We start from the raw sequence: 55,884 nt of genomic DNA on the forward strand, positions 1-55,884 counted from the left end.
ACCTCGATGCGCTTGACCTGTTCCAGTTCGCCGCGCTCACGCAGCCCCTGGACAAACAGAGCGCCAGCACGCATGGGGCCGACGGTGTGGGAGCTGGAAGGCCCGACACCGATCTTGAACAGGTCGAACACGCTGATGGCCATTGTCGAATCACCTCTTGCTGGGCTTGTCTCTGCGCGCCATGCGCAGGGCGGGGCAACTGCTAGGCTGAAGCTGCGAGCCGCCATGAATGCACGCATCATCGGGCTTTTGCCTACCCCCTCGCCGTCTGCAACCGACGTACTTTTGTCCAGCTGCGCCGCGCTGTTTTTACCTGAGGTGCTGCCACCATTACGCCGCTTTCCAGTGGCCGGGTGACGCAAAAACGCGGCCGAGGGGGTGGAAAAATCCATATGCGACATCGCCCGTACTGGATACGACCCGTTGCGTACTGGATACGACCCCACCAGTAGGCGATTGCCCGGCGCTGGAGGATTATCGAAAGCGACTCGTAAAGCACGGCCACGCAACCTGCCCTCTGCAGGCCTGGTCGACCGGACCTTCAGAAAGCCCGGCGACCCATGCGAACCCGAAGACAAAATCTCAGGAGTCCATCCATGAAAGGTTCACCCTCGCTGTTGCTGGTTGCGTTGTTGTCCGCACCGATATTGGCCCAGGCCGCCGAGCCTGAGCAGTGCCAGACGGTACGTTTTTCCGATGTCGGCTGGACCGACATCACCGTGACGACAGCCACCACAAGCGTTGTGCTCGAAGCCCTGGGTTACAAGACCCACACCACCATGATCTCGGTACCGGTGACCTACAAGTCGCTGGCCACCGGCAAGGACCTGGACGTGTTTCTCGGCAACTGGATGCCGACCATGGAGAACGACATCAAGCAGTACCGCGACGCCGGCACCGTCGAGACCGTGCGCGCCAACCTGGAAAACGCCAAGTACACCCTGGCCGTACCCCAGGCGCTGTACGACAAGGGCCTGAAGGATTTTGCCGACATCCCCAAGTTCAAGCAGGAACTGGACGGCAAGATCTACGGCATCGAACCGGGCAACGACGGCAACCGCACCATCCAGAGCATGATCGACAAGAACGCCTTCGGCCTGAAGGACGCCGGTTTCAAGATCGTGCAATCCAGCGAGGCCGGCATGCTGTCGCAGGTTGACCGGGCGCAGAAACGTGGCGAGTCGTTGGTGTTCCTGGGCTGGGAACCGCACCCGATGAACACCCGCTTCAAGATGCAGTACCTGACTGGCGGGGACGACTACTTTGGCCCCGATTTCGGCAAGGCAACCGTATTGACCAACACCCGCAAGGGCTATGTGCAGGAATGCAGCAACGTTGGCCAACTGCTCAAGAACCTGTCGTTCGAGCTCAAGGATGAAAGCACCATGATGGGCTATGTCCTGGACGACAAGATGAAACCCGAAGCAGCCGCCAAGAAGTGGCTCAAAGACAACCCCGGCAAGCTGGATACCTGGCTGGCCGGCGTGACCACCGTTGATGGCAAACCCGGCCTTGAGGCGGCCAAGGCCAAGCTCGCGCAATAACGAACCACGCAATAGCGCTACCTCGGGGCGGGACCGTGCCCGCCCCGGACTGATTTCAATCTTTGCAGGTGGAAGCTCGCTATCATGCTTATCGATCAGAAAATACCCCTGGGCCAGTACATCGCGTCGTTCGTCGAATGGCTGACCCAGAATGGCGCCGAGTACTTCGACGCCATCGCGCAAGGCCTGGAGTTCATGATTCATGGCGTCACCAGCGCCCTGACCTGGTTCAACCCATTCGTCCTCATCGCCCTGTTCGCCGCCCTGGCACACCTCATCCAGCGCAAGTGGGCGCTGACCGCATTCGTCGCCCTGTCGTTCCTGCTGATCCTCAACCTGGGCTACTGGCAGGAGACCATGGAAACCCTGGCGCAGGTGACATTCGCCACGGTGGTCTGCGTGGCCTTCGGTGTGCCGCTGGGCATCCTCGCCGCGCATAAACCGATGTTCTATACCGCCATGCGCCCGGTGCTCGACCTGATGCAGACGGTGCCCACCTTCGTTTACCTGATCCCGACCCTGACCCTGTTCGGCCTGGGCGTGGTCCCGGGGCTGATCTCGACGGTGGTGTTCGCCATTGCCGCGCCGATCCGCCTCACCTACCTGGGCATCTGCGATGTGCCACAAGAGCTGCTCGACGCCGGCAAGGCCTTTGGCTGCTCGCGCCGCCAGCTGCTGACCCGCATCGAACTGCCACACGCGATGCCGAGCATCGCCGCCGGTGTGACCCAATGCATCATGCTGTCGCTGTCGATGGTGGTGATCGCGGCCCTGGTGGGCGCCGATGGCCTGGGCAAACCTGTGGTCAACGCACTGAACACCGCCGATATCTCCCTGGGCTTCGAAGCGGGCCTGGCGATCGTGCTGCTGGCGATCATGCTCGACCGTATCTGCAAGCAACCGGAAGTCACGGTAAGGGGTGAAGCATGAGCATCATTCGTTTCGAAGACGTCGACGTCATCTTCTCCAATAAACCGCGTGAGGCGCTTTCGCTGCTCGATCAGGGCAAGACCCGTGAGCAGATCCTCAAGCAGACCGGCCTGGTGGTGGGTGTCGAAAAAGCCAACCTGGACATCGAGAAAGGTGAGATCTGCGTGCTCATGGGCTTGTCCGGTTCGGGCAAGTCGAGCCTGCTGCGCTGCATCAACGGCCTGAACACCGTCAGCCGCGGCAAGCTGTTCGTCGAGCATGAAGGCAAGCACATCGACATTGCCCACTGCACCCCGGCAGAGCTGAAGATGATGCGCACCAAGCGCATCGCCATGGTGTTCCAGAAGTTCGCCCTGATGCCCTGGCTGACCGTGCGCGAGAACATCAGCTTTGGCCTGGAGATGCAGGGCCGCCCAGAGAAGGAGCGGCGCAAGCTGGTTGACGAGAAGCTCGAACTGGTGGGCCTGACCCAATGGCGCAACAAGAAGCCCGATGAGCTGTCGGGTGGCATGCAGCAGCGTGTGGGCCTGGCCCGGGCGCTGGCGATGGATGCCGACATCCTACTGATGGACGAACCGTTCTCGGCGCTCGACCCGCTGATCCGCCAGGGCCTGCAGGACGAACTGCTGGAGCTGCAACGCAAGCTGAACAAGACCATCGTGTTCGTCAGCCACGACTTGGACGAAGCGCTGAAACTGGGCAGCCGTATCGCGATCATGAAGGACGGCCGGATCATCCAGTACAGCAAGCCCGAGGAGATCGTGCTCAACCCGGCGGACGACTATGTGCGCACCTTCGTTGCCCACACCAACCCGCTCAACGTGCTGTGCGGGCGCAGCCTGATGCGCAGCCTGGACAACTGCAAACGGGTCAATGGGTCGGTGTGCCTGGACCCGGGTATCGACTCATGGCTGGACATTGGCGAAGGCGGCTTGCTCAAACGTGCACGCCAAGGCCAGAACGGCCTGGATATGCAGAATTGGGCGCCTGGGCAGAATGTAGAACTGCTGGAGCGCAGGCCTACGGTGGTGCACGCCGATATCGGCATGCGTGAGGCGTTGCAGATTCGCTATCAGACGGGCAACAAGCTGGTGCTACAGGATAACGACAAGGTGGTGGGGATTCTTGGGGATACCGAGCTTTATCACGCGTTGTTGGGCAAGAACCACGGGTGATGCTGTTGGGGCCGCTGTGCGGCCCTTTCGCGACGCAAGGCCGCTCCTACAGGGACTGCGCTGCTCATGAACCTGTGGGAGCGGGCTTGCCCCGCGAATGGGCTGCAAAGCAGCCCCAATCAATGGATCAGCGAACCACGATCCCGCGCGAAGCCATGTAGGCCTTGGCCTCCGGCACCGTGTACTCGCCAAAGTGGAAGATACTGGCCGCCAGCACCGCGCTGGCATGCCCTTCCACAATCCCGTCAGCCAGGTGCTGCAGGTTACCCACCCCACCCGAAGCGATCACCGGAATACCCAGCGCATCGCTGATGGCCCGGGTAACCCCCAGGTCAAAGCCGTTCTTCATGCCGTCCTGGTCCATGCTGGTCAGCAGGATCTCGCCGGCACCCAGGCCTTCCATCTTCTTCGCCCACTCCACGGCATCCAGCCCGGTCGGCTTGCGCCCGCCGTGGGTGAAGATTTCCCAGCGCGGAGCTTCACCGGGCGCGGACACCTTCTTGGCATCGATGGCGACCACGATGCACTGCGAACCGAAACGGTCTGCTGCCTCGCCCACAAACTCCGGGTTGAACACTGCGGCGGTGTTGATCGAGACCTTGTCGGCACCGGCGTTGAGCAGGTTACGGATGTCCTGCACAGTGCGCACGCCACCGCCCACGGTCAGCGGGATGAACACCTGGCTGGCCATGCGCTCGACGGTATGCAGCGTGGTGTCGCGGCCATCGACGCTGGCGGTGATGTCGAGGAAGGTGATTTCGTCGGCACCCTGCTCGTTGTAGCGACGGGCGATTTCCACCGGGTCGCCGGCATCACGGATGTTCTCGAACTTGACGCCCTTGACCACACGGCCGTTGTCCACGTCCAGGCAAGGGATGATGCGTTTAGCTAAAGCCATGACTTCTCCTGGAACGGCAGCTTCAAGCTTCGAGCTTCAAGCTGCAAGAGAACAGCCTATCGCGGTCTGGCCTTTCTCTTGCGGCTTACAGCTTGCCGCTGCTCTTAATAGTTGTCGCAGAAGGCCTGGGCCTCGGCGACATCGAGGGTGCCTTCGTAGATGGCACGGCCGGTGATGGCGCCGATGATGCCTGGGGCCTTGGCGTCCAGCAGGGCCTTGATATCGCCCAGGTTGTGGATGCCGCCGGACGCGATCACCGGAATGCGTGTGGCTTCGGCCAGGGCTTTGGTGAAGGGCACGTTGCAGCCCTGCATCATGCCGTCCTTGGCGATGTCGGTGTAGACGATCGCCGACACGCCATCGGCCTCGAAGCGCTTGGCCAGGTCGATGACCTGAACAGTGCTCACTTCAGCCCAGCCGTCGGTGGCAACGAAGCCGTCCTTGGCGTCCAGGCCAACGATGACCTTGCCCGGGAACGCCTTGCAGGCCTCGGCAACGAACTCTGGCTGCTTGACCGCCTTGGTGCCGATGATGACGTAGCTGACACCCGCCTTGACGTAGTGCTCGATGGTTTCCAGCGAGCGGATGCCGCCGCCGATCTGGATCGGCAGGGTCGGGTAGCGCTTGGCGATGGCGGTCACCACTTCGCCGTTGACCGGTTGGCCTTCGAAGGCGCCGTTGAGGTCGACCAGGTGCAGGCGGCGGCAGCCACCCTCGACCCACTTGGCGGCCATGCTCACCGGGTCGTCGGAAAATACCGTGGAGTCTTCCATGCGGCCCTGGCGCAGGCGCACGCAAGCACCGTCCTTCAGATCGATAGCGGGGATAATCAGCATGCTCTTTCCTTCGTCAATTCAAGCGGCAAGCTGCAAGCGACAAGCTGCAAGCAATGCGCGTCGTGTTGTCGGATGGCGGTCCAGCTTTGGCTTACAGCTTGAAGCTTGAAGCTTTCAGCTTTTTTCCAACGCCCACAGGTCGCTCTCGATGCTCTCGAACCGCTCCTTGAGGTGCAGCTGAACATCGGCAATCGCCCTGTTGTAGTAATGGGGTGCAATCTCTTTGCTGAACAGGTCGAGGACCTCGGCCACTTCGAACGAGCCCAGTTGCAACTCGAAACGGTCTTCGAGAAAGCGCTTGAGGGTGTCGAGCGCCTCGCGCTCCTGCTCGGCGGCCAGGGTGATGACCGGGGCCTTGGTCTTCGCTCTGCTCATTTACCAGCGCCCGTCCCAGGCGACGAAGTTCTGCAGCAACTGCAGGCCATGGGTATGGCTCTTCTCCGGGTGGAACTGCACGGCAAAGCGCGACCCGTCGGCCAGCGCGGCGGCGAAGTCGACGCCATAGTGGCCGCGACCGACCACCTGGGCCGGCTTGCCGGCATCGATGTAGTAGCTGTGCACGAAGTAGAAGCGCGCGCGGTCAGGGATGTCGTGCCACAACGGGTGATGGATGGTCTGGCTGACTTCGTTCCAGCCCATGTGCGGCACCTTCAGGTGCTCGCCATCTTCTTGCAGGCCCTTGCCGAAGAAACGCACCTGGCCGGGGAACAGGCCGATGCAGTCGACGCCGTTGTTTTCTTCGCTGTGTTCGAGCAGCGCTTGCATGCCGACACAGATGCCCAGGAACGGGCGGTCCTGGCTGACCTCGCGCACCAGGCTGTCAAAGCCCAGCCGGCGGATTTCGGCCATGCAGTCGCGAATCGCACCCACGCCAGGGAACACCACACGGTCGGCCTCGCGGATCACCGCGGCGTCGCTGGTAACCAGGACTTTGCCAGCACCGACGTGCTCGAGTGCCTTGGCCACCGAGTGCAGGTTGCCCATGCCATAGTCGATTACGGCTACCGTCTGCATTTACAGGCATCCCTTGGTGGAAGGCATCTGCCCGGCCATGCGCTCGTCCAGCTCCACGGCCATGCGCAGGGCGCGACCGAAGGCCTTGAACACGGTCTCGATCTGGTGGTGGGTGTTGTGGCCACGCAGGTTGTCGATGTGCAGGCTCACCAGGGCGTGGTTGACGAAGCCCTGGAAGAACTCCTGAAACAGGTCGACATCGAAGCCGCCGACGCTGGCGCGGGTGTACGGCACATGCATCTGCAGGCCTGGGCGGCCGGAAAAATCGATGACCACGCGCGACAGCGCTTCATCCAGCGGGACATAGGCGTGGCCGTAGCGGCGGATGCCTTTCTTGTCACCGATGGCCTGGGCGAATGCCTGGCCCAGGGTGATACCGACGTCTTCGACGGTATGGTGATCGTCGATGTGCAGGTCACCCTTGCACTCGATGTCCAGATCGATCAGCCCATGCCGGGCGATCTGGTCGAGCATGTGTTCAAGGAAAGGCACACCGATATCAAATCGGGCCTTGCCGCTGCCATCTAGGTTGATCGAGGCCTTTACCTGGGTTTCCAGGGTATTGCGCTCGACGGAAGCCTTACGTTCGACCATCACCAGCTCCGCAAAATCATTGGGCGAAAAGGGTTCCATTATAGGCCCAGAACGCGCCAGCTTGAAACGCGGATGACATATGGCAGGGCAAGCAATTGCGGGGGTTGGATGCTGTTACAGGTCTATACAAGCAGGGATCATGGGGCTGCTTTGCAGCCCCAGGCCCACCCTCAATGGAACAGAACAGCCGTCTTCTGCAGGGTAATCCACACGCCCCACGCCAACGGCACTACCACCGCCGCCCAAGCCAGCAGTACCCACGGCAAGCTCCCGGGCGCCGCATGCCACTCCAGCGACCGCGCACCCTCGGCGCCCTTGTCATGGCTCAACGCACGTTCGGCAGCCAGTTGCGCGTCGCTCATGAAGTACTTGTCTGCCACCGGCCGAATCAGCATGTTGCAGATGAACCCCAGCACCAGCAGCCCAGAGAGGATGTAAAGGGTCATGTCGTAAGCCGCCGCGCGCTCCACGCCCGCCGCCAGCTGAGACTCACGCAGGTAGGTGATCAGCACCGGCCCTAGCACGCCCGCCGCCGCCCAGGCGGTCAGCAGACGCCCATGAATCGCACCGACCATTTGTGTGCCGAACAGGTCGGCCAGGTACGCCGGCACCGTGGCAAACCCACCACCGTACATCGACAGGATGATGCAGAACGCCGCCACGAACAGCGCCACGTTGCCCAGGTGGCCCATGTTCGGCACCAGGCTGTAGAGGCCAACGCCCAGGGCGAAGAAGGCGAAGTAGGTGTTTTTGCGCCCGATGTAGTCAGAGAACGACGCCCAGAAGAAGCGCCCGCCGATGTTGAACAGGCTCAGCAAGCCGGTGAAGCCTGCGGCGATCGCTGCAATCTGCGCCAACTGCGCGGCATTCAACTCGCTGAAACGCAGCTCGTTGCCCAGCAACTTGCCGGCGAACACTTCCTGCAACAGCGGCGACGCCATGCCGAGAATACCGATGCCCGCCGAGACGTTCAGGCACAGCACCAGCCACACCAGTGCGAACTGCGGGGTTTTCCAGGCAACGCTGACGTGCACATGGCGGTCGGTGACCATGCCATTGCCGGCCTTTTTCGCAGGCGCCCTCCAGCCCTCGGGCTTCCAGCCGGTCGGTGGCACGCGGTAACCCAGCGCGCCCGCCGACATGAACACGAAGTAGATCGCCGCCATGACCACGAAGCTCTGCCATACGCCAACATCCTGCGCGCTGCCGAAGTGGCCCATCAGCGCGGTCGCCAGCGGTGCACCTACCATCGCGCCGCCGCCGAAGCCCATGATCGCCATACCGGTGGCCATGCCGCGTTTGTCCGGGAACCACTTGATCAGGGTCGAGACCGGCGAGATGTAACCCAGACCCAGGCCGATACCGCCAATCACGCCTGAGCCCAGCCACATCAGCCACAGCTGATGGGTCTTCACGCCAATCGCCGAAATCAGCATGCCGCCGCACCAGCACACAGCCGATACCAGCCCGGCCTTGCGCGGCCCGGCGTGTTCCAGCCAGCCACCCAGCACCGCCGCCGAGCAACCGAGGAATACGAAGAACAGCGTGTAGATCCAGCTCAGCATCGAAATCGGCCAGTCACACTCGGCACTGAACAGGCGGGCGATGAAGCCCATGTCGGCGGAGCAGGCGACCGGGGCGGTGATGCCGATGGCTTGCGACAGCGGCAACCAGAACACCGAAAAGCCGTAGGCCATGCCGATACACAAGTGGATAGCCAAGGCCGCCGGTGGCACCAGCCAGCGGTTGAAGCCCGGGCGGGCGATGATGCGCTCCTTAGACAGGAAGCTCGGCGCGCCGGCCAAGGTGCCCGCCGTGACGGTACTGCTCATGGGTTTGATCCTTTGTTATTGGGCCTGGACTGGGCAAGCGAACCGCGACAATGGGTCGCGGGCACACAAAAAACGGCGCAAGGTTACCAGCATCAGGTGGCATGAAAGCAATCTGATATCGTGGATTTTTCAGTCGCTGAAACGGTACGAACGGGCTCGCCCAATCCTGTGGGAGCGGGCTGCCTCCGCGAAGAGGCCGGCTGACGAAAGCCGCACAATCTGAGCCATTCGTAGGTAAATGCCCTGTATCTCTTGTCGGATACGCAGATATAAGCACTGCGGCGCTATACTCTGCCGCTGAATTTCAAACTGGACTACAAGGACTCGCCCATGAAAGCGTTCGGCAAAATCCTGGGACTGGGGCTTCTCGGGTTGCTGCTGATCATCGTGGCGCTGGGCTTCGCCCTGACCCACCTCTTCGATCCCAACGACTATAAAGACGAGATTCGCCAGCTGGCGCGCGACAAGGCTCATGTCGAGCTGACCCTCAACGGTGACATCGGCTGGAGCCTGTTCCCGTGGCTGGGCCTGGAGCTGCACGAAGCAAGCATCGCTACCTTGAACAAGCCCAAGGAGCCGTTTGCCGACCTGCAGATGCTCGGCTTGTCGGTGCGTGTGCTGCCGCTGCTGCGCCGCGAGGTGCAGATGAGCGATGTGCGCGTCGAAGGCCTGAACCTGACCCTGGCCCGTGACGAACACGGCCACGGCAACTGGGAAGACATCGGCAAACCATTGCCGGCTCAGAACGACGCGCCGGCCACCACACCGGCCCAGCCGTCGACCGAGCAGGCACCGGCACAAGCCGAAAGCGGCACCGAGCGTGCGGTCAAACTCGACATCGACAGCCTTACCGTAAACAACGCCCGCGTGCAGTACACCGATGCCAAGAGTGGGCAAAGCTACAGCGCCGAAAGCATCCAGCTGAGCACCGGCCCGGTCCACGAAGGGGCGAACATTGCGCTCAAGGCCAGCGCATTCCTGAGTGCCAGCCAGCCGAACATCAAGGCACGCACCGAGCTTGCCGGCGAGCTGCGTTTCGATCGCAAGCTCAAGCGCTACAACTTCGAAGACATGCGCTTGTCGGGCGAAACCTCGGGCGAACCGCTGGCCGGCAAGACCGTGACCTTCGCCGCCCAGGGCCAGCTGCTGGTCGACCTGGCGGCCAATGTGGCCTCGTGGAACGGCCTGAAAATTTCGGCCAACCAGCTGCGTGCGCTGGGCGAGCTGAACCTGCGCGAGCTGGACAAGGCACCGCAACTGAGCGGCGGCCTGTCCATCGCCCAGTTCGACCTGCGCAGCTTCCTCGACGGCGTCGGCCACCCGCTGCCCGCCACCAACGACCCGGCTGCCTTCACCAAGCTGGAACTGGTCACCCGCCTGCAGGGCACACCAAACAGCCTGGCCCTGGCCGACCTGGCGGTGAAGCTGGACGACAGCACCTTCACCGGCCGCGTAGCCGTCGAAGACTTCGCCAAGCAAGCCCTGCGCCTGCAACTCAAGGCCGATAGCTTCGACGCTGACCGCTACCTGCCGGCCAAGAGCGAAGAAGCCAAGGGCGCTACCGCCGCCCGCCAGGCCGAGGTCAAGCAACAGGAAGCCAGCGCCGTGGCCGGTGCCGGCAGCTCACCGCTGCCCAACGCCCCGACCCAGGTCGCCTGGAGTGACGACAAGCTGCTGCCGGTGGACCGCCTGCGCGCCCTCGACCTGCAGGCCGACCTGGCGTTCGGCGCGCTGACCCTGGACAAACTGCCCATTCAGGACGCCCAGCTCAAGGCCACCGGCCAAGGCGGCCTGTTGACCCTGCAGACCCTACGCGGCGAGCTGTACAACGGCACCTTCGAGGCCAAGGGCACTGTCGATGTGCGCCCCGCCGTGCCGCAGCTTGGCGTCAGTACCAAGATTGATCGGGTACCGGTGGAGCACTTCATCAAGACCGAGGGCAAGGAGCAGACGACACCGGTCAAGGGCCTGCTGACCCTGACCAGCGACCTGACCGCCACCGGCAACAGCCAGAAGGCACTGGTCGATACCCTCAATGGCAACGCCAACTTCACCATCAACGACGGCGTGTTGGTCAATGCCAACCTGGAACAGCAACTGTGCCAGGCCATCGCCACGCTCAACCGCAAAGCGCTCAGCGGCGAGCCGCGCGGCAAGGACACGCCCTTCCAGGAACTGCGCGGCAGCCTGGTGGTGCGCAATGGCGTAGCCAGCAATCCAGACCTCAAGGCACGCATCCCGGGCCTGACCGTCAACGGCCACGGCGACGTCGACCTGCGCGTACTGGGCATGGACTACAACGTTGGCGTGATCGTCGAGGGCGACCAGCGTGCCATGCCGGACCCGGCCTGCCAGGTCAACCAGCGCTATGTGGGTGTTGAAGTGCCTTTACGCTGCCGCGGCCCGTTGGAGCTTGGCGCCAAGGCCTGCCGCCTGGACCAGGACGGCCTGGGCAAGGTCGCCGCGAAACTGGCCGGCAACCGCCTGAAAGACAAGATCGACGAAAAACTCGAAGAGAAACTCGGAGACAAAGTGAGCCCGGAAGTAAAAGACGCGCTCAAGGGGCTGTTCAAGCGATGAGCCCCGAGCAGTTCTCCAGCGCCGTGCTGGACTGGTATGACGAGCACGGCCGACACGACCTGCCCTGGCAACAGGGCATCACCCCGTACCGGGTGTGGGTGTCGGAAATCATGCTGCAGCAGACCCAGGTCAGCACCGTGCTCAACTACTTCGACCGCTTCATGCAGGCCCTGCCCACCGTGCAGGCCCTGGCCGAAGCGCCGGAGGACGAGGTGCTGCACCTGTGGACGGGCCTGGGCTATTACACCCGCGCCCGCAACCTGCAAAAAGCCGCGAAGATCGTCGTCGAGCAGCATGGCGGCGAGTTTCCGCGCAGCGTCGAGCAACTGACCGAACTGCCGGGCATCGGCCGCTCCACCGCCGGTGCCATCGCCAGCATCAGCATGGGCATCCGCGCGCCGATCCTGGACGGCAACGTCAAGCGCGTGCTGGCCCGCTACACCGCCCAGGCCGGCTACCCTGGCGAGCCCAAGGTGGCCAACCAGCTGTGGGCCAGCGCCGAGCGCTTCACCCCGCTGACACGCGCCAACCACTACACCCAGGCGATGATGGACATGGGCGCCACGCTGTGTACCCGCAGCAAGCCCAGCTGCCTGATCTGCCCGCTGCAGCGTGGCTGCGAAGCGCACCTGCACGGCGAAGAAACCCGCTACCCAGAGCCCAAGCCACGCAAGGCGCTGCCGCAACGCCGGACGCTGATGCCACTGCTGGCCAACCACGAAGGCGCGATCCTGCTTTACCGTCGCCCTTCCAGCGGCCTGTGGGGCGGTTTGTGGAGCCTGCCGGAGCTTGAGAGCATCGAGCAGCTCGACGACCTCGCCTACCAGCACGGCCTGCGCCTGGCTGGCAGCCAGGCCCTGGATGGCCTGACCCACACCTTCAGCCATTTCCAGCTGGCGATCGAGCCTTGGCTGGTGCGCGTCGACCCTGTCGGCCTGCACGTGGCCGAGCCCGACTGGCTCTGGTATAACCTCGCCACCCCGCCGCGCCTGGGCCTCGCCGCCCCGGTCAAGAAATTGCTCAAACGCGCGGCCGACGAACTGATTGCAGGAGACGCCCGATGACCCGCACCGTGATGTGCCGCAAGTACAAAGAAGAACTCCCAGGCCTGGAGCGCCCGCCCTACCCCGGCGCCAAGGGCCAGGACATCTTCGATCACATCTCGCAGAAGGCCTGGGCCGATTGGCAGAAGCACCAGACCATGCTGATCAACGAAAAGCGCCTGAACATGATGAATGGCGAGGACCGCAAGTTCCTCCAGGCCGAAATGGACAAGTTTTTCGCCGGCGAAGATTACGCCCAGGCGGAAGGCTACGTTCCGCCGGCCGAATGACCCCAGAAAACGTAAGCGACGGAATTAATTTAAAATTTTTTCAAAAAGTCGTTGACGGACGGTCTGGAAATCTATTTAATTCACCTCGTCGCCCAGATAGCTCAGTCGGTAGAGCAGAGGATTGAAAATCCTCGTGTCGGCGGTTCGACTCCGTCTCTGGGCACCACCTTCAGCTTCTGGTGGTTGCAAAGTTACCCGAAGCGACAACAAGAAACCCGCCAAGTGCGGGTTTTTTGTTGTCTGCGATTTTTGTGTCTATCAGGATCGGGGGCTGGTGCAGCGCCCTGTATTACCGATCCTCTGGTGCCTACCCTGAGACCTGGGCAGGTACAACCTCAGCATGTAACCGCACCCCAAGAGCCGCCATGACTTTCATGATAGTGGCCAAACTGGGGTTACCCTCTGCAGACAGTGCTTTGTACAACCCTTCACGGGTCAGGCCAGTGTCGCGCGCTAGCTGAGCCATGCCTCGCGCTCGCGCTATGTCACCCAGCGCTGCGGCAAGCAATGCAGGGTCATTTTCCTCAAGACATGCCTCGAGGTACAAGACCATGTCCTTCTCGGATTTCAAGTGGTCTACAACGTCCCACTTGCTTAGTTTGATGTCTGTCATGGCAACCTCCTAAAGATTGCGTGCCAGCTTGAGTGCTGACTTGATGTCACGCAGGGCAGAGAACCACCTTCTGTACCTGTCGGTTTGAATTAGTGTGTGCATGGCGAAAATGTAAACCACAGTTAACACCACATCAATTTACACTTGTTTCAAGCTGTTTATACGAACGCTGCCGCCTTCACTCAGCTTGACCAACATCAAAAAGCCACCAATCGCTCACCCTTAAAATGCCAGGTGGACATTCGACTACCCGCAAGGACTTCCATGAGCGAAGAATCCACCCTCCTGCTCCCCGCCCCCAGCGAACCCACCGCCACTGCGCCGCGCCCGCGCCGGCCACGTCAGCGCAAGCCCGAACCCGCGATTACCCGTATCAGCCAGCAACCCGCCGCACTTGAAGTGGCCACGGCACCCAAAGGCAGCAACGAAGACAGCACCCGCGCACGCTTGCCTGCCAGCTACCCGTATCGCACCCGCCTGCACCGCCAGGAATACGAGAAGACCAAGCATGCCCTGCAGATCGAACTGCTGAAGGTGCAGAGCTGGGTAAAAGAAACCGGCCAGCGCGTGGTGATCCTGTTCGAAGGCCGCGACGCGGCGGGCAAAGGCGGCACCATCAAGCGTTTCATGGAGCACCTCAACCCGCGCGGCGCGCGGATCGTCGCGCTGGAGAAGCCTTCCGAACAAGAGAAAGGCCAGTGGTACTTCCAGCGCTACATCCAGCACCTGCCGACGGCGGGTGAAATGGTCTTCTTCGACCGCTCCTGGTACAACCGCGCCGGGGTCGAGAAGGTGATGGACTTCTGCACCCCGCTGCAGTACCTGGAGTTCATGCGCCAGGCGCCAGACCTTGAGCGCATGCTGTGCAACAGCGGCATTCTGCTGTTCAAGTACTGGTTCTCGGTGAACCGCGAGGAACAGCTACGGCGCTTCATCTCGCGCCGCGACGACCCGCTGAAGCACTGGAAGCTGTCGCCCATCGACATCAAGTCGCTGGATAAGTGGGACGACTACACCGCAGCCAAGGAGGCGATGTTCTTCCATACCGATACGGCCGATGCGCCATGGACGGTGATCAAGTCCGATGACAAGAAGCGCGCACGCATCAACTGCATCCGCCACTTCCTGCATTCGCTGGATTACCCGGGCAAGGACTCGGCTGTGGCACATGCCCCGGACCCCATGCTGGTAGGGCGCGCATCACGCGACTTCGAAGAGGACGAGGCGCCAGCCACCGCCCACTGAAAGGGGCAATCAGAAGTTGGCCATGGCGCTGCAGTATTCAGCCTTGGTGGTCTTTACCGGCTGCTCTACACCCAGCTGGCGCAGCTCGACGCCACAGGCGTTGTAGCCGCGCACCACCACTTCGTAGTCGGCGCCTTTTTGCGGCACGAAATAGAACATGCCCAGGCAGTTGGTGACGCTGTTGTAGCTACTGCGCCCGCCGTCGAGAAAGTGCAAGGTGAACGGTTTGCCGGCCGGCACCAGCACTTCGCTGACCGCATCGCCCGCCGCCACAGGGGCGCTGGCAGGCATGCCCAGGGTTTCGCCATTGCGGTCGGCGAAGCCCTCCTTGGGCACTGCAATCACCCCTGCCCCGGGGCTGTACCAGTCGACGCAATCCTTGCCCGGCACAGCGCGCACCATGCCATCGGCAATCACCCGCAGGCGTGCGGTATCGCCCGACGTCGGCGAGCCATACGGGGTATTGAACGACTTGACGGCGGCAATGTTGCCGCAGCCGGACAGCGCCACAGCCAGCAGGCCAAGCGAGATCGCTGTTTTCATCCGTGAATTCCTCATGAGTGGGTACCGGACATCCGGCAACCTGCCTAGGACCCTCGCTTGCCGCTTGGGTTTCGCAGGCAAGTACGATTCAATACGCGCACTTTTTCAGGCACCCCCAAGGACCTACCCATGGCCACCACTACCAAGCAACAGAAACGCGCCAAACGCGCCGCCAACAAGGCCAAGCAGAACCGCATGGTGCGCAGCGGCCAGACGGTCAAGGCCAGCGCCGGTGACAGCGCCAGCATCGAGCAGGTGTTCAACAAGGCCATGGAGTCGGACAGCTACAAAGAGCTGTTCGACAAAATGAAGGCGGCACAGGAAACCAGCCTGGTCGCGATGATCTCGGTATTCCTGGTCGACCCGCTGCTGACCCTGGTACTCAAAGGCCACAAGGAAGAGCACGCCACCGACTACATCGTGCTGGTGTTCACCGCCTACCGCACCTGGCTCGATGGCGCCGACGAAGACACCACCATGGCCTGGCTGGAAAGCGACGCGTTCCAGGAAGCCTATATCACCGCTTCCGAAGTGGTCGCCAAGCAACAGCAGAAGCTGTACGGCTGACCAGCGAAAAGGCCAGACAAACAAAAAGGCCGCACCCAACACAGGGCGCGGCCTTTTCATTCATAGCAGCGCAGGTCAGTTATCCAGCGCCACCCGCCCAGCCGCTTCGCGCTTGCGATGCACCAGCAGCCCAGCGGCCACCACACCAATGCTCAGCAAGGCCGTCGCGATGATCTCGGCACGGTGATCTTCACGCAGCCCCATCACCACCAGCACGGCAATGATGAAGGCAATGGTCGCCCAGGTCAGACCCGGGAACAGCCACATCTTGAAGTCGATCTTCTCGCCACGCGCTTCACGCTGGCTGCGCATGCGCAGTTGCGAAATAGCGATCACCAGGTACACCAGCAGCGCGATGGCGCCGGAGCTGGCCAGCAGGAACTCGAACACCTGGGCCGGCGCAACGAAGTTGGCGAACACGCACAGGAAGGCCGCTGCAGTGGACAACAGTACCGCCCAGTGCGGGGTGCCCGCCTTGGTGGTGCGCTGCGCAACAGCCGGCGCATCGCCACGTTTGCTCAGCGAGAACAGCATGCGCGAAGAGGTGTACAGCGCCGAGTTGAGGCAGCTGGTCACGGCGATCAGCACGACGATGTCGACGATCAGCTTGGCATTCGGCACGCCGATGCGGCTCAGCACGGTCTGGTATGAACCCAGTTCCGCCAAGGCCGGGTCGTTCCACGGCACCAGCGCCACGACCAGGAAGATCGACACCAGGTAGAACAGACAGATACGCCAGATCACCGAGTTGGTGGCGCGGCTGATCTGCTTGCCCGGGTCCTTGGACTCGGCAGCGGCGATGGTGACGATTTCGGTGCCCATGAACGAGAACATGGTGGTCAGCATGGCGGCCAGCACCGCGCCCAGGCCATTGGGCATGAAGCCCTGGGTGTCGAACAGGTGGCTGACACCGCTCACCTGGCTGCCCGGCGCCAGGCCGAACATGGCCACGCAGCCCACCACGATGAAGCCGATGATCGCCAGCACCTTGAGCAGGGCGAACCAGAATTCGAACTCGCCGTAGTTCTTCACGCTGCACAAGTTGGTCAGGGTCAGCACCAGCGTGATGATCAAGGAGAAGGCCCACAGATCAACAGCTGGGAACCAGGCATGCAGAATGGCTGCGGCCGCGTTGGCTTCCAGCGGGATCACCAGCACCCAGAACCACCAGTACAGCCAGCCGATGGTGAAGCCGGCCCAACGCCCGATGGCGCGGTCGGCATACGTCGAGAAGGAGCCCGTGTCAGGCGAGGCAATGGCCATTTCGCCCAGCATGCGCATGACCAGCACCACCAGCGTACCGGCAGCCGCGTAGGCCATCAGTACGGCAGGCCCTGCGGCCGCAATGGCGTGGCCGGAACCCACGAACAGACCGGCGCCAATTACGCCAGCGATGGACAGCATGGTGACATGCCGCGATTTGAGCCCCTGAGCGAGGTCGTTGGAATTGTTACCGCTCATAAAACTACCTTTGTAAGGAGTGGACCACGCCGACTACGGGAACGAAGCGCGCCTGGGGTTGTTTAGGCGTCGCTGCAATCGGCGGTTTCCCAGTGGCAATAAGCGAGCCAGTTGCTGAATGCATTCGTCAGAAATCTTTGGCAACCCTTAAGGATGCGGCTTGCAGGGCTTTCGGCCATGCTTTGACCGAAAGGTCGCCAAAACCGCCTGCCGAGTCGGGATTACGGAAATACCCACTTACAAACGCACCAAAGGTGCTCCCAGGTAACACCTTTGCACCGTTGCAATGCAAAAAAGTACAACCTCAAGGTACAACCCATTACCCACGTTCACCCTTTTGCAGGTAAACCGATTACCAGCCCTGTGCCGGCGGGTTTACCCGCGAATGGTCCAAAACCGCTTCCAAGAGCGGGCCAAAGCTGGCACCATCGCGCCTTTTTTCATCAAGGCTCTGGTGTTGGGCTAGACCTTCGCGGTCATCCTCGCGACGTTGCACTGCAGCGATGCGACAATCTGCCCCGACAGCGACCCGAGCCCCTAGCGACCCTGTTGGCCGCCTAATGCCGCTATGCTAGCTTGGCGCACGCCAGGAAGGCCGCCAACAGCTGGGAACGCACCCGAACACATGAGGACCGCACATGGCCCAGGCCACGCCCGCGCTGGAAATCCGCAATCTGCACAAACGCTACGGCGAGCAGGAAATTCTCAAGGGCATTTCGCTGACCGCGCGCGATGGTGACGTGATCTCCATCCTGGGGTCGTCCGGTTCCGGCAAGTCCACGTTGCTGCGCTGCATAAACCTGCTCGAAAACCCGCACCAGGGCGAAATCCTGGTCGCCGGCGAATCGCTCAAGCTCAAGGCCGCCAAAAACGGTGACCTGATCGCCGCAGACAACCGCCAGATCAACCGCCTGCGCAGCGAGATCGGCTTCGTCTTCCAGAACTTCAACCTGTGGCCGCACATGTCGATCCTCGACAACATCATCGAGGCGCCGCGCCGCGTGCTCGGCCAAAGCAAGGCCGAGGCTATCGAAGCCGCAGAAGCCTTGCTGAACAAGGTTGGCATCTACGACAAGCGCCACAGCTACCCCGCCCAGCTTTCCGGTGGCCAGCAACAGCGCGCCGCCATTGCCCGTACCTTGGCCATGAGGCCCAAGGTCATCCTGTTCGACGAGCCGACCTCGGCGCTCGATCCGGAAATGGTCCAGGAAGTGCTAAACGTTATCCGCGCATTGGCCGAAGAAGGCCGTACCATGCTGCTGGTGACGCACGAGATGAACTTTGCCCGCCAGGTGTCCAGTGAAGTGGTCTTCCTGCACCAGGGCCTGGTTGAAGAGCAAGGATCGCCGCAGCAGGTCTTCGAGAACCCGACCTCGGCGCGTTGCAAGCAATTCATGTCCAGCCACCGCTAACGGAGCAACACGAATGCAGACCTATAAGAAATTCCTCCTGGCCGCTGCCGCCACCCTGGTGTTCTCGGCAAATGCCATGGCAGCCGAAAAACTCAAAATGGGCATCGAGGCGGCCTACCCGCCGTTCAACAACAAGGATGCCAGCGGCCAGGTGGTCGGCTTTGACAAAGACATCGGCGACGCACTGTGCGCCAAGATGAAAGTCGAATGCGAAGTGGTCACCTCTGACTGGGACGGCATCATCCCGGCGTTGAACGCCAAGAAGTTCGACTTCCTGATCTCCTCGCTGTCGATCACCGACGAGCGCAAGCAGGCCGTCGACTTCACCGACCCGTACTACTCGAACAAGCAGCAGTTCATCGCACCGAAAAACGTCGACTTCAAGACCGACCGCGCCTCGCTCAAAGGCAAGACCATCGGTACCCAGCGCGCCACCCAGGCCGCGACCTGGCTGGACGACAACGGCGGCATGGACAACGAGTTCAAGGTCAACCTGTACGATGGCCAGGAAAACGCCTACCTGGACCTGACCTCCGGCCGCCTCGACGCCATCCTCGCTGACAAGTACGCCAACTACGACTGGCTGAAGTCTGCCGCTGGCAAAAACTTCGAGTTCAAAGGCGAACCGGTGAACGACAGCGACAAGGTCGGCATTGCCGTACGCAAAGGCGACGATGAGCTGCGCAACAAGCTCAATGCCGCACTGAAGGAAATTGTCGCCGACGGCACCTACAAAAAGATCAACGACAAGTACTTCCCGTTCAGCATCTATTGATTCGCCCCGACCGGCACGCCCTTGCGGCGTGCCGGTCCCTAGAACGACCCTACCCATGAATATCGACCTGCACGGATTCGGTCCGGCCCTGGCGGCTGGCACCTTGATGACCGTAAAACTGGCGCTCTGCGCCTTGCTGCTGGGGCTGGTCCTGGGCCTGCTCGGTGCCCTGGCCAAGACTTCCCCGGTCAAGCCGCTGCAATGGCTTGGCGGCTTCTACTCGACCCTGGTTCGCGGCGTGCCCGAACTGCTCTGGGTCCTGCTTATCTATTTCGGCACCGTCGGCCTGATGAACAGCATCGGCGAAGCGCTCAACATGCCGGGCCTTGAGCTCAGCGCCTTCGCTGCCGGCGTCATCGCCCTCGGCCTGTGCTTCGGCGCCTACGCCACCGAGGTGTTCCGCGGCGCCATCCTGGCGATCCCCAAGGGCCACCGTGAGGCGGGCCTGGCACTGGGCTTGTCCAAGGCGCGCATCCTCTCGCGCATCATCCTGCCGCAGATGTGGCGCATCGCCCTGCCCGGCCTGGGCAACCTGTTCATGATCCTGATGAAGGACACCGCGCTGGTATCGGTCATCGGCCTTGAAGAAATCATGCGCCACGCGCAAATCGGCGTGACCATGACCAAGGAGCCGTTCACCTTCTACATGGTTGCGGCCTGCATCTACCTGGGCTTGACCGTCGTCGCCATGACCGGCATGTACTTCATGGAAAAACGCGCCGCTCGCGGCTTTGCGAGGGCCGAACAATGAATTGGGAAGTCATCATCAAATGGCTGCCACGCCTGGCCCAGGGTGCGACCCTGACCCTGGAGCTGGTGGCCATCGCCGTGGTTGCCGGGTTGATCCTGGCCATCCCGCTGGGCATTGCCCGCTCATCGCGGCACTGGTACGTGCGCGCCGTGCCGTTCAGCTACATCTTCTTCTTCCGCGGTACGCCGTTGCTGGTGCAGCTGTTCCTGGTCTACTACGGCCTGGCCCAGTTCGAGGCGGTGCGCAGCAGTGCATTGTGGCCTTACCTGCGCGATCCGTTCTGGTGCACCGTGCTGACCATGACCCTGCACACGGCCGCCTATATCGCCGAGATTCTGCGCGGTGCGCTGCAGTCGATCCCCAAGGGTGAGATCGAAGCGGCACGGGCACTGGGCATGTCGCGCGCCAAGACCCTGATCTACATCATGCTGCCGCGCGCCACGCGGATCGGCCTGCCGGCCTACAGCAACGAGGTGATCCTGATGCTCAAGGCCAGCGCGCTGGCCAGTACCGTCACCCTGCTGGAGCTGACCGGCATGGCGCGTACCATCATCGCCCGGACCTACCTGCCGGTGGAGATCTTCTTTGCCGCCGGGGTGTTTTACCTGGTTATCTCGTTTGTCCTGGTACAGGGCTTCAAACTGCTGGAGCGCTGGTTGCGGGTAGACGCCTGCCAAGGGCGCTAGACCTCACCCCCCGTTCCCACAGGCCAACGTCTTCCTGTAGGAGCGGGCTTGCCCGCGAAGGGCTGCAAAGCAGCCCCACCCCCTGCCGACCACAATCATGACCCCACCCCCCATCCCCCACCGCCAGCACCTAAGCGACCGCTTCAAGGCTCTCGACCAATTCCTGATCGAGCACCAGCACCTGTGGAAACCCAGGCCCTTCACCGCGCTGCGCCTGGACTGGGAAGCCGAACACCCCGAACTCTCCGCCCACCTGCGCCAATGCAGCCTGAGCGACGCCGAAGCCGAGCGGGTGACGCAAGGCATGCCCGCCCCCTTCCCCCAACTGGCCCAACAAGCCCAGCAACTCTGCACCCTCGACACACTCCCGGACGCTGGCCTGCCAGCCGCCGCCCACCGCCTCGACGTTGGCGTGCCCGGCCGCAAGTGGCAGCAGATCGAAGCCTTCACCCGCCGGCTGGCCTTCAACGCGCCAACCCGGCACTGGCTGGACTGGTGCTCTGGTAAAGGCCACCTTGGCCGTCGCCTGCTGCAACCCGGCCAGTACCTGACCTGCCTGGAATACGACCCCGAGCTCGTCACCGCGGGCCAGGCGCTGAGCGACCACCACCACCTGCCTGCACACCATATCCATCAGGATGTCATGGCCGCAGATAGTGCCGGCCACCTGGATAGCGACAAGACCGTGGTCGCCCTGCACGCCTGCGGCGACCTGCACGTACGCCTTCTGCACCTGGCCAGCGAGCAAGGCTGCCGGCAAATGGCCGTGGCCCCCTGCTGCTACAACCGCATCCAGGCCCAGCAGTACCAGGCTTTATCCACCGCCGCGCAAGCCTCCAGCCTGCACTTGTCGCTGGACGACCTGGGCTTGCCGTTGAGTGAAACCGTCACCGCGGGCGCCCGCGTGCGTCGCCAACGCGACACCTCGATGGCCCGCCGCCTGGGCTTCGATCTGCTGCAACGCCAGCAGCGCCAGTGTGATGATTACCTGCCTACTCCCTCGCTGCCGGTGGCCTGGCTGGACAAGCCTTTCGAGGCGTACTGCCGGGGCCTGGCCGAGCTCAAGCACGTGCCCCTGAGCGGCACCCCCGACTGGGCTGCCCTGGAAGCCGCCGGTTGGCAGCGCCTGGCCGAAGTGCGCAACCTGGAACGTGTGCGCAACCTGTTCCGTCGCCCGCTGGAACTGTGGCTGATACTCGACCGTGCGTTGTTTCTGGAAGAACAGGGTTATGCCGTACGCATCGGGTTGTTCTGTGACTACCCCCTCACCCCGCGCAACATCCTCATCCTGGCAGAACGCGACCGTTAGCCGCAGCACAACCTGTGGATAAGTCTGTGCACAAGCTTTTGATGAATGGTTGGATCCAAGCGCTATTTCAAGCGTTTGGCTTATTCCTTCGTACAGTTCAAGGCCAGCAAAAACAGGCGTTTGCGCAAAGACCAGCGGTGTAGCAGCTCGGCATGCCTTTCGCGCAAGTTGGCAATGCTACTTGTGCATAAACTTTTCTTGTGCGCCCGCCTGGGGCCGCAAAACGGCCCGGTGGGTCAGCGGGATTTGTTCTTGGCCAGCTCGATATCGTTCATCAATGCCTTGGCCATCGCCGTCAGGTAATCGGCCGCACCCAACAGCTTGTGGTCGTCTTCCATATCACCCTCCCTGAGCAGATGCTTGATGTAGCTGAGCAGCACAGAGACCTGTTCATAGGCATCGTCGATCGCAATACCGGGCTGCACCCGCAACAGGCCAACGGGTGGGTCGCCGACTTCCAGAAAGGTTTCCAGGCCGGCTGTGGTGATGGGCTTGGGGCTATCGTTCATGCGATTTCCCCTCCGCGCTCATGCGTTCACTGGCGTGCTGCAGCAATATCGCTGCCGACTCGGCGGCCTGGGCTGTGTGGGCCAGCCGGCTAAGGTCAGGTTCGCCGGCGTGGGCGCGGCAGTGTTCGTCGATGGTTTGGGCCACAGCGCGGATGAGCTCGCGGGCCTGGGTGAGTGCGTCGTGTGGGGAGATGTCGCTGTGGATAGAGAAGTAGGGAGTGTGGATGAGCGGGCGTGGTGGGTCGGGGACAATCTTGATCATGGCGAACTTCCATTTTTTCTCAAAAAGGAACTACCACCCGATCTTTCTCACGGATTGAAGGTGGCAGCCGTACGCGGGGTGAGAAACCGAGGAGAAAAAACGCGAAAAGACTCGGCCAGACCGAAGTCTGCCCGCGTACGGCCACCATTACAGTGCCGCCATTTCTCAATCGGGTTCTCACACCCGGTCGCCGAAGCGACCCAGAAACGGTATCCGTGAGGCATTTCCCCGACAACAGCGATACTTCAGCAGCGCGCGTAGGATAGGTCCGAAGCATGCCAACCCCGAAGCATTTGGTTTCAGGTTCAGAAATGCCCTACAGCTGATAGCTGCCTTGATTGTAGGAGCGGCCTTGCGTCGCGAAAGGGCTGCGAAGCAGCCCCAGGTTTGCGAACCAACGCAGGTATCGACGTTTGTTCACACATTGCTGGGGCTGCTTCGCAACCCTTTCGCGACGCAAGGCCGCTCCTACACACACACACGCGCGACGGTTGAAGATGGTCGATCAGCGCCCGCAAAGCTCGCACTGCACACCTCCCCACGGTGTATCATTCACCCCCAAATCATTAAAAAGAGACGTCGCGCGCTGCCCGCCAGCCCCGCGACCTTCTGGCGTTGCGCCAGAACCGACAATGGACTAACGGACTTCCTCATCGTGACCCAAGCCAAACCCCTAGCCCTGTTGACCTTCGCCATGGCCCTGACCGCCTGCGCCAGCGACACCCCAAGCCACCCTTCCAGCCACCTGGGCTGGGACACCCCCGGCATGCAACTGGGTGGCGACAGAGGCCTGCCCCTGCGCGTCGAGAGCCCTTGCCGCAAGCGCGGCTGCGACAACGACAAACTGTTCTTCAACCCCGGCAAAACCGAACCAAGCGTCAACACGATCCACCGCGGCTGGTAAGAAAAATCTCCTTTTAAGCCGGTGACTTAGGTCATTTGCAAACAATCGCAAGGAAGTGGTTTACAGGCGCCAAACGATCGTTATAATGACGCCCCATTGCCGGTATAGCTCAGATGGTAGAGCAACTGACTTGTAATCAGTAGGTCCCGGGTTCGATTCCTGGTGCCGGCACCATTCAAGGTTCCATAGAAAGCTTTCAAAATCTCTGGAACCCCCGAAAAACCCGCCTTCTGGCGGGTTTTTTCGTTTTGGCGTTCCGTCGGATTCCGAGGGTAGCCAGCGCTAATAAGGGTAGTTTTAAGGATAGAGGTCCGTTTCGATATCGGAGACTACCCTTATGGCCCGCACCACTGCCCCGCTTACAGACACCGCCTGTCGCACGGCAAAGCCCAGAGAGCGCGAGTACAAGCTCTTCGACGGCGACGGTCTCTACCTCCTTGTGCAACCCAACGGCCGCAAAGGCTGGCGGCTCAGGTACGTGAAACCCGATGGCCGCGAAGGCCTGACCGCTCTCGGCAGCTACCCGGTGGTCGGGCTGGGCGACGCACGCCGCAAGCGCTTCGAGATCAAGCAGCAGCTCGCCAACGGCATAGATCCTATCCAGTACAAGCAACAAACCAAGACCCAAGCCGTGATCAACGGCCGGACCTTCGAAAGCGTTGCGCTCGACTGGTATGCGAGCATGGTGCCGAAGTGGGCGCCCGGCCACGCCAAGACTGTGCTCAGCCGACTGAAGACCCACGTGTTCCCTTTGATCGGTGCCAGAGCAATTGTTGAGCTGGACACCCACGACCTCATGCAGCCACTGGAAGCCGTGACGAAGCGCGGCACCATCGACGTGGCGCTCAGGATCAAGAACTACCTGCAAAGCATCATGCGTGAAGCCAAACGGCTGCGACTAATCACGGCGAACCCGGCTCACGACCTCGATGGCTCGATCAAGACACCACGGGTAACTCACCGACCCGCACTACCCCTATCGCGGCTCCCAGAGCTACTGGCATGCATCGAGGACTACAGAGGTCGCCCGCTCACGCGCCTCACGGTGATGCTGTCGTTGCATGTATTCGTACGGTCCAGCGAACTGCGCTTCGCCCGCTGGAGCGAGTTCGACCTCAAGCGCGGCATCTGGGAGATCCCCGACACCCGCCCGCCGCTGGACGGTGTGCCCTTTTCCACAAGGGGTACAAAGATGGCCGGGGATATCCACGTTGTACCCTTATCGCCGCAGGCAGTGGCATTGCTTGAGCAGATCCACGCGATCACCGGCAAGTTCGACCTGGTGTTCGCGGGAGATGCCAAGCCGTGGAAACCGATGTCCGAGAACACGGTGAATGCCGCGCTCAGGACGATGGGCTACGACACCAAGGTGGATATCTGCGGCCACGGGTTCCGAGCCATGGCGTGCAGTGCGCTGGTCGAGTCCGGGCTGTGGTCAGAGACGGCCATCGAGCGACAGATGAGCCACAAGGAACGCAACAACGTGCGCGCCGCCTATACCCACAAGGCCGAGTTCCTCGAAGAGCGCCGGATGATCATGACCTGGTGGAGTCGGTTTCTGGAGGCGAACCGCGAGGACCATGTGACGCCGCATGAGTTTGCCAAGCAGACGGGCGAGAACGTCACGCGGCTTCGCAGTGCCAAGAGGACCGAGTAACCCGCCGCACCACCACCTCGACTCGCTGTGAAGTTACCCACAGCACCGCATGAAGCTCCTCCGCGCAGGTCCTTTCAAACGGGGCTGCAAAGCCGCCCCGTTTGAAAGGACCATACCTAAGTAAAAAAATGCTGGCACAGCTCACGTCTGTGGAAAACCACTGATGTCCACCGGGGGATAGTTTTATCCACAGGCGCTAAATCCTTGATATCCCGCTGCTTGACGAATATTGTCCACAAGCGTAGACCGGGAGTCGCAAGAGCTGTCGATGACAGCATCCCCAGGTGACCCAAACCTTAAAGGTTACGCCGCTCCCGCGGTGGTTCTCCCCAAGGGCGATTCGCATCCGGCAGCCCGCCCGGTCACTACCCATGTGATGGATGCTCTTACACAAATAGCGCTCGTGCGCCAGATACACCGTACCTCGCTGCCCTGCAGCAACCTATCCGCTTGGCCGAATATTGCGCCAACCTGTGCCCGTCTCTTTCTTCTGGAAAGAGACGGGCACTTCTACCACTGCTGCAGCCCTGATCGCATATGGCTTTGCGGCAATCCCCCTCGTGACAATCGGCGTGACAAACGCCGATGTCACCAGCAACAGCGCTGTAGATGATGGTGCCGCAGACCAGGGAATGGACTGCACCTGACTGACAGTCAGGCATGCCCCGATCATCGCATTGCTGCGTTCACCCGGCTCAGGATCTTCAGGCGCTGGTTTAGTCAGCCAGCACTGCCTCCACCCGCCCACCGGTAACGGTGCTCAGGAGGCCAGATCATGAGATGCCCTTGCTCCCGGTTGTAAGGAGCCGCCAGTCCCGCGTAGAGGACATTCCCCACAGGTCGCAGGGGCCTTGATCCCTGATAACACTCAGCATTCTTGGCGGGATGACGTGGGGCGAGGATCGGAGAACGAGATGAGGTGACTGATATGGCATTGGTGGGTAGACGCAATGGTCGTAATTTCGGCTACGGCAGGCAATTGAGTTACGCAGGACCTCAGGCGCTGAAAGACATGTTCGGTGGCGGTCATTACGGCACGGTCAAGGCGCACTGTGATCGGTGGCATGCATTCGTGAAATGGTGCCGCTCAGAACAGGGGCCGGGTATCAATGATGCGCGGCAGATTGATCGGAAGGTGTTGGCGGACTATGCGGCGTATCTACGCGACGTGGTTAGGCGCGGTGACCTTGCCATCAGCACCGCGCAGAACCGGCTATCCAGCGTTAACCGGACCATGGCAGCGCTTCGCGGTGATCAGTGCGTGAAATTACCAAGTCCGAGCAAGGCATTGGGTATGCAGCGCACCGGGGTGCGAGACTCGGTGCCGCAGGGCCAAGATCGCCAACAGGTTAAGCAGATTGTCGATGTGCTTTGCAGCCATCATCAACTACGGGCCGCAGCCATTGTTCTGTTGGCGCGAGCCACCGGCATGCGCTTGCGTGAGGCCATCCTAGCTGACTTACCACGGCTGAGCCGTGAGGCTAACGAACTAGACAGGATCAACATCCAGGATGGCACCAAAGGCGGCCGAGCTGGCGCCTCAGCGCCACGATGGATTGCGGTGGACCACCATGTCCAAGACGCACTTGGGTTTGCACGGCAAGTGTCGCCTGCGAGTAGCCGCAACCTGATTGCGCCAGACGAAAGCTATCTGACTGTTCTGCAGGAAATCATCCGCCCAGCGCGGGACGTCCTGCATGCACACAACCTCAAAGGCTTCCATGAGCTACGGGCGGCGTACGCCTGTGAGCGCTATGAGCAAATCACCCAACACCGCGCACCTATCAATGGCGGCCACTTTTGCCAGGTAGATAGAAACCTTGATCGTGAGGCCCGGACGCAAATCAGTTATGAGCTGGGGCATGGTCGCATCGATGTGGTGGCCGCCTACATCGGGGGAAGGCAATGAATAAGCCATTCGATATGGAGCTGTTCTTGGCTGGCGTGCTGACCGGGCCCTACGCGACGCGGCAACGCCATTTGCGGCAGGCGAAGGCTATCCACGCTGCAATCGCTGAGCGCTGGCATCAAGAAACGCCTTGGGCTTGGCATAGAAAGCACGTGATTTGGTTCCTAGAAGAACGTCTAGGTCAACGCAAAGAGCCCACGCGGTATTACTATTTGCTGACCGTAAGACTGCTCGTCCGACGCTTAGAAAAATCATGGGTTTTCAAACTTTAATCTAGTTTGGATTTTATATTGAGGACCGATAACCGCCAGTATTGGACTCTCACACACCACCAGAGGCCAGGATCTTGCTAATTAGAGAAATTATCAACATTTTAAGTAAAAACCCCGCTTTAGCTTACGGGGCTTTTTCTAGAGCTTTCTTATCCAGTCCTGAGCAAGTACTTCAAAAATTTATTCTACACGACAAAGCGTTGCAGCAAAGACACCAGACAAACTAGACAGTGAACTGGCCAAAACGTCGAGAAACCCAATGTATTCGCGAACACTTTCTGTGGCCGGCCAAGTAATCGATGTAGAGGGATGCGCAATAGAATTACGAAGCTCCATTAAAGCCGTCAACTTCTGTTTCGCAAGTGTTTCCGCGTTTGATTGATCCGACGTGGCGAAATAGGCCTGAACAGCCGCCTGCTGACTAATTTTTTTCCATATATCTTTAGCACCAATTCGATCATATAGATCAGCAAGCGTATCAGGCTTCATATTGGCCTCTGTAATTGACAAGCACTGATAATTTATCTGATCTACAGAGGACTCTCCAGAAAGGTTGGCCGCAAGATTCGCAGCAAATCCTGCAACCGCACCCTCTCCGTGCTGAAACTTTCTTGGCGCTTGCATAACCATAGAAGTGTAAACGACGAGGCTTTCCTGCATTTTCTTAGGAAGCGCCTTAAATGACGATGCACGCTGCGCTAATTTTTGACATAAATCTTCAAAGGATGTCCGAGTGTACTCTTCGAAACGGCCGGCTATGTAGAGAGCCATTGTACCATTGGCTATAGGCAAACCTGTATGAGAGTTTCTCGCACTCATATGTAAAGAATGCGCTTCTGAAAGATACTTCCGAAGAGCCGTACTGGGCGAAGACTTTCCTTCGTTCGCAGATATGGAGCTACGATACCCCTCTGACAGTTCTGAAGTGGAAGAGAATTTTCTAATCTCATCCATTAAATCTAATTGACGAGTAATAACTGAAAGATCACGCTGGAATTCGGACAGTATGAGGTCCATAGCAACCTCAAACCGAAATAATTTTTTGAGCTAGCACAATACGAGCTTTGATTGACTCGACAGTATTCCCCCGCCCTACGAGAATATCATAATCATCTTTGTTACCAAGAGCGGTCGCTAGTTTCCTCTTCACCTCTGCAGGCTCGTCAAATTTGTCTGGGCCTCCAACAGTGCTAGCGGCTACCATTAGTGCGTCGTAAAGAGGGCGACTTGGTCGACCAGTGCCGGGTAGAGTAATAAACCCAGGTCCAATTAGTTTAACAAGGGCATCAACACTTGAATTAAATTGCGACTCAAAAATTTCCATGTCCTGTCCAGAAATATTTTTATATTTCCTCATGGTATTATCCAATATATGCCGCAGCGACCCTCTATTTGTACCAACAAACGTTTCTCGAATAGCAAAAAATCGCAGAACCAATTCGCAGTCCATCATAGTCTGATAGAGTACGTTTTTTATCAATTCAGCCGCAGGCTCTTTATCTTCATTCTCGGTTTTTCGAGGAATTCCCCACACATCAACAAATCTATCCGAACGAGATAAGCGTTTAATCATCTCATTGAACGCGCCAGGAAATGCTGCATTTCGTAATTCCTGAGGATTTAGTTTAACTCCGCCAGTATTTAAGCGCCGGAAAAGAACCATACGTATGTCAAAGTCACCATTTCCTTTGGCGGTTTCGGCCAAAAGCACAACTGCACTTACAGTGCGGCGAAGTAACCCTCGCCGTATTGCTTCAGGAAGATCACGGAATCGTTTCGTATTGATTTCAGCCCAATACTCTAGGCCCGTGAGAGCGAATCCATTATCCAAAAAATCAATGATCGTCTCCAGACGTTGACGACCATCCATGACCTCATACTCGTTATATTCAGCCTCAAACAGAAAGAGCGGAGGTATAGGAACGTTCAACAATATCGATTCAATAAGCAACGATTTTTTCTTACGATCCCAGCGCGCGCGGCGCTGGTACTCTGGCGCCATATTTATGTAGCTTGACTCGCGCAGAGATGATTGGAGATGGTGCAGAGTGAAATCCATTGTTGATCGGACAACCCTCAATTGAGTTTCAGCGTACTTTTTCTCCAGTTCGTCCGGATTGCTTGCAGGGAGGGGACCAACCACATCATCCTCAGACTCATACCACTCATCAATTTGATCAACATCGAGTTCAATATTTCTATTTGATTGATCTGGGTTGGTACTCATCGAAAATCCTTTTTGAGATTGAAGTGAATTTAGGCCCACTCCAAAGCATATGTTTACTTGGTTAGAAAATCATCAAGGCCGCAGGCTGACTGAGCGCCGGACAGTGGCACATTTTGCGTCAGGGCAGACAGAAAGAAAATAGGCCTCGCATCGTTCTCGAACGGGCTCAAAATCGAAAGCCCACCGTGATGGGCTGGACCAGTTTTGTCCAACAGCGGCCTTGACCACCCCAGCCCTGGGCGTTTGCTGCAGCGTACTGTCGTTGAAAAGCCGTGCCATCTATCATGCAAGCACGGGTTCCTGAGATGCACCGAAGCCGAGCAGGTCCCGACCCTCTTAGTCGTCTGCAGTGCTCGGGAGCGAGTCAAGGGATATTTTAAGAGATAGCTACTTGAATTTTAAAAAACAAATTTCTTGTAAATCATATAGTTATTAGTATTTTCGACTCCTGGTGCCGCACCATCCGCAGTATCAAAGAAGGCTCACCGAAAGGTGGGCCTTTTTTGTTTGTGTGTTCGCTACCCCGCCCCGCAATTACCCCAGGGCGGAGCAAGCATGACCTATCAGGCTGCCTTCTGCTCCAACGTCTCCCAGCCCAGACAAGCCAACGCCAGTGTGCGTGGTACCGCTTCACGACCGCTACTGTAACGGCTGATACTGCGCGCACTGACGCCCAGCGCTTCGGCAGCTTGGTCGAGCGTCATCCGATGCCGCAACCGCCAGCGAATGAATATCCGGGTGTTCTCATCCGGGGCGTTCTGGGCAAGCGCGTCCAGCAGTAGGGTGTCGGCACCGATCTGAATATCCAGCGCCGGCCATTCCACAGACCAGCCTCCATCCCCTAACGTCACGTCTTCGAACGCTTTGCGCTTAGCCAGTGGCGCCAAGCCCGGATACGCTTTAAGCGCGTCGCTCATATCCAGGGTAAACCGCTGCCCATTGCTAAAAGTCAGCTCAAGGCCAGTGCCCGACCGAGGCTGAACCGCCCGCAGGCGGGGACGTTTCATCGATGCCATTTCATGCATTCCTTCTTGTGTCAGATAGCGCCCCTATCACCCCCAGTCAGTGATACTGCTTGGACCGATCTTCGCGATCACATGCCGAACGCAGAAACGATAAGTTGAATACCTTACCGCAAGACGCAGCGCGCCTTGATTTCAATCAAGGCTGAAAGCGCTGGAAGGCATAGCTTGGGCTCAGCACCCCACTTGCGAGAATGGACGCTATGGCCAAGAAATTCCCGACCAACCCCAGCCACCCTGAACGCATCTGCTGGGGGTGCGACCTGTATTGCCCCGCCAAAGCGCTGGCCTGCGGCAATGGAGCCGATCGCACTATGCATCCGGTGGAGTTGTTCGGGGGGGACTGGGACCGTATGGAGGACCGGTTGGACAAGCCGGTTCGCGAGGTACAGCAGGCGCAATCCAACTGACCGCAGGGGGCCGCTTTGCGGCCCATCGCAGGCAAGCCAGCTCCTACACAAAACGCGCAACACCTCAGGCACAGCGCTGGCCTGCGATGGGCTGCGCAGCAGCCCCAGGTGCCTCCGTCAGAACGCCGTACTCACCGTCAACGACAGGTTCCGCGGATCACCATAAATAGCCCCCGCGTAGAACCCGTAGCGGGTGTAGTAGTGCTTGTCGAACAGGTTATTGGCATTGAGGCTGACACTCGTATCGTCAGTCAGCTGGTACTTGGCCATGGCATTCCAGATCGCATACCCCGACCAGTTGACGTCGGTAGCGCCCGTACTCACGCCATTGCTCGGCTGCCCAGCGGGGCTGGATACCGCGCGAATGTTGCTCTGCGCGGTAACCCCTGCGCCAAGGGTCAAGCGGTCCAGCGGGCCAGACAGCCGATACGTGGTCGAAGCCTTGAACAGGTGCGACGGGTCGCTGCGGCCATCACTGTCGATACGGCGGAAGTGCAGGTAGGTGTAGCCCGCGTACACGTTCCAGTTCGGGGTCAGTGCACCGGCGATTTCCAGGTCGATGCCGTCGGTTTCCTGGCCAGAGCCAGCCTTGTAGGCGTCGTTACCGGTCGGTGTGGTCAGGTCGCCGTCCAGCACGGCCTTGTTTTCCTGCTTGGTGCGGAAGTACGCCGCCGAGGCGTTCAGGCGGCCATCGAACCATTCACCCTTGATGCCGGTTTCGTAGCTTTGCCCGCGAATCGGCTCGACCTTGCTGCCGCTGCTGGTCTCGGCGGTCTGCGGGGTGAAGATGTCGGTGTAGCTGGCGTACAGCGAGTAGGTGTCGTTGAGGTCGTACACCGTGCCCAGGTAGGGGGTGACGATGCCGTTTTCTTCCTGGCTGGTGCGCACGCCGGCATTGCTGCGGGTGATTGCGGAGTAGTTGCTGGTGCGCACGCCGACGATCACCGACAGCGGGTCGGTGATGCTCAGGCGAGTAGCTGCATACATGCCCTGCAAGCGGGTGGTGGTCTTGCTGTGGCGGCCGGTGCGCGAGGCGATCATGTCGTAGTCGTCATCCACGCCATTGCGCCAGTCGGTCAGCGGGAAACCGTTGTTGGCGCGGAACTGGCAACCCAGCGCCGCAGCACTGACGCGGCCGTCGCTGACCATGTTGCAGGTGTATTCCGGTGACCAGGCCACGGTGCGGCTGTCGTTGTAACCGACCATCGCCTGATGGGTACGGCCGAACAGCTGGAAGGGGCCGGACAGGTCGATCTGCGCCGACTGCTGGGTGGTGTCGCTGGCGCTGTGCAGGCCGTTGAGCACGGCGCCGCTGCCGTCCTGGTCCCAGTAGCCGCCGAAGGTGCCGCGGCCGGCTGAGTTGACCTTGGCCAGGCCGCGGTGGTTGAGGGCCTCGGCGGTGCTTTGGGCGGCATTCAGGTCCAGCGTCCAGTCGTTGTCGAAGCGGTGCTCCAGCGAGCCGAATGCCGTGCGGGTGGTGTACTCGCCAAAGCTCCAGCTGGGCACCACGTTGGTGCTGCGCGGCAGGTCGGTCTTGCTGCCGTCGCGGTACCAGATCGGGATATTCGCACCCCAGCCGCCGCCGACGACCTTGTTGTATTCGTACTGGTAACCGGCACCCAGAGTGGTGGCGTCGTCGAGGTCGAATTCGAAGTTGGCCAGCGCAGCGCGGGCGCGCTCGGACTGGTTGTCGCGGAACGAGTTGGCATCCTGCTGGGTCATCACAAACCGCGAACGCAGGCGGCCGTCCTCGGACAATGGCAGGTTCAGGTCGGCGCCCAGGCGGCGTTTGTCCCAGCTGCCGTAGGTCGCGTAGGCACTGCCGCCGAAGGTCTTGGTCGGGGCCTTGCGGATCAGGTTGACGGTGGCCGAGGGGTCGCCGGTGCCGCCCAGCAGGCCGTTGGCGCCACGCACGATGTCGATGCGCTCGTACAGGTCCATGTTCAGCGCGTTACCACCGCCGCTGAAGTCGGAGCCACCCTGAAACTGCAGGCCATCGACCTTCCAGTTGCTGATCGAATAACCCCGAGCCCGGTAATCGGTGCGCCCGCCGACTTCGGCTTTGCTGGCCGTCACCCCTGGCGTGGTTTCCAGCGCCTGCTCGATGGTGTGGATGGCGCGGTCGTCCATCTGCTGGCGGGTAATAGTGGTCACCGACTGCGGCGTTTGCCGCGGCGTCAGCTTGAGGCCGGTTGAACTGCGGCTGCTCTCGACCGTGTACCCTAGCTGCCCGGCTTCATCGGCAGGCACCAGCGCGCTGTCCTCGATCTGCGTGGCATCCAGCTCTAGTGGCTTGCTGTCGGCAGCCATGGCGCCGCCGCTGATGGCCACTGCGATGAAGAAGGCGAGTGGGGTGAGGTGACTTGCGCCTCGGCCGATGGGAGAGAAGTCGTTCATGATGCTCCGAGGTTTCATTTGGGAAGGTTTCGTATTCGCAGATGATTTTTTGTTACGATTCTAGGGATCCGCCCTTGGGGCTCCAGCCCCGGCTTGTACGGGGATGTAATTGAACGTAACGAGCGCCACCGGCCCTCACCGAACAGGTGTTTTTAGCAATGAGCACAACGCTGCTGGTTGTCGACGATGACGACGAAATCCGCGAACTTCTCTGTGATTACCTGACAGATGCCGGTTACACCGTACTGGCCGCCGCTGATGGCGAGCAGATGCGTGAGCAACTGGCAGCGCACAAAGTGGAGCTGGTGGTGCTGGACCTGATGCTGCCCGGCGAGGATGGCTTGAGCCTGTGCCGCCAGTTGCAAGCCACCCCTGGCCTGGCGGTGATCATGTTGTCTGCCAAAGGCAGCACGCTGGACCGCATCATTGGCCTGGAAGTGGGCGCGGACGACTACCTGGCCAAGCCCTTCGAGCCACGCGAGCTGATTGCCCGGATCAAGGCCGTGCTGCGTCGCCCCCAGCGCCTCGATACACCGGTGGCAAAACCGGCTGTCGAAGCGCAGCAATTTGCCGGTTTTCGCCTCGATCACGTGAAGCGCCTGCTCACCCGCCCGGACGGCGAGACACTGACCCTGCCCCGCTCCGATTACCGCGTGCTGCGTGAGCTGCTTGAAGCCAACAACCGTGTGGTTTCGCGCGATCATCTGACCCGCAGTGCGTTCGGCCGTGACCACCTGCCCGATGACCGCTCGGTAGACATGTGCGTCAGCCGCCTGCGCCAGCAACTGCGCCGCGCGCCGGGTGCCGTCGCGCAGATCCTCACCATCCGCAACGAAGGCTACCTGCTGAGCCTCGCCCGCAGCGAGGCGGATGCCTGAGGTGCGCTGGCTCCGTCGGCTGTGGCCGCGCACGCTGTTTGGCCAACTGCTGCTGATCATGGTCAGCGGCACGCTGGTGATCCAGCTGATGTCGAGCAGCATCTGGTTCGATGTGCGTTCTGCGCAGGTGCTCGAAGCCCCGGTGCGGCTGATCGCCGCCCGCAGCGCGCCCCTGATTGCCAAGGCCGACTGCCATGCCGGTGCGGTGCAGGCGCCGGCCCATTATCAGCTGCGCTGTGCCGAGGCCTTGCCCGCGCAAGACGGGGACGAACGCAGGGGGCGCAAGCGCATCGAATTGCTGCTGCACCAGGCCCTCAAGTACGAGCTTGGCCATCCTGTGGACGTGCGCCTGATAAAGGTGCAACTGACTGACGAACTGGGCCAGCCGATTGTCTGGCGCAGCCTGTTCGGCTTGCGCACGGCCCAAGCGCATATTCAGTTTGCAGTGCCGCTGGCCGATGGGCATTGGCTGACCATCGATGGCCAGGAGCTGCAGGGCTGGAGTGGCGAGTCTGCTTGGGCGTTGATCAGCGACTACCTGCTGCGGGTGTATGCCCTGCGTATCGTCGCCGTGCTGCTGGTGTGCCTGCTGGCCGTGCGCTTGTGCCTACGCCCGCTGCAGCGCCTGGCGGACGCAGCGCGAGGGCTGGGCAGCAACCTGGAGCAGCCGCCCTTGGCGCTGGATGGGCCGCAGGAAGTGCGCCAGGCGGCGCAGGCTTTCAATGCGATGCAGCAACGGTTGATTGCGATGGTCAACGACAAGGCCTACTTCCTCGCCGCCGTGTCCCACGATTTGCGTACCCCGCTGACCCGCATGCGCCTGCGCCTGGAGCGCCTGCCAGACGATGAGCAGCGTGAACGGCTGCGGCAGAACATCACGCAGATGGACGACATGATCGGCCAGGTGCTCGACTACCTGCGCGCCGGTGAGCAGCAGAACCTGCAGCAGGTGGACCTGGACCGGCTGGTGGCGCGCCAGTGCGCGGACTTGGCCACCGCCAGTGAGCCACTTCCCGTTGAGGGCCAGGCTGGCACCGTGCGGGTCGATGCCCTGCTGCTGCAGCGGTGCCTGCAGAACCTGCTGGTCAATGCCTTGCGCTATGGCAAAGACGTTTCGGTCACGTTGGAGCGCGCGGCCACGGGGGTTTTTATCCACATCGATGACTGCGGGCCGGGGATTGCACCCGGCTTGATGGCGACGGTTACCGACCCGTTCGTGCGGGGGGAAGGGTCGCGCAATCAGGCATCAGGCGGGTATGGCTTGGGGTTGAGCATCGCCCAGCGCATCGCGGCCAGTCATGGCGGCGAGTTGCTGCTTTACAACCGCGACGGCGGCGGCTTGCGGGCCAGTGTGCGGTTGCCCGAATAACCTGCCCTACAGTGCAACAGATAGCGCAAACCTGCGATCAGGTAACAGTCTTTTACCGATTCACCTGGTTTTCCGCAGGCTGCCTTTGCCTATCCTAGGCCCGGTCATCCTGCCTGCGATGGACCCATGAAACACTCACTGCCCAGCCGCTACGCCTGCCTCGTCACCTGCCTGCTGTTCACTTTCGCCAGCCTGCCGCTACTGCCCCAACATGCCTGGCTCTGGCCGTTCACCGTGCTCACCGCCCTGCTCAGCCTGGTCGGCCTCAATGACCTGCGTCAGAGCCACCATGCGGTGCGGCGCAACTATCCGATCCTGGGCAACATCCGCTACCTGATCGAAACTATCCGCCCAGAAATCCGCCAATACTTGATCGAAGGCGACGACGACAAGCTGCCGTTCTCTCGCTCCCAGCGCTCGCTGGTGTACGCCCGGGCGAAGAATGAAAGCGCCGAAAAAGCCTTTGGCACACTCAACGATGCCTACAAGCCGGGGTTCGAATTCATCAGCCATTCGATGCTGCCGGTGGCCACCCCCGACCCTGCTTCGTTCCGCATCGCCATCGGCGGGCCGCAATGCCGGCTGCCCTACTCGGCCTCGATTTTCAACATCTCGGCCATGAGTTTCGGCGCCCTCAGCGCCAACGCCATCGCTGCCCTCAACCAGGGCGCGCGCCTGGGCCGCTTTGCCCATGACACCGGTGAAGGCAGCATCAGCCCTTACCACCGCGAACATGGTGGCGACCTGATCTGGGAGATCGGCAGCGGTTACTTTGGCTGCCGTACCGAAGAGGGCCGTTTCGACCCGCAACGTTTCGCCGAGCAAGCGCGTTCGGCGCAAGTGAAAATGATCGAGATCAAGCTCAGCCAGGGCGCCAAACCCGGCCACGGCGGCATCCTGCCAGGGCACAAGGTGAGCCCGGAAATCGCCGCGACCCGGGGCGTGCGCGAAGGCCAGGACTGCATCTCCCCGGCTGCGCACAGCGCCTTCCGCACGCCAGTCGAATTGCTCAAGTTCGTTGCCAGCCTGCGCGAACTGTCGGGCGGCAAGCCGGTGGGCTTCAAGTTCTGCCTGGGGCACCCGTGGGAGTTCATGGGCATTGCCAAAGCCATGCTGGCCACCGGCATCACCCCCGACTTCATCGTCGTCGACGGCAAGGAAGGCGGCACCGGCGCGGCACCACGCGAGTTCAGCGACAACATGGGCGTGCCCATGCGCGAAGGGCTGATGTTCGTGCACAACACTTTGGTCGGCCTGAACCTGCGCGCTAGCATCCGTATTGGCGCAGCGGGCAAGATCGTCAGCGCCTTCGATATCGCCAGCGTGCTGGCCATTGGTGCCGACTGGGTGAATTCGGCGCGCGGCTTCATGTTCGCCATCGGCTGCATCCAGTCGCAAAGCTGCCACACCAACAAGTGCCCGACCGGGGTTGCCACCCAAGACCCGTTACGCCAGCGCGCATTGGTGGTACCGGACAAGGCCCAGCGCGTGGCCAGCTTTCACCGCAACACGCTGCACACCTTGGCCGAGATGCTGGCGGCCGCAGGGCTGGAGCACCCAAGCGAACTCAAGCCCAAGCACCTGGCACGGCGTGTCAGCGCCAGTGAAATCGGCTTGTTCTCGGATTTGCATACGTTTCTCAAGCCTGGCGAATTGCTCAGTGGCTCGATTGAAAGCGAGTTTTATGCGCGGATGTGGCGGATGGCGCGTAGCGACAGCTTTGCACCGGAGACGGGGGAAGTTGCAGGGGTGGCGGCAGCGCCGGCTATACGCCGCAAAGAAACAGCGCCGGCTTGAACAACTGGGGCTGCAAAGCAGCCCCAGCGGGATCAGATCAGAAGATGCTGATCGGGTACTCGACGAATACGCGGACTTCGTTGCCGTCGTCGTTGTAGCCGTTCTGCTGTACCGCATTGTTGGTACGCACGAACGAGCTACGCAGCTTGATCGACAGGTCCTTGGCCGGGCCGTCCTGAACCACGTAGCGGATCTGGTTGAAGATCTCGCGCTCTTTACCTTCACCGAAACCTTGCGGGTTGGCGACGTTGCGGGTGTTGATGTTGTCACCCACCACGTAGGCCAGCTTGTAGGTCAGGCCCGGAACGCCATAGGCGCCGAAGTCCAGGCCGTAGCCCAGCTGCCAGGAGCGCTCGTCTTCGGCGTTGAAGTCGGACCAGTACGAGTTGGCCAGGTAGATGGTCGAACCACCGTCACCCACGCCACCGGCGTTCTGGTAGAAGCCGTAGTTGTAGCCGGTGCTGCCGGTGCTGCGCTGATGCGCGAGGGTGAACGAGTGGGCACCGTACGCGTAAGTGGCAGCCAGGCTCCAGATGGTGTTGGAGTCGCCGTTCAGGCCAGCGGCCTGTACGTACTGCTTGTCGATGTCCGACTTGTAGCCGTTGAAGTCCAGGGTCAGCGACTGGTCGCTGGCGATCGGGAAGACGTAGTTCAAGCCCAGGTAGTGCTTCTTCATCACGTCTTCGTTGTCTGCGGTGTACAGCGAAGCGGTGAAGTTGTCGGTGAACTTGTAGCTACCGCCGAAGACGTTGATCGACTTCAGGCCACCACCGTCACGACGCTCGGCGCTCTTGCGCGCTTCCTGGGTGAAACGACCGGCGTTCAGCTCCAGGCCCTCGATCTCTTTCGAGGTGAGCAAGGTGCCGGTGAAGCTTTCTGGCAGCAGACGCGCATCGTCGTACTGCAGCACAGGCAGTGCCGGCATCTGGTCACCGTACTTCAGCACGGTGTTGGAGATGCGGAATTTCACGGCAGCGCCGCCACGGGCCAGGTTATGCGGCGAGCTGGCGTTGCCCTCGGCATTGGTGGTTTCGTGCGGTTTGAAGAAGTCGACGCCGCCACCACCGTTGTGGCCCTTGCCGCCGTCCAGACGCACGGCATACAGGCCGAATGCGTCGACGCCGACACCGACGGTGCCCTGGGTGAAACCGGAGGAGAAGTTGGCGATGACGCCTTGGCCCCATTCGATCTGGTCATCGGTACCGTGCTTCTTGTCACGGTTGATGTAGGCGTTGCGCAGCAGCACATTGGCGTGGCTGTCTTCGATGAAGCCCTTGCTGTCGGCCTGCTCATTGGCCTGTGCCTGGGTCGCGGCGATCATCGCCAAGGCGACCAGGCTGATCCTGGTTTTCAACATGTTATTTTCCTTATTTCTTAATCAAAAACGCTCTGCAATATGACGCCAGGAACCAACGCCCCTTCGTAGGTTCGACGCTATGCGGATCCAAACTGGAAGGCTTGCCGGCAATCGCACGGTGGCCTTTAACAGCAGCATGGCCATGTCATGGCCAGCAGGCGTTGGCCGAATCCTAGCGGTGTGCGATTACAAATGTCAAAAAATCGTGAAATGTAGGTTGATATAACCAAAATAACTGGCAGGTCTGGTGCATTTCCATGCCTGTTCGCGCTATCGGTGGGCAATTTTTCTCTTGTCAGGTAAGTCACCTGACGTCGTGGGAACAATCTTGGCCGGGCGATTATACAAAGTGCATAGTTACAAAGTGATACATATGTAAAGACAACCCTTTACAAATACTCGAGCAACAGCAAATAGCAAGCATTACCATTCGCACCTTATTTTCACCTGCCTCGGTCCGGATGTGTCCATGCTTGTACCTTGTCGCCTTTCCCCCCTGTCGCTGGGCCTGTCGGTGCTGTTCAGCGCCAGCCTCGCCAACGCCACCACCACTACCCTGCCGGAACTGTCGGTCACCGCCGAAAGCGAGCGCGAAAAGGACAACCCGCGGGTCAAGGAGGTGAGTACCGCGACGCGCACCTCGACGCCGGTGCGCTATGTACCCCAGGCCATCGACACGGTGAAAACCGCCAACGTGCTGGACTACGGCAGCAACACCTTGGGCAAGGCACTCGAGGGTATCCCCAACGTCAGCAGCGGCGCCGACACCCGCTTCGACAGCGTGCGCATCCGCGGCTTCGACGCCAGCAACGACTTCTATCTGGACGGTGTTCGCGATGACAGCCAGTACATCCGCGACCTCAACAACATCGAGCGTGTCGAAGTGCTCAAAGGGCCGGCCGCAGTGTTGTATGGCCGTGGCAGCCAGGGTGGCATCGTCAACCGCGTCAGCAAGGCGCCCGAGCACGGCCGCCGTTCGAGCATCGAGGCACAAGGCGGCAGCCAAGACCTGCGCAGCCTGTACGCCGACCTGAGTGCCGACCCCAGCGACACCATCAGCCTGCGCCTGAACCTGGGCAACGAGGACAGCAACAGCTTCCGCGATGGCATCGATGGCAGCCGCCAACTGTTCGCGCCCTCGATGAGCTGGCAGCTGACGCCGGACCTGAACTGGCTGGTGCAATACGAATACAGCCGCTACAACCGCACGCCCGACCGCGGCATCCCTGGCGTCAACGGCCGCCCGGCAGACGTAAGCCGCAGCACCACCTATGGCGATACCCAGCGCGACTACATCGACGATCGCGCCCAGTCGCTGCGCTCGCGGTTGAACTACCAGCTCAACGAAACCTGGCAACTGCGCCACACCCTTGGCCTGTTCAAGCTCGACAGCGAGTTCGACAACACCTATGCCACGGGCTACAACGCCAGCAACAACACCGTCACCCGCCAGCGCTGGCAGCAAGACCTGAACACCCGCAACCTGTTCAACAACCTGGAAGCCGAGGGCGACTTCAACACCCTGGGGCTGGAGCACAAACTGCTGGTGGGCCTGGAGTTCGGCAGCCAACGGCGTGACCCGACCCTGTACACCGCCCCGACGGGTACGGTGCCGAGCCTGGACGTGAGCAACCCCAACCGCAACCTGCAGCACAATGGGCCGCTGCTGGTGTCGAGCAACAACCACACCGTGGTCGAAAGCCGTGGCCTGTACCTTCAGGACCAGGTCCGCCTGAACGATCAGTGGCAGATCCTCGCGGGCGTGCGCTTCGACCAGTTCGAGGTGGAAACCACCAACAAGATCAAGGGTATTTCCGAGCCACAGGACAGCAACACCACCAGCCCACGCCTGGGTGTGGTCTATACGCCGTGGCGTGATCACTCGTTCTATGCGTCGTGGAGCAAGACCTTCTCGCCCGTGGGCGGTGGCCTGATCGGCATCACCCCGGGCGCGCCGGGCAACACCAACGACACCGGGCCAGAGATGACCCGGCAGAAGGAAATCGGGGTCAAGAGCGACTGGCTCGACCAGCGCCTGACCACCACCCTCGCAGTGTATGAACTTGAGCTGTACAACCGCCGCACGCGTGACGCCAACAACCCGGAAATCATTGTGCTCACCGGCTTGCAACGCTCACGCGGCATCGAGCTGACCGCTACCGGCAACATCGTCGGCAACTGGTACGTGCGCGGGGGCATCGGCCTGCAGGATGCAACCATCGTCAAGGACAACAACAACCAGGAAGGCAACCGCATCAACGACGTGGCCAAGCGCAACGCCAGCCTGTTCGTGACCTGGAAGCCGGAGCTGGGCTGGTACGCCGAGACGGGGTTGACGCTGGTGGGTGACCGTTATGCCGACAACCAGAACACCACGGTGATGCCGGGGTATGGCCGCTGGGATGCGCTCGCCGGCTACCGCACGCACGATTGGGATGTGCGCGCGGCGTTGAACAACATTGCCGACAAGACCTACTACAGCTCAGCGACCAGCGCCGCGCAGATTCAACCGGGTGACCCGCGCAGCCTGGTGGAGACAAGCACTTACCGCTTCTGATGTTACTGCCTGCACCGGTGTCAGGGCCGGTGCAGGCTAGCCCGATACGGTCAGTGCCACACCGCCATCAGCGCTTGCATCTCCGCTTCACTGATCAGCCCTTGGGGGTATCGCCCGGCAAGCAGACGTCGTGGGTCGGTCGTCCTGACCGGTTTGCTTCCATAGTGCTTCAACCACTGCGCCAGAACCCTGAGCGATTGATGATTCACTGCCGATGGGCACAAAGCCGACTCACTTGCTGCGTTCATTTCCACACGTACTCCCTTGCCCGTGAGCGGCTAATCTACGTAGGTATTGTTACAGATCCACGAGCCCGACCAGGCCGAGCTATCTCTTTGAAAAACAATACAAAACATATGCCATTCGCGGCGCCGGACGTCGCCTGGAAATAAAAGGCCCGTCAGATGACGGGCCTCTTCGTTCAGCGTGGTTTCAACGCTTGACCGGCGCGGGTTGCTGCTGGGTCAGGCAATGGATATTGCCCCCGCCCAGCAGCAGTTCACGGCCAGGGATCATCACCACTTCATGGTCCGGGAAGATCTTGGCCAGGATGGCCCTGGCCTGGGCATCTGCAGGGTCATCGAAGCTTGGCGCGATAATGCCGCCGTTGACAATCAGGAAGTTCACATACGAGCCGGCCAGGCGTACCGACGGGTCGCGCTCCTGGCTGCCGGCCACCTGGTCGACACCGTCACATTCTTCGGCGGTGGCATACAGCGGGCCCGGAATCGGCATCTTGTGCACCACGAACTCACGGCCTTTGGCATCGCGGGTGTTTTTCAGCACCTCCAGCGCGGCGTGGCAGCGTGCGTAGTTGGGGTCGTTGGAATCATCGGTCCAGGCCAGTAACACTTCACCTGGGCGCACGTAACAGCAGAAGTTGTCGACATGGCCGTCGGTTTCGTCGTTGTACAGGCCGTCCGGCAGCCAGACCACGGTGTCGACCGCCAGGTGCTCGCGTAGCACCGCCTCGATCTGTTCGCGGCCCAGGTGCGGGTTGCGGTTGCGGTTGAGCAGGCATTCCTCGGTAGTGATCACGGTGCCTTCGCCGTCCACGTGGATCGAGCCACCTTCCAGCACGAAGCCCTCGGTCTGGTAGCGCTGGCAGCGCTCCATTTCCAGTACCTTGGCGGCCAGTTCCTCGTCACGGTTCCAGGGCGCGTAGAGGCCGCCCTCGAAACCGCCCCAGGCATTGAAGCCCCAGTCCACACCGCGCACTTCGCCGTGGTCGTTGATGACGAAGGTTGGGCCGGTATCGCGCACCCAGGCATCGTCATTGCTGATTTCCACCACGCGGATGTTCGGCAGGTCGAGTTGGCGACGGGCGTTTTCGTACTGGCCAGCGGAAACCCCCACGGTCACCGGCTCGAAGCGGGCGATGGCCTTGGCCAGCGTCACATGCGCAGCCTGCGCCGGTTTGCCACCCAGGCGCCAGTTGTCCGAACGCTCCGGCCAGACCATCCAGACCTGGGTCTGCGGCGCCCATTCAGCGGGCATGTGGAAGCCGTCGGCACGGGGGGTGGAGTTGAGGGTTTTCATGGTTAACCTCTGCGTAGGCCCTGAGCCGATGTGCACTGGGGCGTTGGTAGTGTGTGTGTGTGTGTGTAGGAGCGGCCTTGCGTCGCGACGGGGCGCAAAGCGCCCCCGGCTATCGCAAATTTATAACCGATATATATCGGCATTAAAAGCAATAAAACCTGATGAATGAAACCATTATACAGATTATGCCGATATCAATCGAAATAACCCTAAGCCTTCCCGCCAAACCCATGATATTTGTCTGCCACCACCCTAGCCGACGAGCTAGGCTGCATGCCATAGAACTTGGTTTTCCAGAGGCCACTTGAGATGCGCATACTCGTCACAGGCGGCGCCGGCTTCATTGGCTCGGCGCTGGTCCGCCACCTGATCGACAACACCGAACACGAAGTGCTCAACCTCGACAAGCTGACCTACGCCGGCAACCTCGAATCGCTGCAGAGCATCGCCAACAACACCCGATACGAATTCGTCCAGGCCGATATCGCCGACTCGGCAACCGTCAGCGCCGTGCTCGAACGCTTTCAGCCTGGGGCGATCATGCACCTGGCAGCCGAGTCCCATGTGGACCGGTCGATCGACGGCCCGGCCGCGTTCATCCAGACCAACATCGTCGGCACTTACGCCCTGCTCGAAGCCACCCGCGCCTGGTGGAGCCAGCTGCCGGCCGAGCAGCGCCGTGCGTTCCGTTTTCACCATATCTCCACCGACGAAGTCTATGGCGACCTGCATGGCGCCAACGACCTGTTCCACGAGACCACGCCGTATGCGCCCAGCTCACCCTATTCGGCGAGCAAGGCCGCCTCGGACCACCTGGTGCGCGCCTGGCACCGCACCTACGGGCTGCCGGTGCTGATCACTAACTGCTCGAACAACTACGGCCCTTACCATTTCCCCGAAAAGCTGATCCCGCTGATGATCCTCAATGCCTTGGCCAGCAAGCCACTGCCGGTGTATGGCAATGGCCAGCAAGTGCGTGACTGGCTGTTCGTCGAAGACCACGCGCGGGCGTTGCTTGAAGTAGTGAGCCACGGACAGGTCGGCGAAACGTACAATATCGGTGGCCACAACGAGCAGAAGAACCTCGACGTGGTGCACGCCATCTGCGCCCTGCTCGAAGAGCTGGCGCCGCAGCACCCGCAAGGCGTGGCCCGCTATGCAGACCTGATCAGCTACGTCCAGGACCGCCCCGGCCACGACCTGCGCTATGCCATCGATGCCAGCAAGATCGAACGGGAACTGGGCTGGGTACCGCAAGAAACCTTTGCCAGCGGGCTGCGCAAGACGGTGCAGTGGTACCTGGACAACCAGCAATGGTGCCGTCATGTCCAGGATGGCAGCTACCAGGGTGAACGCCTGGGCAATACCGACATCAAGGAGCTCATTGCATGACCAAGGGCATTGTCCTGGCCGGAGGATCCGGCACACGCCTGCACCCCATCACCCTTGGGGTTTCCAAGCAACTGCTGCCGATTTACGACAAACCGATGATCTACTACCCGATCTCGGTGCTGATGCTCGCCGATATCCGCGAAATCCTGCTGATCTCGACACCTCAGGACCTGCCCCAGTATCGCCAGCTGTTCGGCGACGGCAGCCAGTTCGGCATCCACATCAACTATGCCGAGCAGCCCTCACCCGATGGCCTGGCCCAGGCATTTCTGATCGGCGAGCAGTTCATCGGCGATGACTCGGTGTGCCTCATTCTTGGCGACAACATCTTCCACGGCCAGAGCTTCACCGAACAGTTGCAGCGCGCGGTCAACCACCCGAGCGGGGCCACCGTTTTCGGCTACTGGGTCAAGGACCCGGAACGCTTCGGCGTGGTCGAGTTCGACGAGCAAGGCAACGCCCTGTCCATCGAAGAAAAGCCCCTCAAGCCCAAGTCCAGCTATGCGGTGACGGGCCTGTACTTCTACGACAACGACGTGATCGAAATTGCCAAGGGCATCCGCCCCTCCGAGCGGGGCGAACTTGAAATCACCGATGTCACCAATGCCTACCTCAAGCGCGGTGACCTGCGCGTGGAGCGCTTTGGCCGCGGCTTTGCCTGGCTCGATACCGGGACTCACGAGAGCCTGCTGGATGCCTCGCAATATGTGCAGACCATCGAGAACCGCCAGGGGCTGAAGGTGGCCTGCCTGGAAGAAATCGCCTTCAACAAGGGCTGGATCACCCGTGACCAGTTGCTGGCCAAGGCTGAAAAACTCAAAAAGACCGGTTACGGTCAGTACCTGGGCAAACTGGCTAACGAGTCTGCATGAACATCATCCCCACCGAGATCCCTGATGTACTGATCATCGAACCGACGGTATACGGTGACAGCCGAGGCTTCTTCTTCGAAGCCTTCAACGCCCGTGAGTTTGCCAAGCAGACCGGCGTTGCCGTGGACTTCGTCCAGGACAACCACTCCCGCTCCCTCAAGGGCGTGTTGCGCGGCCTGCACTATCAGGTGGAAAACACCCAAGGCAAACTGGTGCGCGTAGTACAGGGCGAGATCCGCGATATTGCCGTGGATGTACGCAAGAGCTCGCCAACTTTCGGCCAGTGGGTTGCCGTGCACCTGTCGGCCGACAATCATCGCCAATTGTGGATTCCGCCTGGCTTTGCCCACGGTTTTGCGGTGGTCAGCGAAACCGCCGAGTTCCTCTACAAGACCACCGACTACTACAACCCAGGCGCCGACCGTTGCATCCGCTGGGACGACGCGCAGCTGGCCATCGACTGGCAACTCGAAGGGCCGCCGGTGCTGTCGGAAAAGGACAAGGTCGGCGTACCGCTGAGTGAGGCGCAACTGCTGCCATGAAGATTGTCGTATGTGGCCGTAACGGCCAGGTAGCCCAGGCGCTGAAGACGCAGCTGGTCGGCCTTGGCGAGCTTCACGTGCTCGGGCGCGAGCAACTGGACCTGGCCCAGCCCGAGGCCCTGCGTGGCCCGCTGCGCCAGCTGGCCCCCGACCTGATCATCAATGCGGGTGCCTACACGGCGGTCGACCAGGCCGAGCACGAGCCAGAGCGCGCCTTTGCGATCAATGCCCACGGCCCTGGTGTGCTTGCCGAAGAAGCGGCACGGCTTGGCGCGCCGCTTATCCACTACTCCACCGACTACGTCTTCGACGGCAACAAGGCTACGCCCTACACCGAACAAGACGCCCCCAACCCCCTGGGGGTCTACGGCCAAAGCAAACTTGCAGGCGAGCAGGCGATTGCCGCAGTGGCCGGCCAGCACCTGATCCTGCGCACCAGCTGGGTCTATTCGCTGTACGGGCGCAACTTTCTGCTGACCCTGCAGCGCCTGCTGCAAGAGAAGCCTCAACTGCGCATTGTCGACGACCAGATCGGCGCACCGACCTGGGCCGCTAGCATTGCCGCCAGCACCCGTGTATTGGTCGAACGTTGGCAGGCCGGCCAGGCGGGCGCCTGGGGCACCTACCACCTCACCGCGCAAGGCGAGACGTCCTGGTTCGGCTTCGCCCAGGCCATCGCCGAGCAACTCAAGGCCCAAGGCCTGCCCTGCGCCGAACTGCTGCCAATCCCGTCCAGTGACTACCCCACGCCGGCCCGCAGGCCGCTCAACTCACGCCTGGACTGCTCACGCCTGGCCCACGAATGGCACATCCGCCTGCCGCACTGGCAGCAGGCGCTGATCGACTGCCTCAAGTAGCGCATAATTGCGTCAGACTTTTCTGGCGCACTTACGTGATGATTGCAAAACCCACGCCCCCACGCCGTCCCCGCTGGCGCAGCCTGGCCCTGCTGGCCCTGTGCCTGGCCCCGCTGCTGTGGCCGCTGCATCACCTGGCCGAGCGCTACTACCAGGAAGAACTGGCCTCACAGAACCGCCAGACCCTCGACCTGTACGTCGCCAACCTGCTCGGCACCCTGCACCGCTACGAAACCCTGCCGCAGATCCTCGGCGACCTGCCGGCCCTGCGCGGCGTGCTGGCCGACCCGTTCCGCCTGGAAGCGGTGACCAACGCCAACCGCCTGCTAAAGAACATCGTCCAGCAGACCGGTGCCGAGGTCATGTACCTGATGGACGTCAGCGGCAACACCCTGGCCGCCTCCAACTGGGACAAGCACGACAGTTTCGTCGGCCGCAACTTCGCCTTCCGCCCTTACTTCAACGAGGCCATGGCCGGCCACCTGGGGCGTTTCTTCGGCCAGGGCACCACCTCGGCCAAGCGTGGCTACTTCTTCGCCGCAGCGGTGCGGGACCGCGAGCGCATCGTTGGCGTGCTGGTGGTCAAGGTCGACCTGGACCACACCGAAACCCTCTGGGGCCGCACCCCAGAGCAACTGTTGCTGACCGACCATAACGGCGTGGTGATCCTGACCTCACGGCCCGACTGGCGCTTCCGTGCCACCCGCGCGCTGACCGAGGCCGAGCGCCAGGCGATCATCGCCATCCAGCCGTACCCGACCCAGGCCCCGCAACCGCTGCAGCTCAGCCAGGATGCGTGGATCACCCAGACCCGCGACATCAAGGAAACTGGCTGGCAAGTCAGCATCCTCGCGCCACGCATGCTGGTCGACCGCTCGGTGCAGACAGTGATGGCCATCGGCGCCGGCACGCTGCTGGTGATGATGCTGCTGGCCGGCCTGGTGATGCAGCGGCGGCGCCACTACATCGACCGCATCGACTTCGAGGCCCGTGGCCGCCAAGAGCTGGAGAAGCGCGTGGCCGAACGTACCGCCGACCTCGAAGGCCTCAATACCCGCCTCAAAAGTGCCGTGCTGGAACGTGAAAATGCCCAGCAGGAAGCCGTGCGGGCCCAGGACGAACTGGTCCAGGCCGGCAAGCTGTCGGTGCTGGGCACCATGTCGGCGAGCATCAGCCACGAACTCAACCAGCCGCTGGCAGCCATTCGCAGTTACGCCGAGAACGCCGAGATCCTGCTTGACCATCAACGCACCGACGACGCCCGCGGCAACCTCAAGCTGATCGGTGAACTGACCGGGCGCATGGCCTCGATCATCGCCCACCTGCGCGCCTTCGCCCGCCGCGACCGCCACGCCCCGGAGAGCGTGGCCCTGCAGCCGGCACTGGACGATGCCCTGGCCTTGCTGGCCAAGCGCCGCCGCGCGATGGCTGTAGAGCTGATCCGCGACCTGCCAGAGGCCACGTTGTGGGTACAGGCCGGCGAAACCCGCCTGCGCCAGGTACTGGGCAACTTGCTGGCCAACGCCCTCGACGCCCTGACCGAAAAGGCCAACCCGCGCCGTCTGTGGCTGAGTGCCGAACAGCGCGATGGCTACGTCTACCTGTACATCCGCGACAACGGCCCTGGCTTCAGCCGCCAGGCGCTGGAGCATGCCAAGGAGCCGTTCTTCACCACCAAGACCCGCACCCAGGGCCTGGGCCTGGGGCTGGCCATCTGCGAAAGCCTGATGCGCGCGCTGGGCGGTGAACTGCTGCTGGCCAACCACCCTGAAGGCGGCGCCTTGCTTACCCTGCAACTGCGCGTGGCCGCACCCGGCGCTACCCTGCCCAATTCGGAGGACCCCTCGGCATGACCCCCGAGACACTGATCGACAGCCAAGCCCAGGTCATTCTGGTCGACGACGACCCCCACCTGCGCCAGGCACTGAGCCAGACCTTGGACCTTGCCGGGCTCAAGGTGGTGGCGCTGGCCGATGCCCAAGGCCTGGCCGAGCGTATCGAAGCCGACTGGCCTGGTGTGGTGGTCAGCGACATCCGCATGCCTGGCATCGATGGCCTGCAACTGCTGGAGCAACTGCACGGGCGCGACAGCGAGCTGCCGGTGCTGCTGATTACCGGCCACGGCGATGTGCCGTTGGCGGTACAGGCGATGCGCGCCGGTGCCTATGACTTCCTTGAAAAACCGTTTGCCAGCGACGCCCTGCTCGACAGCGTGCGCCGCGCCCTGGCCCTGCGCCGCCTGGTGCTGGACAACCGCAGCCTGCGCCTGGCCTTGAGCGACCGCCAGCAACTGGCCACGCGCCTGGTGGGCCAGTCGCCGTCGATGCTGCGCCTGCGCGAACAGATCGGCGCCTTGGCCGGTACCCGCGCCGATGTGCTGATACTGGGTGAGACCGGTGCCGGCAAAGAGGTGGTGGCCCGCGCCCTGCACGACCTGTCCAGCCGCCGCGACGGGCCATTCGTGGCGATCAACGCCGGGGCACTGGCCGAGTCGGTGGTCGAGAGCGAGTTGTTCGGCCACGAGCCTGGCGCCTTCACCGGCGCGCAGAAGCGGCGCATCGGCAAATTCGAATTCGCCAATGGCGGCACGCTGTTCCTCGATGAAATCGAAAGCATGAGCCTGGATGTACAGGTCAAACTGCTGCGCATGTTGCAGGAGCGGGTGGTCGAGCGCCTGGGCGGCAACCAGCTGATCCCGCTGGATATCCGCATCATTGCTGCCACCAAGGAAGACCTGCGCCAGTCCGCCGACCAGGGGCGCTTCCGCGCCGACCTGTATTACCGCCTGAACGTGGCGCCGCTGCGCATACCCCCGCTGCGTGAGCGCGGTGACGACATCCTGGTGTTGTTCCAGCACTTTGCCGATGCCGCCAGCCAGCGCCACGGCTTGACGCCGCACACCCTGCAGCCTGCCCAGCGCGCCATGCTGCTGCGCCACGCCTGGCCTGGCAATGTGCGGGAGCTGCAGAACGCTGCCGAACGCTTTGCCCTGGGCCTTGAGCTTGCCCTCGACGGCCAGGCACCGGCTGCGGCAACGCCAGCGCCGGTGGTAGTGGCCGGCAACCTCAGCGAACAGGTCGAGCAGTTCGAGCGCTCGCTGATTGCCGCCGAGCTTGGCCAACCACACAGCTCCATGCGCAGCCTGGCCGAGGCACTGGGCATTCCACGCAAGACCTTGCATGACAAGCTGCGCAAGCACAGCCTCAGTTTTGACGGCGGCAGCGGCGGGCACGACGACCAGGAGGACAACCGTCCATGAGCACCGACAGCCAGTACCTGCAGGGCATACTGCACAGCGACATCCCCCTCACGCGGGAAATGGGCCTGGAGGTCATCGACTGGCAGCAGTACACCCTGCGCCTGCAACTGCCGCTGGCGGCCAACGTCAACCACAAGAGCACCATGTTCGGCGGCAGCTTGTACTGCGCTGCGGTACTGGTGGGCTGGGGGTGGCTGCACCTGCGCTTGCGCGAGTTGGGCATCGATGACGGGCACATCGTCATCCAGGAGGGGCAGATCAGCTACCCGTTGCCGGTCACAGGTGCGGCGGTGGCACGCTGTGCGGCGCCGGATGAAAAGAGCTGGGCGCGCTTCGTGACCATGTACCAGCGCCGTGGACGGGCGCGGCTGACGCTGGAGACTACCGTCAGCAATGCCGGCAGCGACGAAGCGGCCGTACGGTTCAGCGGGCAGTACGTTCTGCACCGCTGATTGCTTGCAAATACCCTAGTTGTTGCCGGAGCGGCGCGACAGGTCGATCAAGGCCTGGCGCCAGCTGGCTGCGCTGGGCAAAGCCAGGAAAAACGGGTTTAGCAGTGACTCACGCGGCGGATAGCGGAACGGCTGGCCGTCCAGCTCGATGACCTCGCCACCGGCACCTTCGACCACACCCTGCGCCGCGGCAGTGTCCCACTGCGAAGTCGGCGCCAGGCGTGGGTAACAATCGGCGCTGCCTTCGGCCAGCAGGCAGAACTTCAGCGAGCTACCGATATTGGCCAGCTCCAGCGCCCCCACCGCAGCCCCCAGCCCGGCCAGCAGCGCTTCTTGCTCCGGGCTGGAATGACGACGGCTGGCGACCACGGTGAAACGGCCATCGGCAGGCGGTGCATTGCGTACCTGGATCGGCTCGGCCGCTTCACCCGCCTCGGCACGCCAGGCACCCAACTGGCGGCCGCCAAAGTAACAGCGCCCGTTGGTCGGCATCGACACCACGCCGAACACCACCTCAGCGTTTTCGATCAGCGCGATGTTGACCGTGAACTCTTCACTGCCTGCAATGAATTCCTTGGTGCCGTCCAGCGGGTCGACCAGCCACCAGCGGCTCCAGCCCTGGCGCTCGGCCAGCGAGATGTCGCAGTCCTCCTCGGACAGCACCGGGATGTGCGGCGCCAAGGCCAGCAAGCCATCGGCAATGACCCGGTGCGCCGCCAGGTCTGCTGCGGTGACCGGTGAATCGTCAGCCTTGTTGCTGACCGCCACATCGGCGCGCCAGAACGGCAGAATCGCCTGGCCCGCCACCTGGGCCAGCTTGACCACTTCGTGCATCAGCTGCAGGTCGTTCATAGCTCCAGCAACCCCCGCTGGCTCAGCAGGTCACGCGCCAGGTACAGCGCCGCCAGGGCGCGGCCCTCGGTGAACTGCGGGTGCATGGCCAGGGCTGACAGCTCGCGCAGGTTGACCTTGTCGACCCGCATCGGCTCCGGCTCATCGCCTTCAAGCTGCTCTTCATACAGGTCGGTCGCCAGCACCACCTGAATCTTCTGGCTCATGTAGCCAGGCGACAGCGACAGTTCGGTCAGGTGCTCCAGTTGCCGCGCCCCAAAACCGGCCTCTTCCTTGAGCTCCCGGTCTGCCGCCGCCAGCACGTCCTCGCCCGGTTCGATCAGGCCCTTGGGCAACGACAGCTCGTATTCGTCCGTGCCGCCGCAGTATTCCTCGACCAGCACAGCATGTTCGGCGTCGAGCATCGCCACGATCATCACCGCTCCGTAACCGTTGCCCCGGCCGACCAGGCGCTCGTAGGTGCGCTCGGCACCATTACTGAAGCGCAATTGCACAGCCTCGACGCGGAACAGGCGGCTGCTGGCGACGATTTCGCGGTTGAGGACGGTGGGTTTCTGGCGCATGGGGCAGCTCCTTGGCGTGAACGGGTTACTATACCGTGGCTAGCCGACTGAACGAGAGTTTCCCATGCCTGTTCTTCCCTGGTCTGCCATCGATACCGTCCTGCTGGACATGGACGGCACGCTGCTCGACCTGCACTACGACAACCGATTCTGGCTGGACCACCTGCCCCAGCGCTATGCCGAGCTGCATGGCGCCAGCCGGGCCATGGCAGAAATGGAACTGCAGCCGCTGTTCGAGCGCAATGCCGGCACGCTCAACTGGTACTGCCTGGACTTCTGGAGCCGTGAGCTGAAGCTGCCGATCCGTGAGCTCAAGCGCGAGATCGCCGACCTGATCGCCCTGCGCCCGGATGCCGACACCTTCCTGGCCGCCATCCGCCAGGCGGGCAAGCGCGTGGTGATGATCACCAATGCCCACCGCGATTCGTTGTCACTGAAGCTGGAACGGGTAGAACTGGCGCCCTACTTCGAGCGGCTGATCAGTTCGCATGATTATGGCTACCCCAAGGAAAGCCCACAGTTCTGGGATGCGTTGCAGGCGGATATCGGCTTCGACCCGGCGCGCAGCCTGTTTATCGACGACACCCTGGCCATTTTGCGCAGCGCACGGCAGTTTGGGGTCGGCCACTTGCTGGCAGTGAGGCAGCCGGACAGCCAGGCAGCGCCGCGCGATACCCAGGAGTTTGCCGCGGTAGAGGATTACCGGGATTTGTTGTCGGGGCTTTGAGGGCCTCTTCGCGGGGCAAGCCCGCTCCCACAGGTAAGTAAAACCCTTGAGCATTGCAGGGTACCTGTGGGAGCGGGCTTGCCCCGCGAAAGAGCCAGCACGATCTATCAGTCCGGAATGCGCAACACCTGCCCCGGATAGATCTTGTCCGGGTGCGACAGCATCGGTTTGTTGGCCTCGAAGATCTTGTTGTACTGGTTGGCATTGCCATAGACGACTACGGCAATGGCTGACAGCGTGTCACCCTTTTTCACGGTAACGAAGCGCGCAGCCTGAACGACCGGCCCTGTTACGGTGATCTGATCATCAACGCTGGCCACACCATTGATGTTGCCCGCCGCCAGAATGATCTTCTCTTTCTCCTCCTGGCTAGCCACCTCGCCCTTGAGGGTGATCTTGTCGCCCTCTACAGTGGCGGTGATGTTCGGATTACCCAGGCCGACGCTTTCCACGTGCTTTTTCAACTGCTCCTCGGCATTGGCATTACCGGGGGTCAGCAGGTCGATCAACTTCTCGCCGGCTTCCTTCACGAAACTGAACAGGCTCATTGCGTTCTCCTTGTTGATAAAACCTCGGAGCCAGGAGTCTAGGCCAGGATTACCCGACCTGCCCCTGCCGCGGCCAATCGACGCGGTCTATCAAGGCATAGACCCTAGCGATTAGACGAGACCGCCCCACAGGCCTAGGCTTGGGCTATCAAATCGCCGCCGGTAGCCAGCCCCGATGAACAGCAAACCTCCGGTCTGCGCGGCCTCATCGCCTTTGGCCTTGCCCGCCGCCAGCAACAACTACGAGTACGCCCAGCTCGGCGACGCCGAGCGCGCCAGTACGCCCCTGGCCGAAGAAGTGGCCTTGGCCATCGCCTACAACGGCCTCAACCAGGCGGTGATGCTGGTCAGCCCTACCGACCTTGAAGATTTTGCGGTCGGCTTCAGCGTCGGCGCCGGGCTTGTCGAAGGCACCCACGAGATCTATGACCTCAAGCTGTCCGGCAGCGGTTCGGCTCTGTACGCCGATCTGGAAATCTCCAGCCGGGCCTTCTGGAACCTGAAGAACCAGCGCCGCCAACTGGCCGGCACCAGCGGCTGCGGCCTGTGCGGGGTCGAAGCACTCGAGCAGGCACTGCCCGAGCTGGCCGAACTGCCCGGCGCGCCCTTGCCGCCTGCGCACTGGCTGGCAGGCCTGCGTGGGCGTATCGACGCCTTCCAGCCGCTCGGCCAGCATTGCGGCGCGGTGCATGCGGCACTGTTCATGGACCGTAACGGCGAACTGCTACTCGGCCGCGAAGACATCGGCCGGCACAACGCCCTCGACAAACTGATCGGAGCCCTGCTGCGCCAAGGCATCGACAGCACCGGCGGCCTGGCCATCGTCACCAGCCGCTGCAGCCTGGAGCTGATCCAGAAGGTGCTGCGTGCCGGCATCCAGACCCTGGTCAGCCTCTCGGCACCCACCGGCCTGGCCCTGCAATGGGCGCGCAAGCACAACCTCAACCTCATCCATCTGCCCAAACACAGTGCACCGCGGGTCTACAGCCCAGCGGCGGAGTCGTAACAGCCGTGACCTCGTACCAGCCCCTCCCTGACAACGCCCCAGCCGCCCCCCCTCGCTACAAGCCCTACCACGGCCCCGCCGGAGGCTGGGGTGCGTTGCGCAGTGTGGCCAAGGCCTGGGTCGGCAGCGATAACGCGCTGAAGAACATCCGCGCGCTGCTCAAGACCAACCAGAACGGCGGCTTCGACTGCCCCGGCTGCGCCTGGGGCGATTCGCCGGAAAACGGCATGGTCAAGTTCTGCGAGAACGGCGCCAAGGCGGTCAACTGGGAAGCCACCAAGCGCCGCGTGGACGCCGCCTTCTTCGCCCGTTACAGCGTCAGCGCGCTGCGCGAGCAGAGCGATTACTGGCTGGAGTACCAGGGGCGCCTGACCGAACCGATGGTTTACGACGCACAACAGGACCGCTACCAGCCCATCAGTTGGGATGCCGCCTTTGCCCTGATCGCCCGCGAACTGAACAACCTGGCCACCCCTGACCAGGCCGAGTTCTACACCTCGGGCCGGGCCAGCAACGAAGCCGCCTACCTCTACCAGCTGTTCGTGCGGGCCTACGGCACCAACAACTTCCCCGATTGCTCGAACATGTGCCACGAAGCCAGCGGCGTGGCCCTGGGGCAAAGCGTCGGCGTCGGCAAGGGCACGGTCACCTACGACGACTTCGAGCATGCCGATGCAATCTTCGTCTGGGGCCAGAACCCGGGCACCAACCACCCACGCATGCTCGACCCGCTGCGGGATGCGGTGAAACGCGGCGCCCAGGTGGTGTGCGTCAACCCGCTGAAAGAGCGTGGCCTGGAGCGTTTCCAGCACCCGCAGAACCCGTTGGAGATGTTGACCAACAGCGACCGGCCGACAAACACCGCGTTCTTCCGCCCGGCCCTTGGTGGCGATATGGCGCTGCTGCGCGGCATGGCCAAGTTCGTCCTGCAGTGGGAACGTGAGGCCCAGGCCAGCGGCGAACCTGCTGTGTTCGACCACGCCTTCATCGCCGAGCATGGTCACGGCGTCGATGACTACCTGGCAGTGGTCGATGCCACGCCGTGGGCGCATATCCAGACGCAATCCGGCCTGACCCTGGCCGACATCGAGCTGGCCGCGCGCATGTATTGCCGTGGCAAGCGGGTGATCATGTGCTGGGCGATGGGTATCACCCAGCATCGCCATTCGGTGCCGACCATCCAGGAAATCGTCAACCTGCAGATGCTGCGCGGCAACATCGGCGCGCCAGGCGCCGGCCTGTGCCCGGTGCGTGGCCACAGCAACGTGCAGGGCGACCGCACCATGGGTATCAACGAGCGCCCGCCGCTGGCACTGCTCGACGCCCTCGAGAAGCGCTTCAACTTCCCCGTGCCGAGGCACAACGGCCACAACACTGTCGAAGCCATCCACGCCATGCTCGACGGCCGTGCCAAGGTGTTCATCGGCTTGGGCGGCAACTTCGCCCAGGCCACGCCAGACACCGCGCGTACCGCGCAGGCGCTGCGCAACTGCGAGCTGACCGTGCACATCAGCACCAAACTCAACCGCAGCCACCTGATCCACGGCAAACAGGCATTGATCCTGCCGTGCCTGGGCCGTACCGATATCGACCTGCAGGCCGACGGGCCACAGGCTGTGACCGTGGAAGACTCGTTCAGCATGGTCCATG

The 55,884-nt window shown here is 61.7% G+C and carries 54 protein-coding genes and 2 tRNA genes (2 of these 56 only partly in view); 34 read left to right on the top strand and 22 right to left on the bottom strand.

What is annotated here, in order from left to right; translation table 11 throughout:
* Positions 1-143, bottom strand: partial view of an L-serine ammonia-lyase gene (locus DJ563_RS19520; protein ID WP_186661418.1) — the 5' end (the start) only. 1,234 nt of this gene lie to the left of the window's left edge; 143 of the gene's 1,377 nt are visible here — the first part of the coding sequence; the start codon lies at positions 141-143; the stop codon falls past the left edge of the window.
* Positions 144-596: 453 nt separating this feature from the next.
* On the opposite strand from DJ563_RS19520, the gene DJ563_RS19525 reads away from it, so the two are divergent.
* The 3 genes from DJ563_RS19525 (at position 597) to choV (ending at position 3,649) form a co-directional block, all read left to right on the top strand.
* Positions 597-1,544 carry a choline ABC transporter substrate-binding protein gene (locus DJ563_RS19525; RefSeq protein WP_033703176.1) on the top strand — a complete coding sequence of 316 codons (948 nt, stop codon included), beginning with the start codon at positions 597-599 and terminating at the stop codon, positions 1,542-1,544.
* A gap of 81 nt (positions 1,545-1,625) precedes the next feature.
* The gene (gene choW, locus DJ563_RS19530) at positions 1,626-2,474 is read left to right on the top strand and encodes a choline ABC transporter permease subunit (RefSeq protein ID WP_274098590.1); all 849 of its coding nucleotides are present in this window, start codon (positions 1,626-1,628) and stop codon (positions 2,472-2,474) included.
* Positions 2,471-3,649 carry a choline ABC transporter ATP-binding protein gene (gene choV / locus DJ563_RS19535; protein WP_033703178.1) on the top strand — a complete coding sequence of 393 codons (1,179 nt, stop codon included), beginning with the start codon at positions 2,471-2,473 and terminating at the stop codon, positions 3,647-3,649. Before choW ends, choV begins: the two co-directional genes overlap by 4 nt.
* 127 nt (positions 3,650-3,776) lie before the next feature.
* Here choV and hisF read toward each other — a convergent pair whose 3' ends face one another.
* The 6 genes from hisF to DJ563_RS19565 all read right to left on the bottom strand — a co-directional run bounded on the left by hisF (position 3,777) and on the right by DJ563_RS19565 (position 8,823).
* Positions 3,777-4,547, bottom strand: coding sequence for an imidazole glycerol phosphate synthase subunit HisF (hisF, locus tag DJ563_RS19540; RefSeq protein ID WP_033703179.1), 771 nt, complete (start codon positions 4,545-4,547; stop codon positions 3,777-3,779).
* 104 nt (positions 4,548-4,651) lie between these two features.
* Positions 4,652-5,383, bottom strand: coding sequence for a 1-(5-phosphoribosyl)-5-[(5-phosphoribosylamino)methylideneamino]imidazole-4-carboxamide isomerase (hisA, locus tag DJ563_RS19545; protein ID WP_274098574.1), 732 nt, complete (start codon positions 5,381-5,383; stop codon positions 4,652-4,654).
* 114 nt (positions 5,384-5,497) lie between these two features.
* Positions 5,498-5,758, bottom strand: coding sequence for a DUF2164 domain-containing protein (locus tag DJ563_RS19550; RefSeq protein WP_274098573.1), 261 nt, complete (start codon positions 5,756-5,758; stop codon positions 5,498-5,500).
* Positions 5,759-6,397 (bottom strand): imidazole glycerol phosphate synthase subunit HisH, encoded by a 639-nt coding sequence (gene hisH, locus DJ563_RS19555; RefSeq protein WP_033703182.1) that lies wholly within the window; start codon positions 6,395-6,397, stop codon positions 5,759-5,761.
* Positions 6,398-6,991, bottom strand: a complete 594-nt coding sequence (hisB, locus tag DJ563_RS19560) for an imidazoleglycerol-phosphate dehydratase HisB (RefSeq protein WP_033703340.1) — start codon at positions 6,989-6,991, stop codon at positions 6,398-6,400.
* 170 nt (positions 6,992-7,161) lie between these two features.
* Entirely contained in the window at positions 7,162-8,823 is a 1,662-nt protein-coding gene (locus DJ563_RS19565) for an OFA family MFS transporter (RefSeq protein ID WP_434518200.1), read from the bottom strand.
* Between the two features lie 330 nt (positions 8,824-9,153).
* Here DJ563_RS19565 and DJ563_RS19570 point away from each other — a divergent pair, with 330 nt between their 5' ends.
* The 4 genes from DJ563_RS19570 to DJ563_RS19585 all read left to right on the top strand — a co-directional run bounded on the left by DJ563_RS19570 (position 9,154) and on the right by DJ563_RS19585 (position 12,902).
* On the top strand, positions 9,154-11,403 hold the full coding sequence (locus tag DJ563_RS19570) for an AsmA family protein (protein ID WP_434518201.1): 2,250 nt from the start codon (positions 9,154-9,156) through the stop codon (positions 11,401-11,403).
* On the top strand, positions 11,400-12,467 hold the full coding sequence (gene mutY, locus DJ563_RS19575) for an A/G-specific adenine glycosylase (RefSeq protein WP_434518202.1): 1,068 nt from the start codon (positions 11,400-11,402) through the stop codon (positions 12,465-12,467). The genes DJ563_RS19570 and mutY overlap by 4 nt, the downstream gene beginning before the upstream one ends.
* Positions 12,464-12,736, top strand: coding sequence for an oxidative damage protection protein (locus DJ563_RS19580; protein ID WP_033703186.1), 273 nt, complete (start codon positions 12,464-12,466; stop codon positions 12,734-12,736). Before mutY ends, DJ563_RS19580 begins: the two co-directional genes overlap by 4 nt.
* Before the next feature lie 90 nt (positions 12,737-12,826).
* Positions 12,827-12,902: transfer RNA gene (locus DJ563_RS19585), tRNA-Phe, on the top strand.
* A 141-nt stretch (positions 12,903-13,043) separates the two neighbouring features.
* Here the strand turns inward: DJ563_RS19585 and DJ563_RS19590 are convergent.
* A complete protein-coding gene (locus DJ563_RS19590; RefSeq protein WP_186661410.1) occupies positions 13,044-13,349 on the bottom strand; it encodes an addiction module antidote protein in 306 nt (101 codons plus the stop codon).
* A gap of 264 nt (positions 13,350-13,613) precedes the next feature.
* Here DJ563_RS19590 and ppk2 point away from each other — a divergent pair, with 264 nt between their 5' ends.
* Positions 13,614-14,594 (top strand): polyphosphate kinase 2, encoded by a 981-nt coding sequence (gene ppk2, locus DJ563_RS19595; protein WP_434518203.1) that lies wholly within the window; start codon positions 13,614-13,616, stop codon positions 14,592-14,594.
* A 9-nt stretch (positions 14,595-14,603) separates the two neighbouring features.
* On the opposite strand, the gene DJ563_RS19600 is transcribed toward ppk2, so the two are convergent.
* Positions 14,604-15,137: a hypothetical protein gene (locus DJ563_RS19600; RefSeq protein WP_050506183.1), complete on the bottom strand. Its 534-nt coding sequence runs from the start codon at positions 15,135-15,137 to the stop codon at positions 14,604-14,606.
* 129 nt (positions 15,138-15,266) lie between these two features.
* Here DJ563_RS19600 and DJ563_RS19605 point away from each other — a divergent pair, with 129 nt between their 5' ends.
* Complete coding sequence (locus DJ563_RS19605; RefSeq protein WP_434518204.1) at positions 15,267-15,704, top strand: hypothetical protein; 438 nt, start codon at positions 15,267-15,269, stop codon at positions 15,702-15,704.
* 75 nt (positions 15,705-15,779) lie between these two features.
* Here DJ563_RS19605 and gabP read toward each other — a convergent pair whose 3' ends face one another.
* Positions 15,780-17,165: a GABA permease gene (gene gabP / locus DJ563_RS19610; protein ID WP_095065007.1), complete on the bottom strand. Its 1,386-nt coding sequence runs from the start codon at positions 17,163-17,165 to the stop codon at positions 15,780-15,782.
* A gap of 638 nt (positions 17,166-17,803) precedes the next feature.
* Here gabP and DJ563_RS19615 point away from each other — a divergent pair.
* From DJ563_RS19615 to DJ563_RS19635, 5 genes are all read left to right on the top strand, one after another.
* On the top strand, positions 17,804-18,577 hold the full coding sequence (locus DJ563_RS19615; RefSeq protein ID WP_027917578.1) for an ABC transporter ATP-binding protein: 774 nt from the start codon (positions 17,804-17,806) through the stop codon (positions 18,575-18,577).
* A gap of 13 nt (positions 18,578-18,590) precedes the next feature.
* Positions 18,591-19,352, top strand: coding sequence for an ABC transporter substrate-binding protein (locus DJ563_RS19620; protein ID WP_033703190.1), 762 nt, complete (start codon positions 18,591-18,593; stop codon positions 19,350-19,352).
* A 55-nt stretch (positions 19,353-19,407) separates the two neighbouring features.
* On the top strand, positions 19,408-20,103 hold the full coding sequence (locus tag DJ563_RS19625; protein ID WP_033703191.1) for an ABC transporter permease: 696 nt from the start codon (positions 19,408-19,410) through the stop codon (positions 20,101-20,103).
* The gene (locus tag DJ563_RS19630) at positions 20,100-20,789 is read left to right on the top strand and encodes an ABC transporter permease (protein WP_033703192.1); all 690 of its coding nucleotides are present in this window, start codon (positions 20,100-20,102) and stop codon (positions 20,787-20,789) included. Before DJ563_RS19625 ends, DJ563_RS19630 begins: the two co-directional genes overlap by 4 nt.
* A gap of 97 nt (positions 20,790-20,886) precedes the next feature.
* Positions 20,887-22,098, top strand: a complete 1,212-nt coding sequence (locus tag DJ563_RS19635; RefSeq protein ID WP_434518205.1) for a methyltransferase — start codon at positions 20,887-20,889, stop codon at positions 22,096-22,098.
* Positions 22,099-22,334: 236 nt separating this feature from the next.
* On the opposite strand, the gene DJ563_RS19640 is transcribed toward DJ563_RS19635, so the two are convergent.
* Together DJ563_RS19640 and DJ563_RS19645 are read right to left on the bottom strand one after the other, a co-directional pair.
* Positions 22,335-22,607, bottom strand: a complete 273-nt coding sequence (locus DJ563_RS19640) for a DUF3077 domain-containing protein (protein WP_095065003.1) — start codon at positions 22,605-22,607, stop codon at positions 22,335-22,337.
* Positions 22,597-22,869 carry a hypothetical protein gene (locus DJ563_RS19645; protein WP_434518206.1) on the bottom strand — a complete coding sequence of 91 codons (273 nt, stop codon included), beginning with the start codon at positions 22,867-22,869 and terminating at the stop codon, positions 22,597-22,599. Before DJ563_RS19645 ends, DJ563_RS19640 begins: the two co-directional genes overlap by 11 nt.
* Positions 22,870-23,524: 655 nt before the next feature.
* Here DJ563_RS19645 and DJ563_RS19650 point away from each other — a divergent pair.
* The 5 genes from DJ563_RS19650 to DJ563_RS19670 all read left to right on the top strand — a co-directional run bounded on the left by DJ563_RS19650 (position 23,525) and on the right by DJ563_RS19670 (position 27,611).
* Positions 23,525-23,773, top strand: coding sequence for a hypothetical protein (locus DJ563_RS19650; RefSeq protein ID WP_033703195.1), 249 nt, complete (start codon positions 23,525-23,527; stop codon positions 23,771-23,773).
* Between the two features lie 98 nt (positions 23,774-23,871).
* Positions 23,872-23,947 (top strand) — tRNA-Thr (locus DJ563_RS19655).
* A 163-nt stretch (positions 23,948-24,110) separates the two neighbouring features.
* Complete coding sequence (locus DJ563_RS19660) at positions 24,111-25,430, top strand: tyrosine-type recombinase/integrase (protein WP_434518207.1); 1,320 nt, start codon at positions 24,111-24,113, stop codon at positions 25,428-25,430.
* A gap of 928 nt (positions 25,431-26,358) precedes the next feature.
* Positions 26,359-27,339 (top strand): integrase domain-containing protein, encoded by a 981-nt coding sequence (locus tag DJ563_RS19665; protein WP_434519737.1) that lies wholly within the window; start codon positions 26,359-26,361, stop codon positions 27,337-27,339.
* Complete coding sequence (locus DJ563_RS19670; protein ID WP_434518208.1) at positions 27,336-27,611, top strand: hypothetical protein; 276 nt, start codon at positions 27,336-27,338, stop codon at positions 27,609-27,611. Before DJ563_RS19665 ends, DJ563_RS19670 begins: the two co-directional genes overlap by 4 nt.
* Positions 27,612-27,791: 180 nt before the next feature.
* Here DJ563_RS19670 and DJ563_RS19675 read toward each other — a convergent pair whose 3' ends face one another.
* The 3 genes from DJ563_RS19675 to DJ563_RS19685 all read right to left on the bottom strand — a co-directional run bounded on the left by DJ563_RS19675 (position 27,792) and on the right by DJ563_RS19685 (position 30,854).
* The gene (locus DJ563_RS19675) at positions 27,792-28,628 is read right to left on the bottom strand and encodes a HEPN domain-containing protein (RefSeq protein WP_434518209.1); all 837 of its coding nucleotides are present in this window, start codon (positions 28,626-28,628) and stop codon (positions 27,792-27,794) included.
* Between the two features lie 7 nt (positions 28,629-28,635).
* The gene (locus tag DJ563_RS19680; RefSeq protein WP_434518210.1) at positions 28,636-29,838 is read right to left on the bottom strand and encodes a DUF262 domain-containing protein; all 1,203 of its coding nucleotides are present in this window, start codon (positions 29,836-29,838) and stop codon (positions 28,636-28,638) included.
* Positions 29,839-30,401: 563 nt separating this feature from the next.
* Complete coding sequence (locus DJ563_RS19685) at positions 30,402-30,854, bottom strand: DUF2442 domain-containing protein (protein ID WP_274098702.1); 453 nt, start codon at positions 30,852-30,854, stop codon at positions 30,402-30,404.
* Positions 30,855-31,063: 209 nt separating this feature from the next.
* Here DJ563_RS19685 and DJ563_RS19690 point away from each other — a divergent pair, with 209 nt between their 5' ends.
* Positions 31,064-31,270: a DUF3079 domain-containing protein gene (locus DJ563_RS19690; protein ID WP_434518211.1), complete on the top strand. Its 207-nt coding sequence runs from the start codon at positions 31,064-31,066 to the stop codon at positions 31,268-31,270.
* A 117-nt stretch (positions 31,271-31,387) separates the two neighbouring features.
* Here DJ563_RS19690 and DJ563_RS19695 read toward each other — a convergent pair whose 3' ends face one another.
* Entirely contained in the window at positions 31,388-33,685 is a 2,298-nt protein-coding gene (locus DJ563_RS19695; RefSeq protein ID WP_434518212.1) for a TonB-dependent siderophore receptor, read from the bottom strand.
* 140 nt (positions 33,686-33,825) lie between these two features.
* Between DJ563_RS19695 and DJ563_RS19700 the strand changes: the two genes are divergently transcribed.
* The 3 genes from DJ563_RS19700 (at position 33,826) to DJ563_RS19710 (ending at position 37,711) form a co-directional block, all read left to right on the top strand.
* Positions 33,826-34,545, top strand: a complete 720-nt coding sequence (locus tag DJ563_RS19700; protein ID WP_186661480.1) for a response regulator — start codon at positions 33,826-33,828, stop codon at positions 34,543-34,545.
* The gene (locus tag DJ563_RS19705; protein WP_434518213.1) at positions 34,538-35,914 is read left to right on the top strand and encodes an ATP-binding protein; all 1,377 of its coding nucleotides are present in this window, start codon (positions 34,538-34,540) and stop codon (positions 35,912-35,914) included. Before DJ563_RS19700 ends, DJ563_RS19705 begins: the two co-directional genes overlap by 8 nt.
* A gap of 126 nt (positions 35,915-36,040) precedes the next feature.
* Positions 36,041-37,711: an FMN-binding glutamate synthase family protein gene (locus tag DJ563_RS19710; protein WP_434518214.1), complete on the top strand. Its 1,671-nt coding sequence runs from the start codon at positions 36,041-36,043 to the stop codon at positions 37,709-37,711.
* Positions 37,712-37,748: 37 nt separating this feature from the next.
* Here DJ563_RS19710 and DJ563_RS19715 read toward each other — a convergent pair whose 3' ends face one another.
* Complete coding sequence (locus tag DJ563_RS19715; RefSeq protein WP_033703209.1) at positions 37,749-39,068, bottom strand: OprD family porin; 1,320 nt, start codon at positions 39,066-39,068, stop codon at positions 37,749-37,751.
* A gap of 469 nt (positions 39,069-39,537) precedes the next feature.
* Between DJ563_RS19715 and DJ563_RS19720 the strand changes: the two genes are divergently transcribed.
* Positions 39,538-41,625 (top strand): TonB-dependent receptor, encoded by a 2,088-nt coding sequence (locus tag DJ563_RS19720; RefSeq protein WP_434518215.1) that lies wholly within the window; start codon positions 39,538-39,540, stop codon positions 41,623-41,625.
* A gap of 50 nt (positions 41,626-41,675) precedes the next feature.
* Here DJ563_RS19720 and DJ563_RS19725 read toward each other — a convergent pair whose 3' ends face one another.
* Both DJ563_RS19725 and aguA read right to left on the bottom strand, forming a co-directional pair.
* Positions 41,676-41,873 carry a hypothetical protein gene (locus DJ563_RS19725; RefSeq protein ID WP_434518216.1) on the bottom strand — a complete coding sequence of 66 codons (198 nt, stop codon included), beginning with the start codon at positions 41,871-41,873 and terminating at the stop codon, positions 41,676-41,678.
* 184 nt (positions 41,874-42,057) lie between these two features.
* Entirely contained in the window at positions 42,058-43,164 is a 1,107-nt protein-coding gene (gene aguA, locus DJ563_RS19730; protein WP_434518217.1) for an agmatine deiminase, read from the bottom strand.
* A gap of 309 nt (positions 43,165-43,473) precedes the next feature.
* Here aguA and rfbB point away from each other — a divergent pair, with 309 nt between their 5' ends.
* The 7 genes from rfbB to DJ563_RS19765 are packed head-to-tail and all read left to right on the top strand — an operon-like array spanning position 43,474 to position 50,538.
* Positions 43,474-44,556, top strand: a complete 1,083-nt coding sequence (rfbB, locus tag DJ563_RS19735; RefSeq protein WP_434518218.1) for a dTDP-glucose 4,6-dehydratase — start codon at positions 43,474-43,476, stop codon at positions 44,554-44,556.
* Positions 44,553-45,428 (top strand): glucose-1-phosphate thymidylyltransferase RfbA, encoded by an 876-nt coding sequence (gene rfbA, locus DJ563_RS19740; protein WP_033703213.1) that lies wholly within the window; start codon positions 44,553-44,555, stop codon positions 45,426-45,428. The genes rfbB and rfbA overlap by 4 nt, the downstream gene beginning before the upstream one ends.
* Entirely contained in the window at positions 45,425-45,970 is a 546-nt protein-coding gene (rfbC, locus tag DJ563_RS19745; protein ID WP_033703214.1) for a dTDP-4-dehydrorhamnose 3,5-epimerase, read from the top strand. Before rfbA ends, rfbC begins: the two co-directional genes overlap by 4 nt.
* Positions 45,967-46,827, top strand: coding sequence for a dTDP-4-dehydrorhamnose reductase (gene rfbD, locus DJ563_RS19750; protein ID WP_274098710.1), 861 nt, complete (start codon positions 45,967-45,969; stop codon positions 46,825-46,827). Before rfbC ends, rfbD begins: the two co-directional genes overlap by 4 nt.
* A 38-nt stretch (positions 46,828-46,865) precedes the next feature.
* Positions 46,866-48,680, top strand: coding sequence for a sensor histidine kinase (locus tag DJ563_RS19755; protein ID WP_274098711.1), 1,815 nt, complete (start codon positions 46,866-46,868; stop codon positions 48,678-48,680).
* Positions 48,677-50,086 (top strand): sigma-54-dependent transcriptional regulator, encoded by a 1,410-nt coding sequence (locus tag DJ563_RS19760; protein ID WP_274098712.1) that lies wholly within the window; start codon positions 48,677-48,679, stop codon positions 50,084-50,086. Before DJ563_RS19755 ends, DJ563_RS19760 begins: the two co-directional genes overlap by 4 nt.
* Positions 50,083-50,538 carry a YiiD C-terminal domain-containing protein gene (locus DJ563_RS19765; RefSeq protein WP_434518219.1) on the top strand — a complete coding sequence of 152 codons (456 nt, stop codon included), beginning with the start codon at positions 50,083-50,085 and terminating at the stop codon, positions 50,536-50,538. Before DJ563_RS19760 ends, DJ563_RS19765 begins: the two co-directional genes overlap by 4 nt.
* 15 nt (positions 50,539-50,553) lie before the next feature.
* Here DJ563_RS19765 and cysQ read toward each other — a convergent pair whose 3' ends face one another.
* Both cysQ and nudE read right to left on the bottom strand, forming a co-directional pair.
* The gene (cysQ, locus tag DJ563_RS19770; RefSeq protein WP_434518220.1) at positions 50,554-51,390 is read right to left on the bottom strand and encodes a 3'(2'),5'-bisphosphate nucleotidase CysQ; all 837 of its coding nucleotides are present in this window, start codon (positions 51,388-51,390) and stop codon (positions 50,554-50,556) included.
* A complete protein-coding gene (gene nudE, locus DJ563_RS19775) occupies positions 51,387-51,953 on the bottom strand; it encodes an ADP compounds hydrolase NudE (RefSeq protein WP_033703221.1) in 567 nt (188 codons plus the stop codon). Before nudE ends, cysQ begins: the two co-directional genes overlap by 4 nt.
* Positions 51,954-52,017: 64 nt before the next feature.
* Here nudE and yrfG point away from each other — a divergent pair, with 64 nt between their 5' ends.
* Entirely contained in the window at positions 52,018-52,680 is a 663-nt protein-coding gene (yrfG, locus tag DJ563_RS19780) for a GMP/IMP nucleotidase (protein ID WP_434518221.1), read from the top strand.
* 107 nt (positions 52,681-52,787) lie between these two features.
* Here yrfG and lysM read toward each other — a convergent pair whose 3' ends face one another.
* Positions 52,788-53,228, bottom strand: a complete 441-nt coding sequence (lysM, locus tag DJ563_RS19785; RefSeq protein WP_274098716.1) for a peptidoglycan-binding protein LysM — start codon at positions 53,226-53,228, stop codon at positions 52,788-52,790.
* 175 nt (positions 53,229-53,403) lie between these two features.
* Here lysM and fdhD point away from each other — a divergent pair, with 175 nt between their 5' ends.
* Together fdhD and DJ563_RS19795 are read left to right on the top strand one after the other, a co-directional pair.
* Positions 53,404-54,234, top strand: a complete 831-nt coding sequence (gene fdhD, locus DJ563_RS19790; protein ID WP_274098717.1) for a formate dehydrogenase accessory sulfurtransferase FdhD — start codon at positions 53,404-53,406, stop codon at positions 54,232-54,234.
* Between the two features lie 5 nt (positions 54,235-54,239).
* Positions 54,240-55,884, top strand: partial view of an FdhF/YdeP family oxidoreductase gene (locus DJ563_RS19795; protein ID WP_434518222.1) — the 5' portion only. Its footprint extends 701 nt past the window's final position; only the first 1,645 of its 2,346 coding nucleotides appear in the window; the start codon lies at positions 54,240-54,242; its stop codon lies beyond the right edge, outside the window.

It is taken from the genome of Pseudomonas sp. NFX1 (genome assembly GCF_051123555.1).
Classification (GTDB): Bacteria; Pseudomonadota; Gammaproteobacteria; order Pseudomonadales; family Pseudomonadaceae; genus Aquipseudomonas; species Aquipseudomonas capeferrum.

What these genes read in the sequence shown, in the direction of transcription:
- DJ563_RS19525 (WP_033703176.1), top strand. Translation starts at nt 597, where the DNA reads ATGAAAGGTTCACCCTCGCTGTTGCTGGTTGCGTTGTTGTCCGCACCG.
- choV (WP_033703178.1), top strand. Translation starts at nt 2,471, where the DNA reads ATGAGCATCATTCGTTTCGAAGACGTCGACGTCATCTTCTCCAATAAA.
- hisF (WP_033703179.1), bottom strand. Translation starts at nt 4,547, where the DNA reads ATGGCTTTAGCTAAACGCATCATCCCTTGCCTGGACGTGGACAACGGC.
- hisA (WP_274098574.1), bottom strand. Translation starts at nt 5,383, where the DNA reads ATGCTGATTATCCCCGCTATCGATCTGAAGGACGGTGCTTGCGTGCGC.
- DJ563_RS19550 (WP_274098573.1), bottom strand. Translation starts at nt 5,758, where the DNA reads ATGAGCAGAGCGAAGACCAAGGCCCCGGTCATCACCCTGGCCGCCGAG.
- hisH (WP_033703182.1), bottom strand. Translation starts at nt 6,397, where the DNA reads ATGCAGACGGTAGCCGTAATCGACTATGGCATGGGCAACCTGCACTCG.
- hisB (WP_033703340.1), bottom strand. Translation starts at nt 6,991, where the DNA reads ATGGTCGAACGTAAGGCTTCCGTCGAGCGCAATACCCTGGAAACCCAG.
- DJ563_RS19565 (WP_434518200.1), bottom strand. Translation starts at nt 8,823, where the DNA reads ATGAGCAGTACCGTCACGGCGGGCACCTTGGCCGGCGCGCCGAGCTTC.
- DJ563_RS19570 (WP_434518201.1), top strand. Translation starts at nt 9,154, where the DNA reads ATGAAAGCGTTCGGCAAAATCCTGGGACTGGGGCTTCTCGGGTTGCTG.
- mutY (WP_434518202.1), top strand. Translation starts at nt 11,400, where the DNA reads ATGAGCCCCGAGCAGTTCTCCAGCGCCGTGCTGGACTGGTATGACGAG.
- DJ563_RS19580 (WP_033703186.1), top strand. Translation starts at nt 12,464, where the DNA reads ATGACCCGCACCGTGATGTGCCGCAAGTACAAAGAAGAACTCCCAGGC.
- DJ563_RS19590 (WP_186661410.1), bottom strand. Translation starts at nt 13,349, where the DNA reads ATGACAGACATCAAACTAAGCAAGTGGGACGTTGTAGACCACTTGAAA.
- ppk2 (WP_434518203.1), top strand. Translation starts at nt 13,614, where the DNA reads ATGAGCGAAGAATCCACCCTCCTGCTCCCCGCCCCCAGCGAACCCACC.
- DJ563_RS19600 (WP_050506183.1), bottom strand. Translation starts at nt 15,137, where the DNA reads ATGAAAACAGCGATCTCGCTTGGCCTGCTGGCTGTGGCGCTGTCCGGC.
- DJ563_RS19605 (WP_434518204.1), top strand. Translation starts at nt 15,267, where the DNA reads ATGGCCACCACTACCAAGCAACAGAAACGCGCCAAACGCGCCGCCAAC.
- gabP (WP_095065007.1), bottom strand. Translation starts at nt 17,165, where the DNA reads ATGAGCGGTAACAATTCCAACGACCTCGCTCAGGGGCTCAAATCGCGG.
- DJ563_RS19615 (WP_027917578.1), top strand. Translation starts at nt 17,804, where the DNA reads ATGGCCCAGGCCACGCCCGCGCTGGAAATCCGCAATCTGCACAAACGC.
- DJ563_RS19620 (WP_033703190.1), top strand. Translation starts at nt 18,591, where the DNA reads ATGCAGACCTATAAGAAATTCCTCCTGGCCGCTGCCGCCACCCTGGTG.
- DJ563_RS19625 (WP_033703191.1), top strand. Translation starts at nt 19,408, where the DNA reads ATGAATATCGACCTGCACGGATTCGGTCCGGCCCTGGCGGCTGGCACC.
- DJ563_RS19630 (WP_033703192.1), top strand. Translation starts at nt 20,100, where the DNA reads ATGAATTGGGAAGTCATCATCAAATGGCTGCCACGCCTGGCCCAGGGT.
- DJ563_RS19635 (WP_434518205.1), top strand. Translation starts at nt 20,887, where the DNA reads ATGACCCCACCCCCCATCCCCCACCGCCAGCACCTAAGCGACCGCTTC.
- DJ563_RS19640 (WP_095065003.1), bottom strand. Translation starts at nt 22,607, where the DNA reads ATGAACGATAGCCCCAAGCCCATCACCACAGCCGGCCTGGAAACCTTT.
- DJ563_RS19645 (WP_434518206.1), bottom strand. Translation starts at nt 22,869, where the DNA reads ATGATCAAGATTGTCCCCGACCCACCACGCCCGCTCATCCACACTCCC.
- DJ563_RS19660 (WP_434518207.1), top strand. Translation starts at nt 24,111, where the DNA reads ATGGCCCGCACCACTGCCCCGCTTACAGACACCGCCTGTCGCACGGCA.
- DJ563_RS19665 (WP_434519737.1), top strand. Translation starts at nt 26,359, where the DNA reads ATGGCATTGGTGGGTAGACGCAATGGTCGTAATTTCGGCTACGGCAGG.
- DJ563_RS19670 (WP_434518208.1), top strand. Translation starts at nt 27,336, where the DNA reads ATGAATAAGCCATTCGATATGGAGCTGTTCTTGGCTGGCGTGCTGACC.
- DJ563_RS19675 (WP_434518209.1), bottom strand. Translation starts at nt 28,628, where the DNA reads ATGGACCTCATACTGTCCGAATTCCAGCGTGATCTTTCAGTTATTACT.
- DJ563_RS19680 (WP_434518210.1), bottom strand. Translation starts at nt 29,838, where the DNA reads ATGAGTACCAACCCAGATCAATCAAATAGAAATATTGAACTCGATGTT.
- DJ563_RS19685 (WP_274098702.1), bottom strand. Translation starts at nt 30,854, where the DNA reads ATGGCATCGATGAAACGTCCCCGCCTGCGGGCGGTTCAGCCTCGGTCG.
- DJ563_RS19690 (WP_434518211.1), top strand. Translation starts at nt 31,064, where the DNA reads ATGGCCAAGAAATTCCCGACCAACCCCAGCCACCCTGAACGCATCTGC.
- DJ563_RS19695 (WP_434518212.1), bottom strand. Translation starts at nt 33,685, where the DNA reads ATGAAACCTCGGAGCATCATGAACGACTTCTCTCCCATCGGCCGAGGC.
- DJ563_RS19700 (WP_186661480.1), top strand. Translation starts at nt 33,826, where the DNA reads ATGAGCACAACGCTGCTGGTTGTCGACGATGACGACGAAATCCGCGAA.
- DJ563_RS19705 (WP_434518213.1), top strand. Translation starts at nt 34,538, where the DNA reads ATGCCTGAGGTGCGCTGGCTCCGTCGGCTGTGGCCGCGCACGCTGTTT.
- DJ563_RS19710 (WP_434518214.1), top strand. Translation starts at nt 36,041, where the DNA reads ATGAAACACTCACTGCCCAGCCGCTACGCCTGCCTCGTCACCTGCCTG.
- DJ563_RS19715 (WP_033703209.1), bottom strand. Translation starts at nt 39,068, where the DNA reads ATGTTGAAAACCAGGATCAGCCTGGTCGCCTTGGCGATGATCGCCGCG.
- DJ563_RS19720 (WP_434518215.1), top strand. Translation starts at nt 39,538, where the DNA reads ATGCTTGTACCTTGTCGCCTTTCCCCCCTGTCGCTGGGCCTGTCGGTG.
- DJ563_RS19725 (WP_434518216.1), bottom strand. Translation starts at nt 41,873, where the DNA reads ATGAACGCAGCAAGTGAGTCGGCTTTGTGCCCATCGGCAGTGAATCAT.
- aguA (WP_434518217.1), bottom strand. Translation starts at nt 43,164, where the DNA reads ATGAAAACCCTCAACTCCACCCCCCGTGCCGACGGCTTCCACATGCCC.
- rfbB (WP_434518218.1), top strand. Translation starts at nt 43,474, where the DNA reads ATGCGCATACTCGTCACAGGCGGCGCCGGCTTCATTGGCTCGGCGCTG.
- rfbA (WP_033703213.1), top strand. Translation starts at nt 44,553, where the DNA reads ATGACCAAGGGCATTGTCCTGGCCGGAGGATCCGGCACACGCCTGCAC.
- rfbC (WP_033703214.1), top strand. Translation starts at nt 45,425, where the DNA reads ATGAACATCATCCCCACCGAGATCCCTGATGTACTGATCATCGAACCG.
- rfbD (WP_274098710.1), top strand. Translation starts at nt 45,967, where the DNA reads ATGAAGATTGTCGTATGTGGCCGTAACGGCCAGGTAGCCCAGGCGCTG.
- DJ563_RS19755 (WP_274098711.1), top strand. Translation starts at nt 46,866, where the DNA reads ATGATTGCAAAACCCACGCCCCCACGCCGTCCCCGCTGGCGCAGCCTG.
- DJ563_RS19760 (WP_274098712.1), top strand. Translation starts at nt 48,677, where the DNA reads ATGACCCCCGAGACACTGATCGACAGCCAAGCCCAGGTCATTCTGGTC.
- DJ563_RS19765 (WP_434518219.1), top strand. Translation starts at nt 50,083, where the DNA reads ATGAGCACCGACAGCCAGTACCTGCAGGGCATACTGCACAGCGACATC.
- cysQ (WP_434518220.1), bottom strand. Translation starts at nt 51,390, where the DNA reads ATGAACGACCTGCAGCTGATGCACGAAGTGGTCAAGCTGGCCCAGGTG.
- nudE (WP_033703221.1), bottom strand. Translation starts at nt 51,953, where the DNA reads ATGCGCCAGAAACCCACCGTCCTCAACCGCGAAATCGTCGCCAGCAGC.
- yrfG (WP_434518221.1), top strand. Translation starts at nt 52,018, where the DNA reads ATGCCTGTTCTTCCCTGGTCTGCCATCGATACCGTCCTGCTGGACATG.
- lysM (WP_274098716.1), bottom strand. Translation starts at nt 53,228, where the DNA reads ATGAGCCTGTTCAGTTTCGTGAAGGAAGCCGGCGAGAAGTTGATCGAC.
- fdhD (WP_274098717.1), top strand. Translation starts at nt 53,404, where the DNA reads ATGAACAGCAAACCTCCGGTCTGCGCGGCCTCATCGCCTTTGGCCTTG.